Here is a 56,117-nt window from a genome sequence, read left to right as displayed (position 1 = left end):
CCGCGGCGGGCGGGTACTGCCAGGTGACGTCGTCGAGCGGGAACGTGCCGGTGCGCAGGACGTCGTACCAGCCCTGGTAGATGAACGTGACGTCGCTGGTGACGTCGGGTCCCGGCGTCACGATCACGCGGAAGACGCACAGCAGGAGCACGGCCCTGGTCAGGGTCCAGACGGCCAGGAGACCCAGCTCGTGGGCACCGGTCCGCGGCGCCGGTGCCGGGCCCTCGGCCGCGCTCGCACCCGTGTCCGTGCCCGTATCCGTGTCCGTCACCGCGGCCGTGCTCGTGCTCGTGCCCGTCATGCGCACCTCGCCCGTTTTCCAGTACTTCATTACTATTCGCCGGTCATGATGCCCGGACCGGGGGCGGGGCCGTGTGAGGCGGGGCCGTGCGACGCGCGGGGGCGCCCGGCCGGTACTGTCAGCCGCGATGCACAAGACCCTGATCGTCACGAACGACTTCCCGCCCAGGCCCGGTGGCATCCAGGCGTTCCTGCACAACATGGCGCTGCGGCTCGATCCGGCCGAACTCGTGGTCTACGCCTCCACCTGGAAGCGCGGCCGCGAGGGCGCCGAGGCCACCGCCGCCTTCGACGCCGAACAGCCCTTCACGGTCGTCCGCGACCGGACGACGATGCTGCTGTCCACGCCCCGCGTGACGCACCGCGCCGTCTCGCTCCTGCGCGAACACGGCTGTACGTCGGTGTGGTTCGGCGCGGCGGCACCGCTCGGCCTGATGGCCCCCGCCCTGCGCAGGGCGGGGGCGCGGCGCCTGGTGGCGACCACGCACGGGCACGAGGCGGGCTGGGCCCAGCTGCCCGCGTCCCGTCAGCTCCTGCGCCGCATCGGCGAGTCCACGGACACCATCACCTACCTGGGCGAGTACACGCGCTCGCGCATCGCCGCCGCGCTGACGCCCGCCGCGGCCGCGCGCATGGTCCAACTGCCGCCCGGCGTCGACGAGAAGACCTTCCACCCCGGCTCGGGCGGCGCCGCGGTGCGGGCGCGCCTCGGCCTCACCGACCGCCCCGTGGTGGTCTGCGTGTCCCGGCTCGTCCCCCGCAAGGGGCAGGACACCCTGATCCTCGCCATGCCCCGGATCCTCGCCGCCGAGCCCGACGCGGTGCTGCTGATCGTGGGCGGCGGGCCGTACGAGAAGGAGCTGCGCAAGCTCGCCGCCGAGACGCGGGTCGCGGACTCCGTGGTGTTCACCGGGGCCGTGCCGTGGGCCGAGCTGCCCGCGCACTACGGCGCCGGGGACGTCTTCGCCATGCCCTGCCGGACCCGCCGCGGCGGGCTCGACGTCGAGGGCCTCGGCATCGTCTATCTGGAGGCCTCCGCCACGGGCCTGCCGGTCGTCGCCGGGGACTCCGGCGGGGCGCCGGACGCCGTCCTCGACGGGGAGACCGGCTGGGTCGTCAGGGGCGGGTCCCCCGAGGCCGCGGCCGAGCGGATCCTGCCCCTGCTCGGCGACGCGGAGCTGCGCCGACGGATGGGGGAGCGGGGCCGCGCCTGGGTCGAGGAGCGCTGGCGCTGGGACCTCCTGGCGGAGCGGCTCCGGGACCTGCTGTAGCCCCGGCTCCGCCTGGATCGGCCTGCGCGGAGCGCCGCTGAACCTGCGCGGGCTACCCCCGGTACAGCGCCTCGATCTCGTCCGCGTAGTCCTTCGCGACCACGTTGCGCTTCAGCTTCAGGGACGGCGTGAGGTGCCCGGAGTCCTCCGTGAACTGCGCGGACAGGACCCGGAACTTGCGCACCGACTCCGCCTTGGAGACCGCAGCGTTGCCGTCGTCCACGGCCCGCTGGACCGCGGCGAGCAGCTCGGGATCCTCCCGCAGCGAGGCCGCCGTGGCCCCGGCGGGCTTCCCGTTCTCCTGGGCCCACCGGCCGAGGAACTCCTCGTCGAGGGTGACGAGCGCGGCCACGAAAGGACGCCCGTCCCCGACGACCATGCACTCGGCGACGAGCGCGTGCGCGCGGATGCGGTCCTCGATGACGGCGGGCGCGACGTTCTTGCCGCCCGCCGTCACGATGATCTCCTTCTTGCGGCCGGTGATCCGCAGATACCCGTCCTCGTCGAGCGTGCCGATGTCCCCGGTGTGGAACCAGCCGTCCGCGAGGGCCTCCTCGGTGGCGCCCTCGTTGTTCCAGTACTCCTTGAACAGGTGCTCGCCGTGCAGCAGCACCTCGCCGTCGTCGGCGATGCGGACGACCGAGCCGGGCAGCGGCTGCCCGACCGTGCCGATCTTCTGCCGGTCCCAGGGGTTGAAGGCGGTGGCCGCGCAGGACTCGGTGAGGCCGTAGCCCTCCAGGACGGTGAAGCCGATGCCGCGGAAGAAGTGGCCGAGGCGCTCGCCGAGCGGGGCGCCGCCGGAGATGGCGTACTCGCCGCGCCCGCCGAGGACGGCCCGCAGCTTGCTGAAGACGAGCTTGTCGAAGAGCTTGTGCTTCAGGCGCAGGCCGAGCGAAGGCCCGCCCGGGGCGTCGAGCGCGCGGCTGTAGGCGATCGCCGTGTCCGCGGCCTTGTCGAAGATCTTGAGCTTGCCGTCGGCCTGGGCCTTGGCGCGCGCCCCGTTGTAGACCTTCTCGAAGACGCGCGGCACCCCGAGGATCAACGTCGGCCGGAACGCGGCCAGTTCGTCCGTGAGGTGCTTGATGTCGGGGGCGTGGCCCAGCTTGATGGGGGCCATCAGCGCGGCCACCTCCACCAGACGGCCGAAGACGTGCGCGACGGGCAGGAAGAGGAGCACCGAGCACTCGCCCGTGCGGAACAGCGGGTTGAGCCGCTCCACCACGTTGCCGCACTCCGCGAAGAAGCTGCGGTGGGTGAGGACACAGCCCTTGGGGCGGCCCGTGGTGCCCGAGGTGTAGACGATGGTCGCCGGGTCGTCGGCGCCCGCGACCGCGCTGCGCTCGTCCACGGTCGCGTCGGAGACCTCCGCACCCGTCCGGTTCAGCTCCGCCACGGCGTCCCGGTCGATCTGCCACACGTGTGCCAGGGCCGGGAGCCGGTCGCGCACGGACTCCACGGCCGCCGCGTGCGCGTCCGACTCGACGACGCAGGCCACGGCGCCCGAGTCGCCGAGGATCCACTGGATCTGCTCGGCGGAGCTGGTCTCGTACACCGGCACGGTGACCGCGCCCGCGCTCCAGATCGCGAAGTCGAACAGCGTCCACTCGTAGCGCGTACGGGACATCAGACCCACCCGGTCGCCCGGCCCGACGCCTGCGGCGATCAGCCCTTTGGCGGCGGCCCGCACCTCGGCGAGGAAGGCCGTCGCCGAGACGTCCTCCCAACGTCCGTTCACCTTGCGGCCGATGACGGCGACATCCGGATGCTGCGCGGCGTTGCGGCGGACGATGTCGGTCAGGTTGCCGTCCGCGGGGACCTCGTACAGGGCCGGAAGGCTGAACTCGCGCAAGACTGCTGCTCCTACATAGGGCGCCGACGCCACGACGTTGTGCGATGCGACGGTGCGGTCCAAGGTCGGGCAGGCGCTCAGCCGGAGGGGGGCTTACGGGGGTTCGTCGAGGTGCCGAGCGCTACTGGACTGCCCGGACGTTACCCACCGGTATGGCTGGTTCGGTAGGGGGGCCGGGCCAGATGTTCCGTGCGTCACACGACGTTGTGGTCTGAACCGCACAGTACGCCACGCACTTCCTGACTCGGAAGTAACCGCAGGTCCCCCGCCGCGCCCGGCCCACTCACCCCGCCCTGTCCCGCCCCGCACCGGGCGGCTTAGGGTGACCGGCATGCCAGGTTTCCGGGTCCATGTGGTCAGTGACGTGCACGGCAACGCCGAGGATCTGGCCCGCGCGGGCGACGGCGCCGACGCCGTGGTCTGCCTGGGCGATCTCGTGCTCTTCCTCGACTACGCGGATCACGCGCGCGGCATCTTCCCCGATCTGTTCGGCAAGGAGAACGCCACCCGCCTGGTCGAGCTGCGCACCGCGCGCCGCTTCGAGGAGGCCCGCGTGTTCGGCGCCTCCCTGTGGGCGGGCATCGACCGGGGCCCCGCCGTGGAGAGCGCCGTCCGCAAGCAGTACGCGGAACTCTTCGCCGCCTTTCCCGCCCCGACGTACGCCACGTACGGCAATGTCGACATCCCGCGTCTCTGGCCTGAATACGCCGGTCCCGGCACCACCGTCCTCGACGGCGAGCGGGTGGAGATCGGCGGCCGCGTCTTCGGCTTCGTCGGCGGCGGCCTGCGCACCCCCATGCGTACGCCGTACGAGATCAGCGACGAGGAGTACGCCGCCAAGATCGAGGCCGTCGGCGAGGTGGACGTGCTCTGCACGCACATTCCGCCGGAGGTCCCCGAGCTCGTCTACGACACCGTGGCCCGCCGCTTCGAGCGCGGCAGCCGCGCCCTGCTCGCCGCCATCCGCAGGACCCGGCCGCGCTACTCCCTCTTCGGCCACGTCCACCAGCCGCTCGTCCGGCGGATGCGGATCGGCTCGACGGAGTGCGTGAACGTCGGGCACTTCGCGAGCGCCGGACGGCCCTGGGCCCTGGAGTGGTGACCAGCGCGCGCGGCGCCCGGGGTAGCCTTCACGCGGCAGACACACCACCCCGTACCGGACCGCATCTGGAGGAGCCACGGCGATGGCGGAACACACCAGCTCGAGCATCACGATCGAGGCGGCACCGGCCGACGTCATGGGCGTGATCGCCGACTTCGCCCGCTATCCGGAATGGACCGGAGAGGTCAAGCAGGCCGAGGTCCTGGCGACGGACGGCGCGGGCCGCGCCGAGCAGGTCCGCCTCGTCATGGACGCGGGCGCGATCAAGGACGACCAGACGCTCGCCTACACCTGGACCGGCGCGCACGAGGTCTCCTGGACCCTCGTCAAGTCCCAGATGCTGCGCTCCCTGGAGGGCTCCTACCTCCTCAAGCCCGTGGGCACCGGCACCGAGGTGACCTACCGGCTCACCGTCGACGTCAAGATCCCCATGCTCGGAATGATCAAGCGCAAGGCGGAGAAGGTCATCATCGACCGCGCCCTGGCGGGCCTGAAGCAGCGGGTGGAGACGGAGTAGTCCCGAGGGCGCGGCGCGCGCCGTCCCGCTGCGGGCAATCGTCCCGCAGGGCGAGTGGGGCATCCCCTGCTCGAACGGAGCCGAGAGCTCGGGGAAGGGCGGGCACAGCCCCAGGTGCCGAGCTACCGGAAACCATGGGCCCAGGACAGGAACGTACGGACGGCATGCGCACCCTCCTCATCACCGGCCCCGGCGGCGCCGGGCGGACCACCCTGGCGGCGGCCACCGCCCTCGCCGCCGCCCGCGCGGGCCACCGCGCCCTGGTGCTCTCCGCCGACCCCCAGGACACCCTCGGCACGGCCCTGGGCACCCCCACGGGCCCCCGCCCCCGGGCCGTCACCGACGGCCTGACGGCGCTGCGGCCCGCCCCGGACGACTCCTTCCGCGACGACCTGCTCGCCCTCCAGGACCACGCGGGCGCCGCCCTCGACCTGCTCGGCGCCGACCGGCTCGACGGCGAGGAGCTGACCCCGCTGCCGGGGGCCGAGGAGCTGGCCCTGCTGCGTGCCCTGCGCGACGCCGCCCAGGGCACGCACGGCCCGTACGACACCCTCGTCGTCGACCTGCCCGCCGCGCCCCGCGCCCTCGCGCTGCTCGCCCTGCCCGAACAGCTACGCCGCTATCTGCGCCGCCTTCTGCCCGCGGAGCGGCAGGCGGCCCGCGCGCTGCGCCCCGTCCTCGGCCGGCTCGCGGGCGTCCCCGTGCCCGCCGCGTCCCTGTACGAGAACGCGGCCCGCTGGGACGCCCGGCTCGCCGCCGCCCGGAGCCTGCTCGACGCCCCGGGCACCAGCGTGCGCCTGGTCGTCGAACCGGGCCCCGCCGCCGTCGACGCCGTGGCCCGCACCGCGCTCGGCCTCGCCCTGCACGGCCTCAGCCTGGACGGCCTCGTCGCCAACCGCGTGCTGCCCGACGGCGGCGACGGCCCCTGGCTCGCCGCGCTCCGCGCCCAGCAGCACAAGGCCCTGGCGGAGTGGGACGCCGCCCACCCCACGCACCGCGTCCCGCACCTCGGCCAGGACCCGCGCGGCCTCGACGACCTGGCCGCCCTCCGCCCCGCGGCCCCGGGCCCCGCGCCCGCGCCCCTCGACTGGCCCGTCACCGACGCGCTCGCCGAGGAGTCCCTGCTGATCTGGACCGTCCCGCTGCCCGGCGCTGTCCGCGACGACCTCGGCCTGGTGCGGCGCGGCGACGAACTCGTGCTGACCGCGGGACCATTCCGCCGGATCGTTTCGCTGCCCTCCGCGCTGCGCCGCTGCACCGTCAGCGGAGCGGGCCTGCGCGACGGCTGCCTGCGCGTCCGCTTCACCCCCGACCCGGACCTGTGGCCCCGGACCCGGTGAACGCCCTACCGCCATTCGGGTAACGTCGAGAGTACGAAATCGTCGGCCCTGCGCAGGAGTCAGCCCGCCATGAGCGATGCCACTGAGCGTGACGCGTACGACGCGTCCGAGCCGGAGCGCCCGCGGGACGCCGCCCCCGAGGGCCCCGAGCCCCGCGAGGACGCCGCCGCGGCCCCGGACGACGACGCCTGGGCGACCGCGTGCGCCGAGGACCTCGCGGCGGAGAAGGCCCGCCGCCGCGCGCGGTACGGCCCGCCGCCCGGCTCCGCGGCCGAAGAGCTGCGCAAGCTCGTCGACGCCGTCTCGGAGAAGCTCTCCGGCCTCCAGGCGCCGCTGCTCGGCGCGGTCGCCCAGGGCGCCGTGCAGGAGACGGTGCAGCAGGTCGTCCGCCAGGCCAAGGCCGCCGTCGAGCCCGTCATCGAGCGCAACCCCGACGTCTTCGACCACCTCGCCGCCGCGGGCTCCGAGCTCCTCGCCGCCTACCGCAGCGCGGTCACGGCCCAGGAGGGCCGCTGGACCCGCGACGAGGCGGGCCGCCCGGCCGCCCCGGACGGATCCGGGCGTCCCGAAGACGGTCCCGGTCCCGGCGAACACATCGATCTGGACTGACCCCCCTCCGGTACGGTGGGCCGTAGCGGGGCTCGATCGAACTGAGGGATACATGGGACTCACCATCGGCGTCGACATCGGCGGCACGAAGATCGCGGCCGGAGTGGTCGACGAGGACGGTCACATCCTGTCGACGTTCAAGGTGCCCACGCCGGGCACCCCCGAGGCCATCGTCGACGCGATCGCCTCCGCCGTGGAGGGTGCGCGCGCCGGGCACGAGATCGTCGGCGTGGGCATCGGCGCCGCCGGATACGTCAACCGCCAGCGGTCCACGGTCTACTTCGCGCCGAACATCGACTGGCGCCAGGAACCGCTCAAGGACAAGGTCGAAGAGCGCGTGGGCCTGCCGGTGGTGGTCGAGAACGACGCCAACGCGGCCGCCTGGGGCGAGTACAGGTTCGGCGGCGGCAAGGGCCACCGCAACGCCATCTGCATCACGCTCGGCACCGGCCTCGGCGGCGGCATCATCATCGGCAACAAGCTGCGCCGCGGCCACTTCGGCGTCGCCGCCGAGTTCGGCCACATCCGCATGGTGCCGGACGGCCTGCTGTGCGGCTGCGGCAGCCAGGGCTGCTGGGAGCAGTACGCCTCCGGCCGTGCCCTCGTGCGGTACGCGAAGCAGCGCGCCAACGCCGCCCCGGAGAACGCCGAGTACCTCCTCTCGCTCGGCGACGGCACCCCCGACGGCATCGAGGGCAAGCACATCTCCATGGCCGCCCGCCAGGGCGACCTGGTCGCCGTGGACTCCTACCGCGAGCTGGCCCGCTGGGTCGGCGCGGGCCTGGCCGACCTGGCCTCCCTCTTCGACCCGTCGGCCTTCATCATCGGCGGCGGCCTCTCGGACGAGGGCGAGCTGGTGCTCGAACCGATCCGCAAGTCCTTCAAGCGCTGGCTCGTCGGCGCGCAGTGGCGCCCCGAGGCCAAGGTCATCGCCGCCCGGCTCGGCAACAAGGCGGGCCTGGTCGGCGCCGCGGACCTCGCCAGGGAGCCCGACCCGGTGATGTGACGCCCTCGCTCCCCGGCCGGCGGAGCCGGGGCCGCTGTCGATCGCGCTGCGCGCTCGTCCTCAAACGCCGGACGAGCCGGATGTCCGCCGGGTGAGCCGGTACCGTCCGGCTCGCCCGGCGTTTCCCGTATCTTGATCGCCATGCCCACGAGCCCGACGCGTACGCTGCCCAACTCCCGCACCGAGCCGGACGGTTCGGCCGTCATCCGGGTGCTCAGCTACAACATCCGTTCGATGCGCGACGACACCGACGCGCTCGCGCGTGTCATCTCCGCGTGCGAGCCCGACCTGGTCCTCGTGCAGGAGGCGCCCCGGTTCTTCCGCTGGCGCAAGAAGCTCGCGCGGCTCGCCCGCGCCTGCGACCTGGTGACGCTCTCCGGCGGCGGCACCGCGGCGGGGCCCGCGCTGCTCTGCTCGCTGCGGGCCACCGTCGAGCGGACCGAGGACGTCCTGCTCCCGCTGACGCCGGGCCAGCACCGGCGCGGCTTCGCGACGGCCGTCGTCCGCTTCGGCGGCGCCCGGCTCGGCGTGCTGAGCTGTCACTTGAGCCTGCGGGACGAGGAGCGGTACGCGCAGGGCGGCATGCTCCTCGACCGGATCGCCGGGATGGGCGCCCCGCACGCGGTGGCGGGCGGCGACCTCAACGACCGCCCCGGCGGCCGTACGTTCCGCAGGCTCGCCGACGGCCTCCAGGACTGCTGGGCCACCGCCCCCTGGGGCGGCGAACAGACCTCGACCCCGGCCGACCCGCACCAGCGCATCGACGCGGTCTTCGCCACGCCGGGCGTCCAAGTCCTCGGCTGCGGCGTGCCGTTGGGCCACCCCGGCGTACGCGACGAGGACCTCAGGGCGGCCACGGACCACCTGCCGGTCCTCGCGGCGCTCCGCGTGTCCGCGCAGCCGGCGGGCTAGGGCCTGTCCGATGGGTCGGACAGGCGCTAGACCACGGCCCCGCGCCCGGGGTCGTCGTCCTCCTCCTCGTCACCGCTCTTCATGCGGGCCACCAGCGTCGCGAAGCCGCCGAGGAAGCCGCCGATGCCGAGCGTCGTGAGCCACCACGTCATCTCCCAGCCGAGCAGCACGGCGAGCAGGAGCAGCAGCGGCCCGCCGAGCACCGCGAGCCAGGCGAACTTGGCGGTGACGTCCGCGTCCGGCAGCGGCGGCGGCTCGGGCGGCACGAAGTGCCCCTCGTCGCTCTCGTCGAAGTCGTCGTCCGAGGCCTCGGCCGCGGCGTAGTCGCGCGGGCCGCCCCCGGCGACGCCGGGAGCGAAGGAGACGGAGCTGCCGAGCGGACGCGCCGCGTCGCCCGCGCCGGACTTGTCGCCGGTGTCCTTGGACAGGTCGGGGCGCGGCTCGTCGTCCGCGGTGCCGTTGGCCTCCGGCTCGAGGAGCGCCAGGTCCTCCACGGACTTGAACGGCTTCGCGCCGGGCGGGTCCGCGGGCTCCTCGCCGTACCCCGCGACGATGGCCCGCCACGCGGCGTCCTCGTCCAGGGGCACCGCGCGCTCCTCGCCGGGGGGCGCGGTCTGCTCCTCGGGCTCGCGGCTCTCGTCGCGGTCCTGCTGCTCAGCCACCGGTGGCCGTCCCTTCCTTGCCTGCGCTGGGGGCGAGCCGGCCGATGAATCCGTAGCTCTCCTCGAAGATCCGGTCCGCATCGTGGTCCAACGTCGCGACGTGGTAGCTCTGTTCCAGCAGGATCTCGGTGACGTCCGTGGACGAGACGCGGCTGAGGACGCGGGCGGAGTCGGCGGGCGGCACCACGTGGTCGTTCGGGCTGTGCAGGAGCAGCAGCGGCTGGGTGACCTGGGGCAGCTCGCCGTCGACGAGGCGGAAGAACTGCCGCATCGAGTGCGCGGCGTGCAGCGGCACCCGGTCGTACCCGATCTCGGCCGAGCCGTCCTTGGCGATGTCGCTGGCGATGCCCTTGGTGGTGGGCAGCAGGAAGCGGGCGACGGGCAGGGCGTGGGCGGCCAGGCCGTGCACCTTGTTCGCCGGGTTGACGAGGACCAGGCCGCGCACCGCGTCGCCGTGCTTGGCGGCGAGCCGCAGCGTCAGGGCGCCGCCCATGGAGAGCCCGAAGACGAACACCTCCGCGCACCGCTCCAGGAGCAGCCGCAGCTCGCGGTCCACCTCCGCGTACCAGTCCTGCCAGCCGGTGACCTGCATGTCCTGCCAACGTGTGCCGTGCCCTGGCAGCAGCGGCAGGGACACGGTCAGACCGCGCTCCGCCAGGTACTCGGCCCAGGGGCGCAGCGACTGGGGGGATCCGGTGAAGCCGTGACACAGCAGGACGCCGACCTCGCCGCCCTCGTGGCGGTACGGCTCGGCTCCGGGGAGGACCGGCACCTTCGGTCTCCTTCGTGAGGTGGGATGCGTGGAGTGTGCGGAACGGGGTGACGCGACGGTCAGAGGCGTGCGAGGGGCAGAGGGGGCGTGCGGCGAGGCTCCGGGGTGGGGCACGTCGTGTTCGGGGAGTACCTCACCGTACGCGACCGGACTGACACCGACCAGGTCCTTCGGGCCCGCCCCGGGCGGGGGACCGGGCGGCGGACCGGGCCCGTCGGCCCCGCTCCGCAGGGAGCCGGAGCCCCGCTCGGGTTATGGTCTGATCCACAGACACAGGAGGCACTCGGTTTGATCTACGGCGCAATGAAGTTTTCCATCGGAGGGCCCCTGAAGCTCGCCTTCAGGCCCTGGGTGGAAGGCCTCGAGAACATTCCCGCCGAGGGCCCCGCCATCCTGGCCAGCAACCATCTGTCGTTCTCGGACTCCTTCTTCCTGCCCGCGGTCCTGGACCGCAAGGTCACCTTCATCGCGAAGGCCGAGTACTTCACCACCCCCGGCATCAAGGGCCGCATGACGGCCGCCTTCTTCAAGGGCGTCGGCCAGCTCCCGGTGGACCGCTCCGGCGCGCGCGGCGCGGGCGAGGCCGCGATCAAGAGCGGCATCGAGGTCCTGGAGCGCGGCGAGCTCTTCGGCATCTACCCGGAGGGCACCCGCTCGCCCGACGGCCGCCTCTACCGCGGCAAGCCCGGCGGCCTCGCGCGCGTGGCCCTCGCCACCGGGGCGCCCGTCATCCCCGTGGCGATGATCGACACGGAGAAGATCCAGCCGCCCGGCAAGGTCGTGCCCAAGCTGATGCGCCCGGGCATCCGCATCGGCGAGCCGCTGGACTTCAGCCGCTACCAGGGCATGGAGGGCGACCGCTTCGTCCTGCGCGCGGTCACCGACGAGGTCATGTACGAAATCATGAAGCTCTCCGGCCAGGAGTACGTGGACGTGTACGCGACCGCCGCGAAGCGTCAGATCCAGGAGGCGGCCAAGGCGGAGAAGGAAGCCGCCAAGGAGCTCGCGCGCGCCCAGAAGGCCGAGGCCCAGAAGGCCGAGGCGGAGAAGGCGGAGGCGGAGAAGGCCGAGGCCGAGAAGCTCGCCGCCGAGAAGGCGCCGAAGGCGGACGCCGAGTAGGTCGGAAGGACCGCTGCGGGAACGGTCCGGCTCCCGGTGGCGTCGGTGCAAGAGGGGCGCGCCGGGCGTCCCGTGGGGTGGGGGGCATGGCCAAGCGCGAGAGAGTCATGAGGATGTCGGTGGAGCAGCCGCTGTGGCGCGCGCTGACCGGGTACCGCGTCCTGACGATGCTGTACGCCATCGGCCTGTTCGTCGCCGCGCACGACGACTTCGCCCGGCCCTGGGTCGCCGTCGCCTACTTCTCGGTGCTCGCCGTCTGGACCCTCGCCACGCTACCGAAGGTCTCGGGCGCCGCGAACTGCACCAAGCGCTTCCTCGCCGCCGATCTCACGATCGCCCTGACCGGCATCCTGCTGACCCGGGCGGCCGACGCCGCCGAGCGGATCAGCGACGGCGGCCCGACCCTGCCCTCCATATGGACCGCGGGCGCCGTCCTCGCCTTCGCGATCAAGGGCGGCTGGCGCTGGGCCGCCCTCGCCTCGCTGCTCGTCGGCGTCGCGAACGTCGTCCAGCGCGGCGCCTTCAGCCGCGACACCGTCCACAACGTGCTGCTCGTCTGCATCGCCTCCATCGCCATCGGCTACGTCGTGGAGGTGGCACGCGCCTCCGAGCGCACCCTCGCCCGCGCCCTGGAGATCGAGGCGGCCACCCGTGAGCGCGAGCGCCTCGCCCGCGACATCCACGACAGCGTCCTCCAGGTCCTCGCCATGGTGCAGCGCCGGGGCACCGCCATCGGCGGCGAGGCGGCCGAGCTCGGCCGGATGGCGGGCGAACAGGAGGTCGCCCTGCGCTCGCTGGTCGCCGGGGGGCTGGTACCGGCCTCACGCGTCTGTGAGGACGCCGCACAGGGTGCCCTCGTCCGCGTCGTCGACGAGCCGGACGACACCGCGGCCGAGGCCGGCACCGAGCCGCGCGACCTGCGCACGCTCCTCATGCCGTACGCCGGGTCGCTGGTGACCCTGTCCGAGCCCGGCGCCCCGGTGCCGCTCGCCGGGCACGCGGCCCGTGAACTCGCGGCGGCCGTCGGCGCCGCCCTGGACAATGTGCGCAGACACGCGGGGACCGACGCCCGCGCCTGGATCCTGGTCGAGGACGAGCCGGACGCCGTCGTCGTCACCGTCCGGGACGACGGACCCGGCATCCCGGAGGGGCGCCTCGCCCAGGCCGAGGGGGAGGGGCGGCTCGGCGTCGCCCAGTCGATCTGCGGTCGGCTGCGGGACATCGGCGGCACGGCCGAGCTGATCTCGGTGCCGGGCCAGGGAACGGAAGTGGAACTACGCGTCCCCAAGGGCGCGCGGGGGAAGGCGGAAACGCGGACATGAGCGAACAGCACAAGGAACCGACGGGGCAGGACGCCGCGGACCCGGTCAAGGTCATGGTCGTCGACGACCACCCGATGTGGCGCGACGCCGTCGCCCGCGACCTCGGCGAGTCCGGCTTCGACGTGGTGGCCACCGCGGGCGACGGCGAGCAGGCGGTGCGCCGCGCCCGGGCCGCCGCGCCCGACGTCCTCGTCCTCGATCTGAACCTGCCGCTGAAGCCCGGCGTCCAGGTGTGCAAGGAACTCGTCGGCGCCAACCCGGCCTTGCGCGTCCTCGTCCTGTCCGCGAGCGGCGAGCACGCCGACGTCCTGGAGGCGGTCAAGTCCGGTGCCACCGGCTATCTGCTGAAGTCCGCGTCCACCGCCGAGCTGATCGACGCGGTGCGCCGCACGGCCGTCGGCGACGCCGTCTTCACCCCCGGCCTCGCGGGCCTGGTCCTCGGCGAGTACCGCCGCCTCGCCTCCGAGCCCGCGTCCGCGACCCCCGACGAGCCGGGCGCCCCGCGGCTGACCGACCGCGAGACGGAGGTCCTGCGCCTGGTCGCCAAGGGCCTGAGCTACAAGCAGATCGCCGAGCGCCTCGTCATCTCCCACCGCACGGTCCAGAACCACGTCCAGAACACCCTCGGCAAGCTCCAGCTGCACAACAGGGTGGAGCTCGTGCGGTACGCGATCGAACGCGGTCTCGACACGGACGACACCGACGGCACCTGACCCCCGGGGGTCACAGGAGTGACGCCCCGGCATGCCCCCTTCGGGTGAACCGGGTCGCCCGCCCGTCGGGCAACTCCCTTGGCGCGCCCGGGATTTCACCGTTCGCCCCATCCCGGAGTGACGCGGATCACCATTAGCGTGGCTCGCGTCAGCGCAACCGCGGCGAAGGGACATTTCCATGCGGGTCGGAGTTCTGACCGGAGGCGGCGACTGCCCCGGGCTCAATGCCGTCATCCGGGGCGTCGTCCGCAAGGGCGTACAGGAGTACGGCTACGACTTCGTCGGCTTCCGCGACGGCTGGCGCGGACCGCTCGAGGGCGACACCGTCCAGCTCGACATCCCGGCCGTCCGCGGCATCCTGCCCCGCGGCGGCACCATCCTCGGCTCCTCGCGCACCAACCCCCTCAAGGCCGAGAACGGCATCCGCCGCATCAAGGAGAACCTCGCCAAGCTGGAGGTCGAGGCGCTCATCGCCATCGGCGGCGAGGACACCCTCGGCGTCGCCGCGCGCCTCACCGACGAGTACGGCGTGCCCGTCGTCGGCGTACCGAAGACCATCGACAACGACCTGTCCGCCACCGACTACACCTTCGGCTTCGACACGGCCGTCGGCATCGCCACGGAGGCCATCGACCGGCTGCACACCACCGCCGAGTCGCACATGCGCGTCCTGGTCGTCGAGGTGATGGGCCGCCACGCGGGCTGGATCGCGCTGCACTCCGGGCTCGCGGGCGGTGCCAACGTCATCCTCATCCCCGAGCGGCGCTTCGACGTCGACCAGGTCTGCGCGTGGGTGACCTCCCGGTTCAAGGCCTCGTACGCGCCGATCGTGGTCGTCGCGGAGGGCGCCATGCCCAAGGACGGCGACGTGGTCCTCAAGGACGAGTCCCTCGACTCCTTCGGGCACGTGCGCCTGTCCGGCGTGGGGGAGTGGCTGGCCAAGGAGATCGAGAAGCGCACCGGCAAGGAGGCCCGGACGACGGTCCTCGGCCACGTGCAGCGCGGCGGCACGCCCAGCGCCTTCGACCGGTGGCTCGCCACGCGCTTCGGACTGCACGCGATCGACGCCGTCCGCGACGGCGACTTCGGCAAGATGGTCGCCCTCCAGGGCACGGACATCGTCCGCGTCCCCATCGCCGAGGCCACGGCCCACCTCAAGACGGTGAACCCCGCCCTCTACAAGGAAGTGGAAGTCTTCTTCGGCTGAGCCCTCTTTCCTGGCTGTGGGCGGCTGGTCCGCCCAGGGGGCGGAACGGGTGGGCACGGCTTGCCCACCACCCCGCACCGTCAACCAGGCCAAAACGTATATTCGCCCCGTACGGGACCTGTACCCCTGAACGGGAGTGAAACCGTGGAGATTCTCGCCTTCGGCGTCCAGGCCGACGAGCGCCCCCTCATCGAGAAGGCCTTCGCCCCGCACCACGACATCCGCTGCCTGGACGTCTTCCTCACGGAGGACACCGCCCCCATCGCCGCCGGCTGCGAGGTCATCTCCACCAGCGTCAACGCGATCCTCGACAACCGCGTGCTCCAGACCCTCGCCGCCGGCGGCACCCAGATGGTCGCCCAGCGCTCGACCGGCTTCAACAACATCGACCTCCAGGTCGCCGAGCGCCTGGGCCTCACCGTCGCCCGCGTCTCCTCCTACTCCCCGTACTCCGTGGCGGAGTTCGCCTGGACCCTGGCGATGGCCGTGAACCGCCGCATCGTCCGCGCCAGCAACCGCACCCGCGACTTCGACTTCCGGCTCGACGGCCTCATGGGCCGGGACCTGCGCGGCCGCACCGCGGGCGTCCTCGGCACCGGCAAGATCGGCGAGGCCTTCACCCGGATCGCGCACGGCTTCGGCATGAACCTGCTCGGCTGGGACGTCGCCGAGAACCCCGCCTGCGTCGGGCTCGGCATGAAGTACGTCGAGAAGGACCAGCTCCTCGCCGAGTCCGACCTCATCAGCCTGCACGTACCGCTGCTGCCCGCGACCCGGCACCTGATCAACGCCGCGGCCCTGCGCGCCATGAAGGACGACGCGATCCTGGTGAACTCCAGCCGCGGCGGCCTCATCGACACCGACGCCCTCGTCGCCGAACTGCGCGCGGGCCGCTTCACCGGCGTCGGCCTCGACGTCTACGAGGCCGAGGCCGGGCTCTTCTTCCTGGACAAGTCCCTGGAGGTGGTCGAGGACGACACCCTGGCCCGGCTCGTCACCTTCCCGAACGTCGTGGTCACCTCGCACCAGGCGTACTACACCGAGGACGCCGTCGGGCAGATCATCGAGGCCACGGTCACCAACGTCCTGGACTACCTGGCGGGCCGCCGCTCCGAGAACGTGCTGGTGCCCGCGGACCCGGCCAGCTGACCGAGCAGCTCGCGCACCACCGCGGCCCCCCGCAGGGACAGCACCGACTCCGGGTGGAACTGCAGCGAGGCGAAGCCGGGGCCGCGGAGCGCGTGCACCTCGCCCGTCGCCGGGTCCCGGCTCACGGCGATGCCGTGCGCGGCCAGCTCCCGCTCGGCCTCGTCGTCGCAGCGCGCCGCGAAGCTGTTGTAGAAGCCCACGGTCTCCGGCCGCCCGAACAGGTCGATCGTCGTCTGCGCGCCCTGGTACGGGACGTCCTTGCGGACGATGTCCAGGCCCAGCTCCGCCGCGATCAGCTCATGGCCCAGGCACACGCCGAGCACCGGGCCGCGCCGCTCCCGGATCAGCTCGGCCGTGAGCCCGCGCAGCAGCCGCATCTTCGGGTCGGCGGCGTCGGACGGGTCGCCGGGGCCGGGCCCGAGGACCACGGGGCCGCCGTGGCCGAGCACCGCGGCGCGCAGCCCCGCCTCGTCGTACCGCCGCACGCTCACGCCGAGGCCCGCCGAGCGCAGGACGTGCGCGAGCATCGCCGTGAACGTGTCCTCGCCGTCCACCACCAGGGCGTGCCCCGAAAGCTCGCGCGCCGCCGCCTGCATCCGCAGCCAGAACGGCGCGAGCCCCGCCCGCCGCGCGTCGAGCGCCGCCCGCACCCGGGGGTCGTCGGCGAGCGCGGGCCGCGCGCCCTCGGCCCGCGGCCGCCCGGGGCGCACCCCGAGCGCCGCGAGGACCCCCGCCGCCTTCGCATGGGTCTCGGCCACCTCACCGGCCGGGTCCGAGCCGCGCACAAGCGTCGCGCCGACCGGCACCCCGAGGCGCCCGGCCGCGTCGATGTCGGCGGTGCGGATCAGGATCGGCGAGTCCAGCGTCTGCGCGCCGCCCGCGTCCCGCCCGACGAGCGCGAGGGCCCCGGCGTAGTAGCCGCGCCCGCCGGTCTCGTGGCGCTCGATCACCCGGCAGGCGTTCTGCACCGGCGAGCCGGTCACCGTCGCGGCGAACATCGTCTCGCGCAGCACCTCCCGCACGTCGAGCGACGAGCGGCCGCGCAGCTCGTACTCCGTGTGCGCCAGATGCGCCATCTCCCTGAGCCGCGGCCCCACCACCACGCCGCCCATGTCGCCGACCGTGCACATCATCTTGAGCTCCTCGTCGACGACCATGGAGAGCTCCTCGGTCTCCTTGGCGTCGTCGAGGAAGCGCAGCAGTCCGTCGGCCGACGGGCCCTCGGCGGGATAGCGGTAGGTCCCGCTGATCGGGTTCATCACGACCGTCCCGCCGGACATCCGCACGTGCACCTCCGGACTCGCCCCGACCAGCGTGCGGTCCCCGGTGCACACGACGAAGGTCCAGTAGGCACCCCGCTCGCCCTCGAGGAGCCTGCGGAACAGCGCGAGGGCGTCCGCACGGCCGAAGCCGGGGATCTCCCCCTCGTACGTACGCCGGATCACGAAGTTGGCGCCCTCGCCGCGCCCGATCTCCTCGCGCAGGACCCGGCCGACGATCTCCGCGTACGCGTCGTCGCTCACGTCGAAGCCGTGGCCCGTGACCCGGACGTCGTGCCCGGGCAGCTGGGACAGGGCCTGCTCCAGCGGGAGTTCGTACGTCTCGTCGGGGGTGAGCACGGCGAGCGGGGTGCCGTCGTCCGTGACGTCGAAGCCGCGCTCCCTGATCTGCCGGAACGGCACGAGCGCGAGCCCCTCCGGGATGTCGGCGAGCCGCTCGTACGTGGTCACGGGGCCGCGAAGCACCTCCACCACGGCGTGGTCACGGCCCGGGGTGCGGCGCCGCAGCAGGGCGAAGGGGCGGTCGTCGGTCAGGAGGTCGGAGAGGTGCATGGGCGGTTCCTTCGCTGGGAGGGAGAGGAACGGCCGGTCCCGGACACCGTCCGGGAAGCACGGAAGGCCGCCCCTCGGGCGGCCTTCGCGATGTCTGCTGGGTACGCGCAGTCAGTGGGCCGCCGGATGAGCGGGCCACCACCAGGAGCGGGTCGACTGCGTGAACATGCCCGCACCCTAGCGCATCATCAGCACGTCGAGCGCCTCGTCCAGATAGGCGCCGAACTCGGCCTCGCCCGGCAGCACCGACGGCACCGCGTGCCCGAGCTGGGCGTGGCCCAGATAGACCGTGTACGCCAGCAGGCCCCGGCGGCGGGCCTCCGGCTCGGGGAAGCCGAGCAGGGCGAAGAGCCCGGCGACGTACGCGACGCGGCGCTCGGTCACCCGCCGCAGGGCCGCGGCGACCCGCGGGTCCGACGCGGTCGCGAGCAGCGCGACCTCCAGCGGGTCGGCGGCGGCCGCGCCGATGGCCTCGGCGAAGAGCAGCCGGATGCGCCGCCGCACGTCCGGCTCCGCCTCGACCTCGCTGATGGTCTCCTCGGTGTTGGTCTCCGCCCAGCGCTCCAGGGCGGCCTCGACGAGGGCGTCGCGGTTCGCGAAGTGCCAGTAGAAGCTGCCCTTCGTGGTGCCGAGGCGGGCCGCGAGGGGCTCCACGGCGACGGCCGCGAGCCCGCCCTCGCCGATCGCCACGAGCGCCGCGTCCGCCCAGGCCCGCGCGGTGAGCCGGGGCTTCGCCGGGGTGCTCCTCCGCTGCCGTTGCGTCATGCCCATACGGTACCGTATGGTTACCATACGCCAGCGTATGGAGGTGTGCCATGAGTGTCGTACGCAATGAGCACGAGCGAGTGGTCGAGGCTCCGGCCGGTGCGGTGGGGGCCCTCCTGGACCGGCTGTCCGCGCCGGACGACCCGCTCTTCCCCACCCCGGTCTGGCCCGCGATGACCTTCGACGGCCCGCTCGCCGTCGGCGCCACCGGCGGCCACGGCCCGATCCGCTACCGGGTGGCGGCGTACGAGCCCGGGCGCCGGATCCGCTTCGACTTCACCGCCGCCTCGGGCGGCTTCCACGAGCTGACCGTCGAGCCGCTGGGGGAGCGCCGCTGCCGGGTGCGGCACGTCCTGGAGACCGGGGCGAGGGGCCTGGAGCGGCTCTGGTGGTCCGCGGTGATCCGGCCCGTGCACGACGCGGTGGTCGAGGAGCTCCTGGACAACGTCGAGCGCGCCGCGACGGGCACCTGCGCCCGCCCCGTCCGCTGGACCCCCCGCGTCCAACTGTTCAACCGGCTCTCCTGGGACCGCCCGGAAGCCGTCGACCGGCCCGAAGGGGCCCGCCTGCTCCGCGCCGCCGTCGACCGGCCCGGGTACCGCGACGCGTACCGCATGCCCCTGCTCCCCGGCCAGCCCCGCGACCCGGAGGCCTGGACCGGCGTCCTGCGCGGCTTCCCGACCCTGGCCCGCCAGGACGGCGAGGTGCTCCTGGACGTCCAGGTCACGGGCCTGACCGCCCGGGCGTCGATCCTGGTCGACGAGCGGTACGTCACCCTGAGTACAGCCGTGCGGACCGATACCGCCCGCGGCCGCCTCTACTGGAGCGCGGTCCGCCTCGGACACCCCTTCCTGGCCCGGATGATGCTGCGCCGCACCCACCGCGGCCTCGCGCTCGCCGCCCCGAGCGCGGGGGAGCGGGCGCGACGGGCCGTGACGGTGTGAAGGGCTCGTCGTTTCACTTCGTGAGACGTTTGTTCCCCGCCCGCGCGGGGGTGGCCCCAAGCTCAAAACGCTGCTTCAGATCGGTGCGGCTTGTTCCCCACGCATGCGGGGCTGCGGGGCGCGGAGGAACCGCCGCACTCCGGTCGTCTCATCAGACGGGCAGCGGCAGGACCACCGGTCCCGACCCCGTAAGGTTTACGAGGTGACCGTGAACGCTGATTCCCGAGCCGTCGCCGCCAAGGCGACCTGGCGAAACCTGCCCGCGGCGCAGCAGCCCGAGTACCCCGATGCCGAGGCTCTGCGCGATGTGATCGCGGACCTCGAATCGTATCCCCCGCTGGTCTTCGCGGGCGAGTGTGACCAGCTGCGCGCCCGGTTGGCGGCCGTCGCCAGGGGTGAGGCGTTCCTCCTCCAGGGCGGCGACTGCGCCGAGTCGTTCGACGCCGTGAGCGCCGAGCACATCCGTGCCAAGCTCAAGACCCTCCTCCAGATGGGCGCCGTGCTCACGTACGCCGCCTCCGTGCCCGTCGTGAAGGTGGGCCGCATCGCGGGGCAGTACTCCAAGCCGCGCTCCAAGCCGACCGAGACCCGCGACGGCGTGACGCTGCCGACCTACCGCGGCGACTCGGTGAACGGCTTCGCCTTCACGGAGGAGGCCCGCGTCCCGGACCCCGAGCGCCTGAAGCGGATGTACAACGCCTCCGCGTCGACGCTCAACCTGGTGCGCGCCTTCACCACCGGCGGCTACGCGGACCTGCGCCAGGTGCACGCCTGGAACCAGGACTTCGTGAAGTCCTCCCCCTCCGGCCAGCGCTACGAGCAGCTCGCCCGCGAGATCGACAACGCGCTGAACTTCATGCGGGCCTGCGGCACCGACCCGGAGGAGTTCAAGACGGTCGAGTTCTTCGCCTCCCACGAGGCGCTGCTGCTCGACTACGAGTCGGCGCTGACCCGCGTCGACTCCCGCACCGGCGATCTGTACGACGTCTCGGGCCACATGGTGTGGATCGGTGAGCGCACCCGCCAGCTGGACGGCGCGCACATCGAGTTCGCCTCCAAGATCCGCAACCCGATCGGGATCAAGCTCGGCCCGACGACGACGGCCGAGGAGGCGCTCCAGTACATCGAGCGCCTCGACCCCGAGCGCGAGCCCGGGCGCCTGACCTTCATCGCCCGCATGGGCGCGGACAAGGTCCGCGACAAGCTCCCCGAGCTGGTCGAGAAGGTCACCGCGTCCGGCGCGACCGTCGCCTGGATCACCGACCCGATGCACGGCAACACCTACGAGGCGGCCTCCGGCCACAAGACCCGCCGCTTCGACGACGTCCTGGACGAGGTCAAGGGCTTCTTCGAGGTCCACAAGGCGCTCGGCACCCACCCCGGCGGCATCCACGTGGAGCTGACCGGCGACGACGTCACGGAGTGCGTGGGCGGCGGCGACGAGATCTTCGTCGACGACCTGCACCAGCGCTACGAGACGGCCTGCGACCCGCGGCTGAACCGCAGCCAGTCCCTGGACCTGGCGTTCCTGGTCGCGGAGATGTACCGGGACCAGTAGCTCCTGCCCGTACGCACGCGTGGGGCGCGGATCCGTGTGATCCGCGCCCCACCGGCGTATCCGGGGCTTTTGCGTGCCCGATGTCGCGGGTAAGGTTAGGTTAGCCTCACCGATCAATCGGGACGGCGTTACCGATGAGTCCTGTCCGGGAGGTGAACCGCGTGTACGTCTGCAACTGCTTCGGGGTCACCGAGGCGCAGGTGAAGAAGCACGCGGCGGACGGCGCCTGCACCCCCCGGCAGATAGCGTCGGCCTGCAAGGCGGGCACGGACTGTGGTTCGTGCGTACGGCGCATCCAGGCGCTGCTCGGCCGGGGCGCGTGCCCGCGCCGTGAGCTCGTGGACCAGGGAGAGCCGTTGCTCTCCGATCTGGACGAGGCGGCCTAGCTCTCCGGCTGCTCGATGAGCTGGGCGATGTACAGCGGCTCACCGAGCTTCTCGACCAGTTCGAGCTGGGTGTCGAGATAGTCGATGTGGTGCTCCTCGTCCTCGAGGATCGACTCGAAGATGTTCGCGGACGTGATGTCGCCCTTGGCGCGCATCACCTCGATGCCGCGCTTGAGGCGGTCGATCGCCTCCGCTTCGATCTGGCGGTCCGCCTGGAACATCTCGGTGACGGACTGGCCGATGCGTACGTGGAACAGCCGCTGGTAGTTGGGCAGGCCGTCGAGGAACAGGATCCGGTCGGTGAGCACCTCGGCGTGCTTCATCTCGTCGATCGACTCGGACCGGGTGAACTTGGCGAGCTTCGTCCAGCCGTTGTTCTCCTGCATCTTCGCGTGCAGGAAGTACTGGTTGATCGCGGTGAGCTCGGCGGTCAGCTGCTCGTTGAGGAATTCGATGACCTCGGGGTCGCCCTGCATCGCAGAGGCTCCTTCCAAGCGGGGGGACTGGCAGGTAGCGCGCATCCTTGCACCGGCGTCCGAGGGGCGTCCAGTAAGTGCACGCTTAGTAGGAGTTGCCCGAATCCGCGTATACCTGGTCACGTCCACTGCTTCCGGTCTGTCAGGATGGAGGCATGGGTCAGCCGGTGGGTCGTACATCTCGAGACGTAGTGGAGCCGGACCTTCCGCCGGGGCAGCGACTGCAGCGCGGCTGGCCGGTCACGCACTACGGCCCGGTCCCCAAGTTCCGCCCGGAGCGCTGGGACTTCAGGGTGTTCGGCGCCACCGCCGACGGCGAGAAGCACTCCTGGACGCACGAGGAGTTCTCGGCCCTGCCGTACGCGACGGTGGTCGCCGATCTGCACTGCGTCACGAAGTTCAGCATGCTCGGCGCCGAATGGGGCGGCGTGCTCGCCCGTGACCTGACCGAACTCGCGCCGCCCGCGCCGAACGCCACCCACGTGATGGTCTGGGCCGAGTACGGCTTCAGCTCGAACCTGCGCCTCGCGGACTTCCTCAGCGACCGCACGATTTTCGCCACGCACAAGGGCGGTGAGCTGCTCACCGCCGAGCACGGTTTCCCGCTGCGGCTCGTGGTGCCCCAGCTGTACGCCTGGAAGGGCCCCAAGTGGGTCCGCGGCATCGAGTACATGACCGCCGACCGCCGCGGCTTCTGGGAGGAGCGCGGCTACCACAACATCGGCGACCCCTGGCGCGAGCAGCGCTACTCCTACCAGGAAGAGCCCGGGGACGGCCCCGAGCTCTGACTCCTGGCGGCGCTGTCCGCGCCGGTCAGTGGTGGTACTGGTGGACCACCGCGTGGCCCTTGCCGCGGCCGATCATCCACTTGTTGACCGGTGTCGTGATCACGAAGGCGGCGGCGAGCGCGATCGCGAGCAGGTACCAGAACATCGGGTCCGACAGATGGGCGTCCATGCCGCCGGGCCACAGCGCGATCACGCCGTTGTCGATGAGTTCCATGACGGCGATGGACAGCGTGTCGGCGGCGAACGCGACCCGCAGGGCTGTCTTGAAGTCGACACCCGCCTTGAGGATGCCGCGCAGCGTCAGCGAGTAGCCGAAGAGGAACGCGAGGATGATCGCGAGGGTCATCGTCGGCACGTTGCCCCAGCCGAGCGCGGTGCCGATGATCATGCCGAGCACTTCGCCGATGGCACACCCGGTGAGGCAGTGCAGCGTCGCCTGCGCCGCCATGGACCAGCTGACCTTGCCGCCGCCTCCGTGGTGGGCGTGCGTGCCGTGGCCCGCGTGGCCGTGATGCTCGTGCTCCGCGCGGTGCCCGTGCTCCGCGCGGTGCCCGTGCTCCGCGTGCCCGTGTTCTGCATGGGGTCCATGCTCCGGGTGTTCTGTGTGGTGTCCGTGGTGCTCGTGGTTCCCGTGCTCCGCATGCGTGTCGTGATGCATGACAATTCCCCCGACGTCAGACAACGGTTCCTGCCTCTGAAAAAGAACCGTATACCCCCTCGGGGTATTCCTCAAGATCTTTGGGAGTCGCTTCCCGGGGGTCGGCCCGGCCTCTGCGCTATCCCCTGAGCTCCTTGAGCCGTGCCACGTCGGCGGCGTGCCCTTCCTTCCCGCCCGGCGTCTCGATGATCAGCGGCACGCCGTCCGTGGCCGGGTGGGCCAGGAGCTCGCGGAAGGCCTCGGCGCCGATGTGGCCGGTGCCGATGTTCTCGTGGCGGTCCTTGTGCGCGCCGACGACGTCCTTGGAGTCGTTGGCGTGGACCAGCTTCAGGCGGCCCTCGCCCACGGTGTCGACGAGCAGGTCGAGCGTCTGCTTCACGCCGCCGGGGCCGGCCAGGTCGTGCCCGGCCGCGAAGACGTGGCAGGTGTCCAGGCAGACGCCGAGCTTCGGATGGGCGTCCAGGGCCTCGAAGTACGGGCCGAAGTCCCAGGTGCGGGAGCACAGCGACGAGCCCTGGCCCGCGGTCGACTCCAGGAGCAGGAACGGGTCGTCGTCGTGCGTCAGCTCGTCGAGCAGCGGCAGCATGTGCTCGCGCACCTGGCGCAGCGCCACGTCGCGGCCCCGGCCGCCGGTGGCCGAGCCGGTGTGAACGACCACGCCGAGCGCGCCGATCTCCCGCCCGCGGCGCAGCGAGTGCCGCAGCGACTCCACGGACTTCTCGACCGTGGCCTCGGTGTGCGAGCCGAAGTTGATGAGGTACGGGGCGTGGACGTACGCCGGGATCCCCTCGGCGGCGCAGGCCGCGCGGAAGGCCTCGTCCTGCTCGGGGTTGCCCGGGGGCGTCGCCCAGCCGCGCGGGTTGGCGACGAAGACCTGGACGGTTTCCGCGGCGAGGTCTCGGGCGTAGGCGAGACCGACGCGGGCGAGGCCGCCGGCGACGGGGACGTGGCTGCCGATGGGGGACTTCTTGCTGCTCATTCGCACCAGGGTGGCACGCCGCCGGGACCGGTCCCGCGCGGGGTGCGCCCCAGGACCGGATAGGGGCAGGTCAGGGGCGCACCCCGCGAGGGAAACCGGTCAGCGGATCGTGATGGTGATGCTCGACCCCTTGGGGGCCTCGTCGCCCGGGTCCACCGACTGGTCCTTCACCGTGTCACCGAAGATCCCGAGCAGCCCCCGGTCCTCGTCGACCTCGAACCCCGCGGCCTTCAGCTTGTCCGTGGCCTCGCCGACCTTCATCCCCTCGACGTCGGGGACCTCCACCATCTCCGGCCCCTTGGACAGCGTCAGCGTCACCGTGTCGCCCCCGGCGAGCCGCTCCTCCGCCTCGGGGGACTGCTTGGCCACGGCCCCCTTGTCCTCGTCGGAGAAGACCCGCGTCGGCGCGATCTTCACCTTGAGGCCCGCCTCTTCGAGCTCCTCGCGCGCGTCGCTCTCGGAGTCGCCGGTGACGTCGGGCACGTCGATGGGGCTGCCCTTGCTCACGAGGAGGGCGATGGCGGTGCCCGCCCTGCGGACCGTGCCGGGCTTGGGGTCGGTGCTGATCACGGAGCCCCTGGCCACGTCCTCGCTGAAGGTCTTCGTGACCATCCCGGCGCCGAGCCCGGCGTCGTCGAGCTTGTCCTTCGCCTCGGAGAGCGGCGTGCCCTCCAGGTCGGGGACCTTCACGGTCTGCGGGCCGAGCGAGACGGTCAGCGTGACCTTGCCGTTCTGCCGGATGCGGTCGCCGACGCCGGGGTCGGTGGCGATGACCGTGCCGCGCTTGTCGGTGTCGCTGTACGCGCCCTTGACCTTGCGCACGTCGAGCCCGACGTCGTCGAGCCGCGCACGGGCTTGTTTCTCGGTCTTGGCGAGCACCGCGGGGACCGTCGTGAACTGGCCGGAGTTGATGTACCAGACGCCCGCGCCGACGCCCAGGACGAGCAGCACGGCCGCTATCGCCACGGTTATCCCGCGCCGGGCGAGCAGCCGCTGCCGGATGCGCTCCTTGACGGAGGCGGGGCGGGCGGCCGGTGCCCCGGCGGGGCGCGGCGGGGGCTGCGGGGTGCGCAGCACGCTGGTGCGGTTGAGCCCGTCCTGCCCGGCCTGTCCCGGGCGGCCGACGTCCCGGGTGGCGGGCAGCGGCAGCTGCACCGCCCGGTCCGCGCGCGGGATGACGCTCGTACGGTCCTCGGAGGTGTCGTGGCCGGCGTGCTCCGTGGCGCGGGCCAGCGGCGGCACCGTGTCCAGCTGCGCGTCGGTGAGCGCGAGGCGTGCCTCGCGGAGCAGCGCGAGCAGCGCCACCGCGTCGTACGGGCGCAGGTCGGGGTTGCGGGCGGTGGCCGTGGCGACCAGCTCGTCGAGTTCGTAGGCGAGGCCCGGCACGGCCGCGGACGGGGGCGGCACGTCCTCGTTCAGGTGCTGGAAGAGGACCTGCGCGGGGGAGTCGCCGGAGTGCGGCTTGGCGCCGGTCAGCATCTCGTACAGGACGACCCCGGACGCGTACACGTCCACGCGGGTGTCGGCCGTGCCGTGCTCGATCTGCTCGGGGGCCAGGTACGACACCGTGCCGAGGACGGTGCCCGTGGTGTTCGTGACCGAGTCCACCGCGCGGACGAGGCCGAAGTCGGCGACCTTGACGCGGCCGTCGTCCCCTATGAGGACGTTCTCGGGCTTCATGTCGCGGTGCACGAACCCGGCGCGGTGGGCGGCGCCGAGGGCGGCGAGGACCGGCTCCAGGATGTCGAGGGCGGCGCGCGGGCGCAGCGCGCCGCGCTCGCGGAGCACGTCGCGCAGGGTGCAGCCCGCGATGTACTCCATCGCCAGGTACACGTACGGGCCGTCGGTGCCCTGGTCGAAGACCCCGACCACGTTCGGGTGGGCGAGGCGGGCGACCGACTTGGCCTCCCGGATGAAGCGCTCGACGAACGAGGCGTCGGCGGCGAGCGTCGGGTGCATCACCTTGAGCGCGAGCACGCGGTCGAGGCGGGTGTCCACGGCCCGGTAGACCGTGGCCATCCCGCCGACCGCGATCCGCCCGTCCACGCGATACCGCCCGTCGAGCACCTGCCCGACGAGGGGGTCCTTAAGGGTCGTGTCCACGCAGGGAGTCTACGAGCCGCCACCGACGCCGGAGCCGCCCCGGGTCCCGCCCGGGGCAGACTGCAGCGGAGCTGTGACCGAGCCCGCGGCTCAGAAGGCGGGCCGCTCCGGATCCAGGGCCGCCAGGCCCTCCGCGGGGGACGACGCCTCGGCGAAGTGCCGCCGGGGGATGCGCCCGGCCCGCAGGGCCAGGCGCCCGGCGACGACCGCGTGGCTCATGGCCTCCGCCATCAGGACCGGCTCCCGCGCCCGTGTCACCGCGGAGGCGAGCATCACCCCGGCACACCCCAGCTCCATCGCGAGCGCCACGTCGGACGCCGTCCCGGCCCCCGCGTCCAGGATCACCGGCACGCGCGCGTGCTCCACGATGAGCTGGAAGTTGTGCGGGTTGCGGATCCCGAGCCCGGAGCCGATGGGGGAGCCGAGCGGCATGACGGCCGCGCAGCCGACGTCCTCCAGCTTCCGGGCGAGCACGGGGTCGTCGTTCGTGTACGGAAGGACGGTGAAGCCGTCGTCGACGAGCGTCTCCGCGGCGTCGAGCAGCTCCACGGGGTCGGGCAGGAGGGTGCGCTCGTCGGCGATCACCTCCAGCTTCACCAGGTCCGTGCCGAGCGCCTCGCGCGCCAGGCGCGCGGTGAGCACGGCCTCGCCCGCGGTGAAGCAGCCCGCCGTGTTGGGCAGCACGCGGATGCCCAGGCGCTCCAGGACGGACAGGACGGAGCCGTGCGTACCCGGGTCGACGCGGCGCATCGCGACGGTGGTCAGCTCCGTCCCCGAGGCCACCAGGGAGCGCTCCAGGACGTCGAGGCTCGGCGCTCCGCCCGTGCCCATGATCAGCCGGGACGACAGCGTGAGGCCGCCTATGACGAGGGGGTCGTCCGCCATGTCGTCAGCCTCCTTGGACGGCGGTGAGGACTTCGACGCGGTCGCCGGCCCGGAGCACGGTGGTGGCCCATCGTGCGCGCGGGACGACGGTTTCGTTGAGGGCCGCGGCCACGCCGGACGGCGCGGTGGTCAGTTCGGCGACGAGGGCGTCGAGCGTGGTGCCCGCGGCGACGTCGCGTGCCTCGCCGTTGACCGACAGGGCGAAGGCTGCGGAGGGCGTGGTCATACGGGCAGCTCCGAAAGGTCCTTGGGCGTGGCGGGGGCTGCCGCGGCGAAGCGCAGCGGCGTGAACGGCCGGGCCTCGTCGGGCAGTTCGCCGGTGGTCAGGAGGTGTGCCATGACGTCGCCGGTGACGGGGGTCAGGAGCACGCCGTTGCGGTAGTGGCCGGTGGCCAGGTGCAGGCCGGGCAGGGCGGTGGGCCCGAGCAGCGGAGCGTTGTCGGGCGACCCCGGCCGCAGCCCGGCCCGGGTCTCGGTGAGCGGCAGTTCGGTGATGCCGGGGACCAGCTCGTGGGCGTCGCGCAGGAGCTCGTAGACGCCGCCCGCGGTGACCGTGGTGTCCCAGCCGAGCTCCTCGCTGGTCGCGCCCACGACGAGCTCGCCGCTGAGCCGCGGCACCAGATAGACGTGGCTGCCGCGGACGACGGCGCGCACGGTCCGGCTCAGGAACGGCGCGTACCGCTCGGGCACGGTGAGCCGCAGGACCTGTCCCTTCACGGGCCGCACCGGCGGCAGGACGTGATCCGGGACACCGGCGAGACGGCCGCTGAGGCTGCCCGCCGCGAGGACGGTCTGCCCGGCGCCGAGCGTACTGCCGTCGGCGAGGACGACGCCGGTGGCGCGGTCCCGGGCGACGACCAGCCGCTCCGCCCACGCGCGCGTGAAGGCCACCCCGGCCCGCTCGCACGCCACCAGGAGGGCGGCGGTGAGCCGGCGCGGGTCGACCTGGTGGTCGCCGTCGACGCGGAGGCCGCCGCGCACTCCGGGGGCGAGCATCGGTTCGAGGCGGCGGCACTCGCGGCCGCTCAGCCACTCCGAGCGCAGGCCCGACTGCTGCTGGAGGAGGTGCAGTTCGCGCAGGTGGGCGCGGTCGTCGGCGTCGAGTGCGACGGCCAGCGTGCCGCACGCGCGGTAACCGATGTCCTCGCCGGACGCCTCCGTCAGCTCGGCGGCGAAGTCCGGGTAGCGCCGGGCGGAGGCCAGGTTCAGACCGAGCAGCGTCTGCTCGCCGTGGTGCAGTTCGGTGACGGCGGCCAGCATGCCCGCCGCGACCTGTGCTGCGCCGCCGCCGGGCTCGGGGTCGACGACCGTGACGGACAGGCCGCGCCGCGCGGCCCGCCAGGCCGTGACCAGGCCGATGACACCACCGCCGACGACCAGCACGTCCGCCGGTCCGGCGGACGGTGGTGACGTACGAGAAGGTGACGTACGGGAAACGGACGCGTTCGGTGGTTTCGTACGGGAACGCATGGGCGTCCAGCCCCTCCCTTCGCCGGCATGACCCGGATCAGGTTCGTACGGTCGGAGGCCGTCCCAGCCTCCCTCTCAGCCCGGTCGTCCGGGCTCCCGCGAGTGCTCTGCACCGGCCACCCTAGCCCGTCGCCCGCCGGGCCGGTAAGCCCGTCGTGTGCGGGCGCCGGGGGCCGTCCTACAGTTGATCGGGTGAGCGAAGAGCGGAAGCGGGCGGGACAGCGGGTCGTCATCGTGGGCGCGGGCATGGCCGGGGTGCAGACGGCCGTGGCCCTGCGCGAACGGGGGTTCACCGGGCCGGTCACCCTGATCGGCGCGGAGCCGCACCAGCCGTACGACAGGCCGCCGTTGTCCAAGGCGGTGCTGCTCGGCAAGGCCGAGGGCTCGGCCTTCGACATCGACTTCGAGGCCCTCGGCATCGAGCTGCGGCTCGGCGTCGAGGTCACGGGCGTCCGTCCCACGGACCACGAGCTGGACACGGCGGCGGGCCCGGTCGGGTACGAGAGCCTGGTCCTCGCCACCGGTGCCGAACCGATCCGCCTGCCCGGCTCGGACGGCGTGCCCGGGGTCCATCTGCTGCGCACGCTCGACGACGCGGAGCGGCTGCGGCCGGTGCTCGCCGAGCAGCACGACGTCGTGGTCGTCGGGGCGGGCTGGATCGGCGCGGAGTTCGCCACGGCGGCGCGCGACGCGGGCTGCGCCGTGACGGTCGTGGAGGCCTCCGGGCGGCCGCTCGCGGGCGCGCTGCCCGCCGAGGTCGCGGCCCCGATGGCCGACTGGTACGCCGAGGCGGGCGCCGCACTGCGCACCCACGCGCGCGTGGCGCGCGTCGAGCCGGGCGCGGTCTTCCTCGACGACGGCAGCAGGCTGCCCGCGGGTGCCGTCGTCGTCGGCATCGGGGCCCGGCCCGCGACGGCCTGGCTCGCCGGTTCCGGCATCGAGCTCGGCGTCCACCGCGAGGTCGTGGCCGACGACCGGCTCCGCACCTCCGCGCCCGACGTGTACGCGGTCGGCGACTGCGCGTCCTTCCCGTCGGGCCGCTACGGCGAGCGGCTCCTCGTGCACCACTGGGACAACGCCGTGCAGGGGCCGCGCACGGTGGCCGCCGACATCGTCGGCGAGGCCCCGGAGGCGTACGACCCGGTGCCGTACTTCTGGTCCGAGCAGTTCGGCCGCTTCGTCCAGTACGCGGGCCATCACGCGGGCGCCGACGAGCTGATCTGGCGCGGCGACCCCGCGACCCCGTCCTGGACGGTGTGCTGGCTCCGCGACGGCGCGCTGGTGGCCGTCCTCGCGGTGGGCCGCCCCCGGGACCTGGCGCAGTCGAGGAAGCTGATCGACGCGGCCACCCCGATGGACGCGACGTTGGTCACGGACCCGGCGATCCCGCTGAAGAAGGCGATCCGCTCCTGAGGCCCCTGCGCGCGGCGAAGCCGCTCACGCCCGGGCGCCCCAGCACACGGGCCCGCGCGGCGAAGCCCCGGCCCCCCGCTACCGGCCCCCGGCCGGAGGTGGCACGCTTGATCCGTGACCGAGATTGACGCAAAGACCGATGCTCTCGTCCCCGCCTGGCTCCACCTCCCCGACATCGCAGAGATGCTCGACATCGAGGTGACGCGCGTGCGGCAGCTGGTCAAGGAGGGCCAGCTGATCGCCGTGCGCCGCGGTGAGAACAGGACGCTTCAGGTTCCGGCGGCCTTCATCGACGGCGACAAAGTCGTCAAGGGCCTGTCCGGAACGCTGACGCTCCTGCGGGACGACGGTTTCTCCGACGAAGAGGCGCTCGAGTGGCTCTTCACCCCCGACCCGACCCTGCCCGGCACCCCCGCGCAGGCACTGAGCGAGAATCGCGGCACGGAGGTGAAGCGCCGCGCGCAGGCGCTCGCCGTCTGACCTGACAACCATCTGGCGTACGGGCCGGGGCAGCCGCCCGGCCCGTACGCCACCGACATCGGGGGGAACGCTCCATGGCCACCGACACGGCGGGCGGCTCCGCACGCGCCCGGCTCGCGGACGCGCGGCTCTATCTGTGCGTGGACGCGCGCAAGCGCGAGGGGGACCTCCCGCAGTTCCTGGACGCCGTCCTGGCGGGCGGCGTCGACATCGTGCAGCTGCGCGACAAGGGCATGGAGGCCGCACAGGAGCTGGAGCACCTCCAGGTCTTCGCCGACGCCTGCCGCCGCCACGGCAAGCTCCTCGCGGTCAACGACCGCGCGGACGTCGCGCACGCCATCGGCTCCGACGTGCTGCACCTGGGCCAGGGCGACCTGCCGGTGCCCGCGGCCCGCGCGATCCTCGGCGCGGACGTCCTCGTCGGCCGCTCCACGCACGCCGAGGAGGAGGCCGCCGCGGCGGCCGCCCAGGAGGGCGTGGACTACTTCTGCACCGGCCCGTGCTGGCCGACGCCCACGAAGCCGGGCCGCCACGCTCCGGGCCTGGACCTCGTGCGCTACACGGCCGGGCTCGGCACGGACCGCCCCTGGTTCGCGATCGGCGGCATCGACGCGACAAATCTGGACGAAGTGCTCGAAGCGGGCGCCCGCCGGGTGGTCGTCGTGCGCGCGATCACGGAGGCGGACGACCCCGGCGCCGCCGCGGCGGACTTCGCGAAGCGGCTGCGTACCGTCTGACGGGACGACGGTGCCCGTGCCCGTGGCGCACGCGGGACGGCGGCGCCCGTGGCCGTGGCATACGACGGGGGCACGAGGCCCGAGGGGTACCCCGGTCGCATCAATATGTACGTACACCCGTCTGATCAATAGCTTGTGGGTGTCCGAGGAGCGGACAACAAGCTGACCAAATGGACATATCACCTGCCTTTGGTTGGGCGACCGGCGTGGCCTGGCTAACCTGCCGGTATGGCCCTAGGCACTGCTTCCACCAGGACGGACCGCGCACGCACCGTGCGCGACATGCTCGCGACCGGCAAGACCACGTACTCCTTCGAGTTCTCTGCGCCGAAGACCCCCAAGGGCGAGCGGAACCTGTGGAACTCGCTGCGCAGGGTCGAGGCGGTCGCGCCGAGCTTCGTGTCCGTGACGTACGGAGCCGGCGGCTCCACGCGCGCGGGCACGGTCAAGGAGACCCAGCAGATCGTCGCCGACTCGACGCTCACCCCGGTCGCCCACCTCACCGCCGTCGACCACTCGGTCGCCGAGCTGCGCAACATCATCGGGCAGTACGCGGACGCCGGGATCCGCAACATGCTCGCGCTGCGCGGCGACCCGCCCGGCGACCCGATGGGCGAATGGGGCAAACACCCCGAAGGTCTTACCTACGCTGCTGAACTGGTGCAGCTCATCAAGGAGTCCGGCGACTTCTGCGTGGGAGTCGCGGCCTTCCCGGCGATGCACCCGCGCTCGACCGACTGGGACTCCGACGTCCGGCACTTCGTCGACAAGTGCCGCGCGGGCGCGGACTACGCGATCACGCAGATGTTCTTCCACCCCGAGGAATACCTGCGGCTGCGCGACCGCGTCACCGCGGCGGGCTGCGAGACGCCGATCATCCCCGAGATCATGCCGGTCACGAACGTGCGCCAGCTGGAGCGACTGCCGCAGCTCAGCAACGCGGACTTCCCGCCCGCCCTCAAAGAGCGGATCCTCTCGGCGCAGGACGATCCCGCCGCTGTACGCTCCATTGGTATCGAGTTCGCGACGGAGTTCTGCGCGCGGCTCCTCGCCGAGGGCGTCCCGGGGCTGCACTTCATCACGCTGAACAACTCCACGGCGACGCTGGAGATCTACGAAAACCTGGGCCTGCACCACCAGCAGGCCTGACCGGTCGTACCCGCGCGGCGGCCGCAGGGGAGAGGGGCGTACATGGGCTTGACGGTCCTCTACTGCGCGTTCGGCGCGGTCGCGCTGTGGTTGCTCGGCGAGGTGCTGCTGCAGTACAAGGCGCGGCTGCGCTGGCGGCTCCTCGCGTTCGTCGGCTTCCTCGGCGTGGTCGTCGGCGTGCTGCTGTCGTCGGTGCTCGTGATCGCCGCGGGCGCCGTCGCCTTCGCCGTCGGGCAGACCTACGTGACGCTGTCGTTCCGCCGCGGCTTCGCGAGCGGCTGGGCGGTCGGCGGCAGGCCCGGCGCGAGCAAGCGCCGCAGGGCGGGCTCCGGCGCCGCGGCCCAGCCGACGCTCCAGGTCTCCGAGCTGGAGTACGAGGCGGACGCCGCGGGCCCGGAGGCCTCCGCCGAGCCGGACGCGCTGGAGTCGACGGCCATGATGGAGGTGCAGTCCGCGGGCCCCGGCGTGTACGCACCCGAGCCGATGCCCGACGACACCGGCCAGTACGGCGTCTACGGAGAGGGCCAGCAGCCCCCGCCCGCCACCGGTGACGGCTACGCTTTCGACACCTACGCCCCGTACGACCAGCAGGGCGCCCCGGCCCAGCAGGACCCCCTGCACTTCGCCTACGGAGACACGGGGGAGCAGCGCTACGCCGCCTACTCCGACCCGTACATCGGCCCGCAGACCTACGGCGCCCAGCCGAGCTACGACACCTACGCCGACAAGGCCGCCTACGCGCCCTACGGCGGGGACGCGTACGGCACGGGCTACCAGGACACCCCGCCCGGCGGCGTCTGGGTGCCGCACCAGCGCACCGGCGACGCCGCGCCCTACGGCGCCGAACCGCCGCTCGAACAGCCTCCGTACCCGCCGTTCGACCCCGCCCAGGCCGAGCCGGACCAGCGGAACGTCTTCGGCCACGAGCCGGGGTACAACGGCGAGCAGCAGTACCGGTACTGAGCGGACCCGGGCCCTCGGGCCCGCTCCGCCCGGCTCACTGGGAGCCGCGGAACTCCGGCCCCTCCACGATCAGCCCGGCGACCAGCGTGCCGGACATGCCCGCGTGCGGCAGGCCGCCGCCGGGGTGCGCCCAGCCGCCGGCCGCGAACAGGCCTGCCACGGCCGTGCTGTTGGCGGGGTGCAGCAGGTGTCCGCCCGCCGCCGCGAGGGAGGGCGGGGGGACCGCGCCGCCCTCGGCGCCGGTGGCCGCCTCGACGTCGGCCGGGGTGCGGACCTCGTGCCACAGGAGGCGGTCGCGAAGGCCGGGGACGGCGGTCTCGGCGCGCTCGACCAGCGCCCTGACGTCCGCGTCCGTGACGGTGGCGCCCGCCGGGACCGTGGCGGTCAGGGTCACCGCCTCGTGGTCCGCGTCCGGTCTGCTCGCCTCGTCGTCCGGGCGCAGGACGGCGAGGGTCGGGGCGGCGGGGAGCCCCGGTCGCGGCCCGAAGACCCGGTCGAGCTCGTCCGCGCGGTCCGGGGTGTGCAGCACCGTGCGGTGCGGGGTGCCCTCGGGGCGGGCCCCGCGCAGGGCGAGGAGGACGGTGAGACGGCTGGGGAGGCCCGTCCGCGCGGGGACGTCGCCGGGGGCGCGCACCGGTGCCTCCGTGTCCGGACCGGCCGCGTCGGACAGCAGGGCCTCAAGCGCGCGCGGCGGGACGCCCGCCACCACGAAGTCCGCGTCCACCACGGTGCCGTCGGCGAGGCCGACGCCCGCCGCGCGGCCGTCCTTCACCACGATCCGCGTCACCGCCGAGCCGAAGACGAACTCGACCCTGCGGGCCAGGCACCGCTCGTACACCGCACGGGCGAGCGCGCGCAGGCCACCGCGCACCGACCAGGAGCCGAAGGTCTGCTCCAGATAGGGCAGGACGGCCGCGCTCGCGGGTGTCGTGCGCGGGTCGAGGCCGTGGGCCAGGGCGAAGTGCTCGAGCAGGGCGCACAGACGGGGCTCGCCGCTCAGCTCGAAGGCGCCGACCTCGGTGAGCGTGGCCGCGCGCAGCTCCTTGCGCAGCAGTCGGCGGCGGGGGACCGAGGGGTAGGGCTCGCGCTCGGCGAGCACCTGCCAGTTCGGCCACAGGGGCTCTTCCAGGAGGGGGCGGCGGGTGCGGTCCCAGGCCTCCCGCGCGCGGTTCATGAACGCCGACCACTGGGCGCCCGCGCCGGAGCCGAGGGCCGCGTCCAGGGCCTCGCTGACGCCCGCCCGCGAGGCGTTCGGCAGGTCCGTCGTGGTGCCGTCCGCGAACACGTGCCGGACCGCGGGTTCGACCTGGGACAGCTCGACGCAGTCCTCCAGGGGCTGCTTGCCCGTCTTCACGAACAGGTCGCGGTAGACCGCGGGCAGGTGCAGCAGGGCCGGGCCCGTGTCGAAGCCGAAGCCGTCGCGCTCCACGCGGCCGACCGCGCCGCCGTACGTTCGCGCGCGCTCGTGCACCACCACCCGGTGGCCCGCGACGGCCAGCCGGGCGGCGGCCGTCATGGCGCCCATCCCGGCGCCGATCACCACAATCCGTGCCATGCCAGGGACTTTATCCGCCGCCACTGACAACGCCGTCGGCCGCCCGCCCCTACGGCCTCCCACGCTGTCGGGGGCGCGGCCCGGGAGGGGGCGGGTCCGGTGGCCGCCCCGCCGCGGCGGCCAGGCGGCGCTCCTCGCGGCGCTGCGCCCTGCGCCGCAGGAACCGGCGGATGCGCGAGGCGAGGAAGGCGAGCAGCACCAGGCCGATGAGCAGCAGCACGCCCGCGATGACCGCCGCGGCCTCGGGGTGGAACATCGCGAAGCTGACCACTCCGCCGACGCCGAGGTCCTCCGCGGTGCTCACGATGGCGTTGCTGAACGGCTCCGGCGAGGTGTTGACCGCCATCCGCGTCCCGGCCTTGACGGCGTGGCTCGCCAGGGCCGTGGAGCCGCCGATGGCGCCCGCCGCCACGTCCGGGAGCGAGCCGCTCTGCCCGGCGAGCAGCGCGCCCACCCAGGCGCCGGACAGCGGCCGGACGACCGTGTGCACGGCGTCCCACACCGAGTCCACGTACGGGATCTTGTCGGCGACGGCCTCGCACGCGAAGAGCACGCCCGCGGCGATCAGCACCCCCGGGCTCTGCAGCGACTCGGGCACGTCGTCGGAGACCCCCGTGGCACCGAAGACGCCGAGCAGCAGGACCACCGCGTAGGCGTTGATCCCGCTGGCCCAGCCGCTGGTGAACACCAGGGGGAGAACACTCACGAGGTCACCGGCCTGCGGAAACGCGTGTCAGGCGGGCGGGGGAGTCAGCACGGTTCAGCACCACCCCAGGATCATGCAGCGGGACGCGGTACGCCATCGAGAACCGACGGGATCCGAGCCGTGACGGCTTGCCGAACCTCGCCATGTACGGGTGTGAGAGGCCTCGGCGCGAAGCGTCTCGCGCTGCGGGCGACACGCACGGGGACCGCGGCAATGCGAAGAGCGCTGCGGGGCGAAGACTACGGTGCGGGCGTGTTCGGTCTTGTGGTCATGCTCGTGCGGCTCGGGAGTGCGCTGCGTACGGCTTGGGGAAGGCCCACGTTCCGGGGAACGGCGTGGACGCTGGCGTTGCTGTGGACCTCGGCCACCCTCTTCTACGCGCACCAGGAGGGGTGGGGCGTGCTGGACTCCTTCTACTTCGCGGTGTGCACCGGGTTGACGATCGGGTACGGGGACCTGGCGCCTGCCACCGCTCTCGGAAGGGTCTTCACGATCCCGTACGGGCTCCTCGCGGTGGGTGTGTTCGCTGCTCTGGCCACCCAGCTCGCCCAGGCCTTCACCACGACTCACGCCCACCGGGCGGCCCGCATCAAGGCCCGGAAGGGGACGGCCGAGCACGGGCACGGACGTGATCGCAACTAGTAAGCGACGTTCCGGCCTGCGCGTGAGCACCCGGGCCTGAGTATCCGTACCTAGGGGTGGAGATGAGTACGCGCGCGGATGGGGTCCGACGTGCGCGGACGGGAGAGTGATGACACGGAGAAGGGCGCGGCACCGGCACCGCCGACACGGGGCGGCGGAACGGGGCGGCGCCCTTGGCCGCTCCTCCCGCCTCGCAGGCGGGAGCGAGGTCACGGGGGCGACCGGGGGAACGACCACGGGGGTCGCGCGGGGGACCGAGAAAGCGCCGGTCCGGTGTGCCTGTGCCAGGCCGCACCGGACCGGCGCCGTGCGACGGGGGATGCGTACGAACGGGTGAACCGCGGGGCGCGTGCGTCCCGGTGGCCCGCCCGGGTCAGCGGCTGCCGCTCACCCGCCCCTGGAGCAGCCGGGACAGCGCCGCGTGCACGTCGTCGAGCGAGCGCTCCGGCTGGAAGGACTGCCAGTCGAGCGCGGCCACCAGGACCATGCCCACGAGGGCCGCCGCCGTCAGGGGGATGTCGATCTCCTCGCTGAGCTCGCCGTTCGCCACGCCCGCGCGCAGGACGTCCTCGACCACGGCGACGGCCTGCTGGCGGACGACCATCAGGGTGGACTGCCAGGCCCGGTTCGTGCGCCACAGCTCGGCGACGTACAGCTGGGTGAAGGCCGGGTAGCGGTCGATGAAGAGGAGGCCCGCGCGGATCATCGCGTCCAGGGCGTCGACCTTGCTGCCGCCCTCCAGGACGGTCCGCTCGGCGGCGTCCTTCAGGGAGGCGGTGAGCAGGCCCACGCCGTGCCGCAGCAGCTCTTCGAAGAGGACGGACTTGCTGGCGAAGTTGTAGTAGACCGTGCCTTTCGCGACGCCCGCCCGTTCGGCGATCTCGTCAACTGTCGTGGCGGAGAACCCCTGTTCCGCGATGAGGGTGACGGCGGCCTCGTACAACTTCTGCCTGGTGGCCTCACGCCGCGTGCTGCTCGCGCTGCTTTCCATACGCCTGATTTTCACAGGTTCCGTCCCGTTCACAGGCTCAGCTCCGGGTGCAGCCGGTCGAGTGTCCACACCTGCTTGCGGCGCGCGGTGACGGCGGTGAGCGCGAGGGCGCCCGCGGTGAAGGCCGCCAGGACCGCGCACGCCTGCCAGACCGGGCCCAGGCCGCCGCCCGTGATGAGCCTCCTGAGGGCGTCGACGACGTAACTCATCGGCAAGTAGGGGTGGATCGCACGGAAGAAGCCGGGGCTCGTCTGCACGGGGTACGTGCCGCCCGCCGACGTCAGCTGGAGCATCAGGACCGCGAGGACGAGGATCCGCCCGGCGGCTCCGAAGCGCGCGTTCAGCCACTGCACGATGGCCGCGAAGCAGGCCGTCACCAGGGTCAGGAAGCCGATGGTTCCGGCGGCCCGCGTCATCTGGAGCCCGAGGCCCCAGTGGAGTACGGACATCAGGGCGGCCACTTGCAGCACTCCCAGGGCCGCGACCGGCAGCCAGCCCGCGAGCGCGACGCGCCACGCGGCGGCGCCCGCGGCGAGCGCGCGCCGGTTGAGCGGCTGGATCAGCATGTACGCCACCATCGCGCCGACCCACAGGGACAGCGGGATGAAGTACGGGGCGAAGCCGGTGCCGTAGTTGGGCGCCTTGTGCAGGGACTGGGAGGCGAGCTGCACGGGGTCGGCCATGACGTCGGTGCGCTGGTCGCGGTCCTTCTTGTCGTAGTCGGGGATCTTCTCGACGCCGTCGTGCAGGCCTCCCGCCAGCTTCTGGGAGCCGTCCGCCAGTGTGAACAGGCCGCCGTTGAGGTCGCTCGCGCCCGTCTTCAGCTTGCCGACGCCCGCGTCCAGCTCCGTGGCGCCGGTCTTGGCGGTGCCGAGGCCCGTGTGCAGCTTCTTGGCGCCCTTGGCGACGTCCCCGGCGCCCTTGTTGAGCGCGTTGACGTCCCGGACGGTCTTCTCCAGCTTCTCGTCCAGGTGCGGGGCGCGGTCGGCGAGGCCCTGGGCCTTCTTCTGCAGCGTGCCGAGGCTCGTGTCGAGCTGCTTCAGATCGCCGTTCTGGTCCTTGACCAGCGTGTCGACGTCCCCGGCGATGGTCGAGACGTCGGCCGCGACCTCCTTGGCCTTCTTCAGCTTCGGGCACCAGGAAGGGGCCTCGGGGGCCTGCCGACACTGCTCTTCGTAGAAGCCGTCCAGGGCGGCCGAGGCCACCTTGGCGTCGGTGGCCGCCTTGGGAGCCCTCTCGACCAGGGTGCTCAGGTTGTGGCGGACCGCCTTGGAGGAGTCGGCGACGAGCTGCGCGCTGTCCCCGAGGGTCTTGCCGTTGTCCTTCAGATACGGCCGTACCTTGGCCGCCTCGCCGTTGACGCGGTCGGCCAGCTTCCGCGTGCCGTCCGCGACGCGGCGCGAGCCGTCCTCCAGGTCGCCCGCGCCGGAGTGCAGCTTCCTGACGCCCGAGGCGAGGTTCCCGCTGCCGTCCTTGGCGCTCTTCAGGCCGTCGACGAGGTCCTTGGAGCCCTTCTTCGCCTTTCCGATGCCGCCTTCGAGCTTGTCGGCGCCCTTGGCCGCCTTCGCCGTCGCCCCGTGGATGTCGGAGAACGAGATGAAGATCTTGTCGAGGAAGCCGCGCGAGGCCTTGGTGGAGGCCGCCCTGCGCACCTCCGAGAACACCGTGCGGGAGATCTGCCCGACGATGTAGTTGTTCGCGTCGTTCGTGCGGACCTGGAGGGCCCCCGTCTCCGGGGAGGCGCCCGAGCTCGACGCGACGCGCCTGCTGAAGTCGGACGGCATGGTCAGCGAGAGGTAGTACGTGCCGTCCTCGACGCCCTCGCGGGCCTCGGCGGCGCTCACCTCGCGCCAGTCGAAGGTCTCGCTGTCCCGCAGCTTCTTGACGATGCTGTCGCCCGCCGCGAGCTTGTCGCCGTCGACCTTGGTCCCCTTGTCGTCGTTCACGAGCGCCACGGGGATCCGGTCGAGGCGGCCGTACGGATCCCAGAACGAGCACAGGTACAGGGCGCCGTACAGCAGGGGAAGCAGCAGGAGCGCGACGAGTGCCGCGCGCGGGAGCCTGCCCCTGCCGAAGCGCTTGAGCTCAAGCGCGGCGAGCTTCGGGGAGCGCATCCGCTGTCTCCTTGTCGTCGTCGGTGGAGTCGGTGGAGTCGGTGGAGTCGGTGGGGCTGGTGGCGCCGGTCGCGTCGGGGCGCTCGGCGGCGGGTGCGGTCGAGACCACGACCGCGTCCTCGGGGGCCTCGCTGCACACGGCCACGACCGTCGTCCCGCGCGCGGCGACGGACCGCAGCAGCTCCCAGGCCTCGTCCCGCTCGGCGTCCGACAGCTTGAGGTCGGTGTCGTCGACGCCGAGCAGCCGGGGGCGCCCGACGAGCGCGAGCGCCACCGAGAGCCGCAGCGCGTCGAGGCGCTCCAGGTCCCGCACCGACGTCCGCGAGCCCTTGGGGAGCGCGGCGACGTCCAGCCCGGCGGCCCCGAGCGCGGTGTCGATCCGCAGCCGGGACGCGGTCGCCCGCTCCGCGCGCGGGCGCAGCAGGCCGCGCAGCGAGCCCTCGTACCGCCGCTCCAGGAGCGCGCGCTCCCGCAGGTGCTCGGCGACGGTCAGCGCGGGGTCGAGGTCGTTGACGCCCGGCACCGGGCCGAGCGCGCTGATCCGGCGCACCGCGGCGAGCTGCCCGGGAAGCCGGGCGCGGCCCACGGACGCCGAGCCCTCGGTGGCCCGCATGCGCCCCGTGAGCGCGAGCAGCAGACAGGTGCGGCCGGACCCGGAGGGGCCCTCGACGGCGACGAGCGCCCCTGGCTCCGCCGCGAAGCCGATGCCGCGGAAGGCCCAGCCGCGTGGCCCCTGGAGTCCGAAGTCCGCCGCGCTGACGGCGGCGCCGTGCGAACCGTTCACGGTCTTCCTCGCCTTTCACGTCGTCCGAAGCGTGCGGGCCGACCGGCCGACCAGCAGGGGCCGGTGAGCCCGGGCCGCCCGGCGGGGCCGCCGCGCGGGGCCGCCGGGCGAAGTTTTTGTACTGACTGGTCAGTTCAAAAGGTAGCCCGAACCCACGAACGAGGCAAAGGCCCAGGTCAGCGCCGATTGTCAGTGGCGTACCCCACGATGGGCACATACGGCCACTGCGCCGTCACACAGACGACAGGAGGTTCGTCATGGCCCGTTCGCACGCAGCGGCCGCCGCACCCCGGCGCCGCGCCACAGGCCCTGCCCCCTCACTGACCGGCCCGGCGAGCGACGTGCACCCCGTCCTGCGCCGCGCCACGGCCCCGCCCGCCGCCCTCGAACTGCTCGCCCAGGCCCGCGCCGGACTCGACGAGGCCGCCCGCCTGGACCCTCCGAACGAGCGCTATGCCACGGCCCACCTGGCCGCCCTGCGCACCGCCGCCGCCGTCCTCGCCGCCCGCGGCAGGCCCGAGCTCAACCCCCGGCGCAGGCAGCGCATCCGCAGCGCCTGGGAAGTGCTGCCCGAGATAGCCCCCGAGCTGACCGAGTGGAGCGCCCTGTTCGCCTCCGGGGCCGCCCGCAGGGCCCGCGCCGAAGCGGGCATCCAGGGCGCGGCCGGCGTCCGCGACGCCGACGACCTGCTGCGCGACGCGGCGATGTTCCTGCGCCTCGTCGAGCGGATGCTGGTCCTCCAGCCCGTGCTGCCCCAGGCCCGTCAGGAGTCGCCGGATGCGGGCTGACCTGGGCGTGCGCCACGAGGCCCGGGCCGGCCCCGCGGCGCACGCCCGGCCCGGGGGCGGCCGGGTGCCGCCGTGAGCGGGTGCCCGCGCCGCCCGCCCCCGGTGATGCCGGGGCACGGGTCCAGAGGCAATAGGGTGGGGGCGCCCGTACCCGAACAGCCCGCCGACGCACAGGCGGAGCCGCGCCGAGGAGTCAACTGCCGTGTCGGACCCGATGCGCCCGCCCGCCTCCCCCCGCCCGCCGCAAGCGGCGTCGCTGCGCTCCGACCCCCCTCGCCCCCGCGCTTCCCTCCGTACGGCCGTGGTCTGGGAGGTCCTGAAGGACGCCCTCGACCGCCGGGTCAAGGCCACCGCGGGCGACGGCCCCGGCGGCCTGGAGGTCCTGGACACCGGCGGCGGCAGCGGGAACTTCGCGGTACCCGTGGCCCGCCTCGGCCACCGCGTCACGGTCGTCGACCCCAGCCCCAACGCGCTGTTCGCGCTGGAGCGCCGCGCCGCGGAGGCCGGTGTCGCCGACCGCGTGCGCGGCGTCCAGGGCGACGTGCACGGCCTCTTCGACGTCGTCGAGCGCGGCGGCTACGACGCGGTGCTCTGCCACGGCGTCCTGGAGTACGTGGACGACCCCGCCGAAGGCGTGCGCAACGTGGTCGGAGCGCTGCGCCCCGACGGCGTCCTGAGCCTGCTCGCCGCGGGCCTCGGCGGCGCCGTCATCGCCCGGGCCCTGGCCGGACACTTCACCGAGGCCCACCGCGCGCTCCAGGACCCGGCCGGGCGCTGGGGCGAGGGCGACCCGGTGCCGCGCCGCTTCACCGCCGACCAGCTCACCGAGCTGGTCGAGGGCGCGGGCCTGCGCGTGGCCGGGGTGCACGGCGTGCGGGTCTTCGCCGACCTCGTGCCCGGCGTCCTCGTCGACACCGAGCCCGGTGCCCTGGAGGCCCTCCTGAAGCTGGAGGCGGCGGCCGCCGAGCTGTCCGCGTTCCACTCCGTGGCCACCCAGCTCCATGTGCTCGGCGAGACCCCCGAGGCGAGCGGGGCCTGAGCGCCGACGGGCCGCTGGGGCCCCTGTGACGCCTGGGGCTACCTCGCTGATCAGGGGCGCAGCAGCACATGGAGTACGCCACAGGCCCCCCGAACGGGCTACGGGCGCCGTATGATCGAGGGACACCGTCCGGCATGACAGACCGGCCGCTGGGGAATGCAGGCTTCAGCGAGCCGGAGCGACCTGACGGTCCGGTTTGGCGAAGTTGGCGCAGAGGGGCGGGTTTCACGGGGGCGATTCCCTGCCTATCCTGAAGGGGACCCCCCGGTCGCCCCGGCGACTGCACGATGAGGAGGACTCCGTGCCGCTCTCGGAGCACGAGCAGCGCATGCTCGAGCAAATGGAGCGAGCGCTGTACGCCGAAGATCCCAAGTTCGCGACAGCGCTTGAGGGAAGCGGGCTGCGTACGTACACCCGGAAGCGGGTCTACCAAGCGGTCGCGGGCTTCCTGGTGGGCATCGCCCTTCTCATGGCCGGAATGGTCGCCCAGCTGATCTGGGTGAGCGTGGTGGGATTCCTCGTCATGCTGGGCTGCGCGGTGCTCGCCGTCACCGGTTGGCGCAAGGCGCCCAAGCCGGGCGAACAGGCCCCCGGCACCCCGAGTGGAACCGCCGCCCCGCACGGGCGGCGGCAGCATCACCCCAGGCAGCGGCGGTCCATGATGGACCGCATCGAGCAGCGCTGGCAGCGCCGCAGGGACGAGCAGCAAGGCGGCCAGTAGCCCTCCCGAAAGACTTCCCCGCCGCGCCTGACTTCCCTGCTCCGCCCAAGGCCCGTCGCGCACCCCGCGCGCCGGGCCTTGTCGCTGTCCGGACCCGGCTGCGCGGACGCCGGTGCCGCAGGGCGGTCCGCGCCGAGGCCGGTGCCGTGCGACCGGGCACCGCCGCTGGCCCGTACCCGGTGCTCCCGGGGGCCGCTCGCCCTGGCGTCAGGCCCCGCGGAGCCGTCGGCTCCGGGATTTGCTCACGCATGTGCACTCGCACATGAGGCGGAGGTGAGGGGGCCGCACACGACCGTGGGGTGACCGCAGACAGGCGGTCACCCCACGGTCGTTTCGGGCCAGGCCAGGGCGCCGGACCCGGGGCCTCAGCTCCCCTCGCGCGCCGCGGGCCGGGCGGGCCACCGCTTGGCCACACACCGCTGCCACCGGGCGCGCAGCCCGGTCCAGCGCTCCGAAAGCGCCCACGTCACCCGCGCGGCCGAACGCGGCGCGAGCGTCGCCCGCAGCCGGGCCGGACGGCTCGCGGAGGCACGCAGCCCCGCCCGCAGCCGCCGCACGTCGTCCGCCAGCCCCGTCGCGTGCCGCGGCTGCGGCGCGTAAAGGACCTGCTCCACCGCCGCGGCCACCCGGTGCACGGACTCCGCGGCGCCCGCCTCCAGCTTGCCGAGGCGGACGATCCGGGCCGCCGCCGTGCGCGGTGTCCGGGACTCGTCCGGCGGGATGCCGTGGTCCCACGCGGTGTCCGTGACCTCCAGCCAGGCCGCGAGGGTCCGCGCCGTGGCGTCCGCCTCGGTGCGCCCGCCGACGCCGAGGCGCACCGCGCGCACCCGGGTCCGCCACAGCAGCGGCAACAGGGGCACCGCGAGCACGGCGAGCCCCGCCAGCGACCCGCCCACGATCATCGCGACCGGCGGCCCGTCGTCGTCGGAGCCGGACGAGAGCTGCGGCATCGCGCTGTTGCAGCCCCCCGCCTGCCGCTGGTCGCGCGGGCAGTCCGAGGACTGCGAGGGCCCCGGGGACTCCTTCTCCGACGTGGACGGCGTGGGCGCCGCCGGGTCGCTGGAGTCGTCGGACGGGGTCTGGTCACGGGTGTACTCCGGCACGGAGCCACGGGTCGGCGTCGGCTCGAAGCGGGTCCAGCCCACGCCCTCGAAGTACAGCTCGGGCCAGGCGTGCGCGTCCCGAAGACCCACCGACATGGTGCCGTCCGCCTGCGCGGAGCCCGGGGTGAAGCCCACCGCCACGCGCGCCGGAATGCCGAGCGTGCGCGCCATCGACGCCATGGCGAAGGAGAAGTGGACGCAGAAGCCCTCCTTCTGGTCCAGGAAGCGCGCGATCGCCGAGGGGCCGCTGCCCGCACGGACCTGCGTGTTGTACGTGAAGCCGCCGTCGGAGGCGAACCAGTCCTGGAGCTTCACCGCCCGCTCGTAGTCGTTCGCGGCGCCGCGGGTGATCCTGCGGGCCGTCTCCTCCACCACCGAGGGCAGCGAGTCCGGCACCTTGGTGAACTCCCGCGCCACGGCCGCGGGCGGCGGGGGAGCGGCCGCGAGCTGCTCGGCCGTGGGCTCCACGACCAGGCTGTTGACGGAGTACTGCACGCCCCGCGTGGTCTGCCCGCGGTCGCCGACCACGGCGCGGCCCACGGGCTCGTACCGCCAGCGCCCCTCGATGCGCACCTGGCTCGCCGGATACGGCATGGGCAGCCAGTTCTGCGCGTAGCCGTCCGCCGCCGAGAGGTTCGTCTGGATCTCGGTCCTGCGGACGGTGGGGGACAGGCCCTGCGGGTCCGGCAGGCGCGAGGGGATGTCCTCGATGTCCCGGACGGTGGTCTTCCACGTCGTGCCGTCGAACTTGTCGAGCGACACGATCCGCAGATACATCTCCTGGGAGTTCTTCGCGTTCGTGCGGTACGAGATGACCTCGCGGTCCTCCGGCTGGTTCAGGCTGTCCTGGAGCGCGACCAGCGGGTTCACCGCGGAGATGGTGCCGCCTCCGCCGCGGCCGCCGCCCCCCGGCCCGTTCGAGTCGTCCAGGAGGCCGCCGTCGAGGGCGGGCAGGGCGAGCGGCACCACCAGGGCGACGCCCAGGGCGACGGCGCCGATGCGGCGGCCCGTGCGCACCGGGGCGAGTGCGCCGCCGTCGCCGTCCAGGCCCGCCGAGACCCGGCCGGGCGGCCGGGCCGCCCCGCCGAAGACCCGCCCCCACTGCGAGAGCCGGTCGCGGCCCTCCGCGAGGAGCAGCAACAGATATCCGGCGGCCGCGAGCAGGAACCACAGCCACCCGGCGCCGTCCTCGGCGAGGCCCGCAGCGATCGAGTACAGGGCGAGCAGCGGAAGGCCCGCCGGCGCGGCCGTGCGGAACGTCACCGCGAGCGCGTCCACCATGAGCCCGACCACCAGGACCCCGCCGACCAGCATCAGCCGGATGCCGTCGGTGAGCGGTGCCGGGATCGCGTACCGCCCGACGTCGTCGCCGCCCGCCTCCAGGAGCAGCCCGAAGTGCCGGAACACCTCGGGCCCGGGGATCACCCCGGCGAGCGCCTGCTCCCGGCCGAAGACCAGCGTCAGGAGCAGCAGGGTGACCAGGGCCTGCGCGGCCACCGTCAGCGGCCGGGCGAGCGGCACCCGCCGCGCCAGGCCGCCCACGCCGCTCTGCAGCGCGAGCAGGATCGCCGCCTGCACCAGCCAGCCCGACTCGTCGACGAGCGGCAGCATCGCGCCCGACGCCATCAGCGTCGCGGCGGCGGCGCACAGCGCCAGTCGCGTCCGCCCACTCATGTCCATCCCCCTGTCCCGCCCGCCATCGGGCCCGTGCTCGCCGCGGGCGCCGCCACCGTGCCGGTGCGCAGGTGGTCCGCCTGGCGCCACAGGTCGACCAGCGACACCCCGGGCGGCACGGCGACCGCCGTCCAGCCCGCTTCGCGCAGCAGCCGCAGCCCGTTCGCGGCCGCCGGGGACGGCGGGGTACCCGCGCCCCGCAGCCAGGCGTGGCTGTCCGTGAGGAAGGCGACCGCGGCACCGCTGCGCTGGCGCATCTTGGCGACCACCGTGGCCTGCTCCTCGTCGAGGTCACCGAGGAAGGCCACGAGAAGGCCTTCGTTGCCGCCGCGGAGCACGTCGTACGCGCGCGAGAGGCCCGCGCCGTCCGAGTGGTCGATCACGGCGAGCGTGTCCATCATCAGCCCGGCCGAGTCCGCCGACTCCTGGCTGGCGCCCGCGAAGCCGTCGGCGCCCTCGCCGGGCAGCGAGTTGCCGGTGTCGGTCAACAGGCGTACGGAGAAGCCCCGCTCGAGCATGTGCACCAGGGTGGAGGCCGTGCCCGAGACCGCCCACTCGAAGGCCGAGTCCGGGCCCGCGCCCTGGTGGGCCACCGCGCGGGTGTCCAGGAGGACCGTGCAGCGGGCGCGCTGCGGCTGCTCCTCGCGGCGCACCATCAGCTCGCCGTAGCGCGCGGTCGAGCGCCAGTGGACGCGGCGCAGGTCGTCGCCGTAGCGGTAGCCGCGCGGAATGACGTCGTCCTCGCCCGCGAGGGCGAGCGAGCGGTGCCGCCCGTCGCCGTACCCCTTGGCCTCGCCGGTCAGGCGCACCGCCGGGAGCGCCTCCACGCGCGGGACCACCGTCAGCGTGTCGTACGTGGAGAAGGACCTGGTCAGCTCGCACATCCCGAAGGGGTCGGTGAGGCGCAGCTGGAGCGGGCCCAGCGGATAGCGGCCGCGCAGGTCCGAGCGGACGCGGTAGGACACCTCGCGGCGCCCGCTCGCCTCCACGCGGTCGAGCACGAACCGCGGCCGCGGCCCGAGCACGTACGGAACGCGGTCCTGGAGCATCAGCAGGCCCGTGGGCAGCCGCGAGACGTTCTCCATGCGCAGGTGCACGCGCGCCTCCGAGCCTGCGGGCACGCGCGCGGGGGTCAGCCGACGGCTGCCCGCGACGCGGTAGCGCGTGCGGTAGAGCACGCCGGAGCACACCAGCGGCAGGACCGCGAGCAGCAGTCCGACCCGCAGCAGGTCGCCCTGGCCGAGCACGTAGGCGCAGACGGCGGCGGCGATGCCCGCGGCGAAGAAGGAGCGGCCCCGGGTGGTGAGCCCGGCGAGCGCCGTGCGCAGTCCGCCCCGCTCCCCCCTGTCCCCGTTCTCCGCGTGGTGCCCAGTGCCGCCGGTGCCGCCGGTATCGTCGGGTCGCTCCGACGGCATCCCCCCGGCCGTCATCACAGCCTCCGGGCGCCGGGCGGCTGCTGGCCGAAGAATCCCTGGCCGGGCTGGGGCGCCGCCGGGACCGGGGTGCGCTGCAGGATCTCCAGGACGACCGATTCGGCCGTGCGGCGGTTCAACTGCGCCTGGGCCGTGGGCAGCAGCCGGTGCGAGAGGACGGCGACGGCCAGCGCCTGCACGTCGTCCGGCAGGGCGAAGTCACGGCCGCTGAGCGCCGCGGACGCCTTGGCGGCCCGCAGCAGGTGCAGGGTCGCGCGCGGCGACGCGCCGAGTCTCAGATCGGGGTGGTTGCGGGTGGCGCCGACCAGGTCGACCGCGTACCGGCGCACGGTCTCGGCGACGTGGACCGTGCGGACCGCGTCGATGAGCTTCACGATGTCGTGGGCGTGCGCCACCGGCTGGAGGTCGTCCAGCGGGGACACCCCGCCGTGCACGTCCAGCATCTGGAGCTCGGCCTCGGGGCCCGGATAGCCGATCGAGACGCGCGCCATGAAGCGGTCGCGCTGCGCCTCGGGCAGCGGATAGGTGCCCTCCATCTCCACCGGGTTCTGCGTGGCCACCACCATGAAGGGGCTGGGCAGTTCGTACGTCTGCCCGTCGATGGTGACCTGGCGCTCCTCCATGGACTCCAGGAGCGCGGACTGCGTCTTCGGGGACGCGCGGTTGATCTCGTCGCCGATCACGATCTGCGCGAAGATCGCCCCCGGTTTGAACTCGAAGTCACGGCGCTGCTGGTCCCAGATGGACACACCCGTGATGTCCGACGGCAGCAGGTCCGGCGTGAACTGGATGCGCCGCACCGAGCAGTCGATGGACCGCGCGAGCGCCTTGGCGAGCATGGTCTTGCCCACGCCCGGAACATCCTCGATGAGCAGGTGCCCCTCGGCGAGGAGCACCGTCAGCGATAGCCGTACGACCTCCGGCTTGCCCTCGATCACACCCTCGACCGACCCGCGGACACGCTCCGCCGTGGCGGTCAGATCTGTGAGGCTCGCTCGATCGTCATAGGTCGTCACCCGGCCCTCCTCGGCCCTTCCCCACGCTCGGCAAGGAGCAAGGGATACCTCTTTTCATGGTTCCCCGGGCCGACACTCACGTGCGGACCGGCCCACCCCGAAACACGGACACCACGCGTGAATGGTTCAGCGCGGCGCCACACAGGCATTCTTGTTGGGCATACCGGTTCGTGTCACTTGCCTGTGGATAACTGGCGCCGTTATGTCGGATCTTGCGGCGTTTCGGGTGCCGGAAATTGTCCGGTACCCGGTACCCCAGCGTCACACACTGTCGATTCGGTCACGCGGGCCCACCGCGGTCGCGGGCGAGCGGGGCGCCGCCGTTCCCGGTCGGCGCCCCGCTCGCGTCCCGCGGGTGTGTCGTGGCCTCAGGCGGGGTCGATCTCGCGCAGCAGGCCCGTGTGCACGTCGAAGACGAAGCCGCGCACGTCGTCGGAGTGCAGCAGGAACGGCGAGGTGCGCACGCGCTGCATCGACTGCCGCACGTCCTGGTCGACGTCGCGGAAGGACTCCACGGCCCACGCGGGCCGCTGTCCGACCTCCATCTCCAGGTCGTGCCGGAACTCCTCGGTGAGGGACTCCAGGCCGCAGCCGGTGTGGTGGATGAGGGCCACGCTGCGGGTGCCGAGCGCGCGCTGGCTGATGGTCAGCGAGCGGATGACGTCGTCGGTGACGACGCCGCCGGCGTTGCGGATGGTGTGGCAGTCACCGAGTTCGAGCCCGAGTGCGGCGTGCAGGTCGAGGCGGGCGTCCATACAGGCCACGACCGCGACCCGGAGGACGGGCCGGGCGTCCATGCCGGGGTCGGTGAAGCCCGCCGCGTAGCGCGTGTTCGCGTCGACCAGGCGGTCGGTGACGGTGCCGTCCTCGCGCGCACCGGTGGGTATGGCGCCTTCGGGCTCAGTGGGGAGGGATGCGGAAGTCGTCATGACTATGACGGTAGTGGTCACAGCGGGTGGGGGCCTGTCGTGAGAGGGGACAAAGAACACCATCGAACGTTGTTGTGAGGTAACCCACAGGGACGGGCGCGAGCCCGCCGAACGGGTGAAGTCGCGCTGATCACGGACGTGATCCCGGCCGGGCCGCGCCGCGCAGGCCGGTTGATTGACCGCGAGACAGGGTGGACTAAAGTGACGCGAAGCGGGAGCGGAGACCTGCTCCCCGCTGGTACATCCGGAGATTCGCAGAATTCCCCACGTGCGTGGCGCGTACGTACGGCTCGGCCTCCTCCCGCTCCCGGTCGGCTGACGCCGCCTCCCCGGCGCCGGCATCCGGCTCCCCTTCACCGAGCGGGCGGGGACCCGGCGGTGCGTGCGACGCCCGCCGGACCTGAGAGGCCCCAAAGTGACAGGGCGCGAAGCGCTTCCAAATAAGGGTGGTGGTGGGCGAAGGGCGGGCCGACACGTCCCGGTGATGCTCCAGCGGTGCCTGGACCTGCTGGCCCCGGCGCTCACCCGGCCGGGAGCCGTCGTCGTCGACTGCACCCTCGGCCTCGGTGGCCACAGCGAGGCCCTCCTCACCGCCTTCCCCGAGGCCCGCCTCGTCGCCCTGGACCGGGACAAGGAGGCGCTGCGCCTGTCCGGCGAGCGGCTTGCGCCCCACGGCGAGCGCGCGACCCTCGTCCACGCGGTCTACGACGAGCTGCCCGAGGTGCTCGACCGGCTCGGCATCCCGCGCGTCCAGGGCGTCCTGTTCGACCTCGGCGTCTCCTCCATGCAGCTCGACGAGGCGGACCGCGGCTTCGCCTACGCCCAGGACGCGCCCCTCGACATGCGCATGGACCAGACGACCGGCATGAGCGCCGCCGAGGTCCTCAACACCTACCCCGCGGGCGAACTGGTGCGGATCCTGCGCCAGTACGGCGAGGAGAAGCAGGCCAAGCGGATCGTGTCCGCCGTCGTGCGCGAGCGCGACAAGGAGCCCTTCAGCAACAGCGCCCGGCTCGTCGAGCTGATCAGGGACGCGCTCCCGCAGGCCGCCAAGCGCACCGGCGGCAACCCCGCCAAGCGCACCTTCCAGGCCCTGCGCATCGAGGTCAACGGCGAGCTGAGCGTCCTGGAGCGGGCCATTCCCGCGGCCGTCAAGGCGCTCGCCGTGGACGGCCGCATCGCCGTCCTGTCGTACCACTCCCTTGAGGACCGCCTGGTCAAGCAGGTGTTCGCGGCCGGGGCCGCGAACACCGCGCCGCCCGGCCTGCCGATCGTGCCCGAGGAGTACCAGCCGCGGCTCAAGCTCCTTACGCGCGGTGCCGAACTGCCCACCGAGGAGGAGATCGCGGAGAACCGCAGGGCCGCGCCCGCGCGGCTGCGCGGAGCCCAGCGCATCCGCGAGGACGTCACTCCGTGAGAGGCGTCCGCGAGGTGCCCGCGTGAGCGGGGCGGCTCGCGGAAGCGAGGGGAGCGAGGGGTCCGCATGACCGAGGTGGCTTCGTGGAGGAGGTGGCTTTCGTGAGCAAGAGACCGCAGCTTCGGGGGCGGGCCGCGCGGCTCGCGCGGCTGCTGCCCGGGGGCCCGAGCCAGGCCGCCCGCACCCCCTTCATGCTCCTGGTCGTGCTGCTGCTCGGCGGCGGCCTGATCACGCTCCTGCTGCTCAACTCCTCCCTCAACGAAGGGTCCTTCCAGCTCAGCAAGGTGAAGCGGGAGACCCAGGAGCTCACCGACGAGGAGCAGCAGCTCCAGCGGGAGGTCGACGGGTACGCCGCCCCGGACGCGCTCCAGCGGCGCGCCCGCGAGCTCGGCATGGTCCCCGGCGGCGACCCGGCCTTCCTGAACCCCGACGGCACCGTCCGCGGGGTCCCCAACAGCGCGCCGGGCCCCTCCGCCCTGCGCGAGTCCGCGGCCCGCCCGCCCGCGCCGCTGCCCCCGGCGCCCCAGGCCCCCGAGGCGCTGCCCACGCCGGGAGCCGTGCCGTCCCCGGCGCCGAGCCCGGCGGCCGTGCCGCCCGCCGGCGGCACCTCGCCGGGCGCCCCGCCCCCTTCCGCGAAGCCCGCCCCCACGACCTCCGGCAGGTGACGTAAGTGACGGACCGTCAACCGCCGCCCCGGCGCCGCGTCCCCGGACCGGCCCGCCCCGTCCGGCCCGCGCGCGACGGCGGGCCGCGCCGCCCCCAGCAGGGCCGGCGGCCCGCCCGCCGCCCGCGTCCGGCCGCGGCCAGGCCGCTGCGCCTGGGCAGCCCCCGGCCCCGGCTGCGCCTGGTCAGCCTCGCCCTGACGCTGGTGATGCTGGCGTTCGTGGTGCGGCTCCTCCAGGTGCAGGCCGTCGACGCCGACGCGTACGCCGCCAAGGCGGAGAAGAACCGGTACTCCAGCCACAAGATCGCCGCCGAGCGCGGGGCCATCACCGACCGCCGCGGCGTCGAGCTGGCCACCAGCGTGGACGCGTACGACATCACGGCCGACCCCACGCTGTTCACGGCCGGGGAGACGAAGATCAAGGACGCGCCCGAGCAGGCCGCGGCCCTGCTCGCGCCGATCGTCGACGAGGACACCGACGTCCTGGCCAAGAAGCTCAGGACGCCCAAGACCCGCTTCACACTGCTCGCCCGGCGCGAGACCCCGCAGGTGTGGAAGCAGATCAAGGACCTGCGGGCCACGCTCGCCGACAAGGCGAACGCCGACGCCACGGCGGTCAACGTCCTCGCCGGCGTCTTCGCCGTGCCCACCAGCAAGCGCGTGTACCCGAACGACGACCTGGCCGCCGGGATACTGGGCTGGGTCAACGCCGACGGCAAGGGCGGCGGCGGCATCGAGCAGCAGCTCGACAAGGGCCTCGCGGGCAAGCCCGGCGAGATCCGCTACGCCCAGTCCGGCGGCCGCCAGGTGCCGACCGCGGGCAGCAACGAGAAGCCCGCCGTGCCCGGCTCGGACGTCGAGCTGACCATCGACCGCGACATCCAGTGGGCCGCGCAGGACGCCATCACCGAGCAGGTCAGGAAGTCCCGGGCGGACCGCGGCTACGTGGTCGTGCAGGACACCCGCACCGGCGAGGTCCTCGCCATGGCCAACGCGCCCGGCTTCGACCCCAATGACCTGTCCCGGGCCGCCAGCGGAAGCCTCGGCAACGCGGCGGTGCAGGACGCCTACGAACCGGGCTCCACCGCCAAGGTCATGTCGATGGCCGCCGTCCTGGAGGAGAACGCGGCGACGCCCCACACCCGGGTGACCGTGCCCAACCGGCTGCACCGCGGCGACCGGCTCTTCCAGGACGACATCGACCACCCGACCTGGTACCTCACGCTCAACGGCGTGCTCGCCAAGTCCAGCAACATCGGCACGATCCTGGCCACCGGCGAGCTGGGCGACACCCAGCGGCAGGTGAACCGCACCCTCTACTCGTACCTGCGCAAGTTCGGCATCGGCAAGCCCACCGGACTCGGGTTCCCGGGCGAGACCAAGGGCATCCTCGCGCCGCCGGAGAAGTGGTCGACCTCGCAGCAGTTCACCATCCCGTTCGGCCAGGGCGTCTCCATCAACGCCATGCAGGCGGCCTCCGTGTACTCGACCCTCGCCAACGACGGCGTGCGGATCGAGCCCACGCTCGTGCGCGGCACCAAGGGGCCCGACGGCCGCTTCACGCCCGCGCCCGCACCCGAGAAGAACCGCGTCGTCAGCAAGAAGACCGCGAACACGGTCGCGCGGATGCTGGAGTCCGTCGTCGACGACGAGGAGGGCACCGGCACGAAGGCGCGCATCCCCGGCTACCGCGTCGCGGGCAAGACCGGCACCGCCAACCGCGTCGACCCGCAGACCGGCCGCTACCGCGGCTACACCTCGTCCTTCGCCGGGTTCGCGCCCGCCGACAAGCCGCGCGTCACCGTCTACTGCGTCATCCAGAACGCCAAGAAGGGCAGCTACTTCGGCGGCCAGATCTGCGGGCCCATCTACAAGAAGGTCATGCAGTTCTCCCTGAAGACCCTCCAGGTGCCGCCGACCGGCCACACTCCCGCCCGCCTCCCGGTCACCTTCACCCCGGGCAAACCGGAGACGCCCGGCCGCCCTCCGGCCGCCGGCAAGCCGGGCCGCTGAGCGGGATCCGCCGTGACGACGATCACCCCGGATCCGGGGAACCGCACACCAGGGCCCCTCCCTTTTGGCCCCAGCGGGGGTACGCCCGGTACGCTCACCGCCGTGCCACACGCTGATCAGTCCCAAACCACCCAGAAGGACGCTCCCGTGACCTATCCGGGACCGCCCAGGCCGGCCCAGGTCTCCGCCACCCCCCTCGCGGAGCTCGCCGATCAGCTGGGGGCCGCGGCCCCGGGCACCGCACCGGGAGCCACCGGTGTCACCGGCATCACCCACGACTCGCGCGCCGTGCGCCCCGGCGACCTGTACGTCGCGCTGCCCGGCGCCCGCATGCACGGCGCCGACTTCGTCGCCCAGGCCGCCGACCACGGCGCCGCCGCCATCCTCACCGACCCGACGGGTGCCGAGCGCGCCGCCGGCACGGGCCTGCCGGTCCTCGTCGTCGAGGACCCGCGCGGCCGCATGGGCGAGCTGGCCGCGTCGGTGTACGGCCACCCCGGCCGCGACCTGCTCCAGATCGGCATCACCGGTACGTCGGGCAAGACCACCACCGCGTACCTCATGGAAGGCGGTCTCAGAGAGGTCCGCAGCACCGGGCTCATCGGCACCGTGGAGATGCGCATCGGCGACGAGCGCATCAAGTCCGAGCGCACCACGCCCGAAGCCACCGATCTGCAGGCGCTGTTCGCGGTGATGCGCGAGCGCGGCGTCCAGGCGGTCGCGATGGAGGTCTCCAGCCACGCCCTGGTGCTCGGGCGCGTGGACGGCTGCGTGTTCGACGTGGCCGTGTTCAACAACCTGAGCCCGGAGCACATGGAGTTCCACTCCGACATGGAGGACTACTTCCGGGCCAAGGCGCAGCTGTTCACGCGGCGGCGCGCCCGGCTCGGCGTCGTCAACTACGACGACGAGTACGGCCGCAGGCTCCTGACCGAGTCCGAGGTGCCGGTCACCACCTTCTCCGCCGAGGGCCACCCGGACGCCGACTGGCGCGCCGAGGACGTCCACGTGGGTCCGATGGACTCCACGTTCACCGCCGTCGGCCCCAAGGGCGAGCGGATCGCCGCGAAGTCGCCGCTGGCGGGCCCGTTCAACGTGGCCAACACGCTCGCCGCGATCGTCGCGCTGGCCGTCGCCGGGATCGACCCGCAGACCGCGGCCGACGGCGTGGCCGCGGTGCCCGGCGTCCCGGGCCGCCTGGAGCGCGTCGACGCGGGCCAGGACTACCTCGCGGTCGTCGACTACGCCCACAAGACGGACGCCGTCGAATCGGTCCTGCGCGCGCTGCGCAAGGTCACCGAGGGCAAGCTGCACATCGTGCTCGGCTGCGGCGGCGACCGCGACCAGACCAAGCGGAGGCCGATGGGCGCCGCCGCGGCCCGGCTCGCCGACACCGCCGTACTGACCTCCGACAACCCCCGCTCCGAGGACCCCCTCGCGATCCTCGCCACCATGCTCGCGGGCGCCGCGGAGGTGCCCGCCCACGAGCGCGCCGAGGTCGCCGTCTTCGAGGACCGGGCCGCCGCGATCGCCGCGGCCGTCGCCCGCGCCGAGCCCGGCGACACCGTCCTCGTCGCGGGCAAGGGCCACGAGCAGGGCCAGGACATCGCCGGGGTGGTCCGTCCCTTCGACGACCGCCAGGTGCTTCGCGAAGCTATCCAGCAAACCCAGGGATGAAGTTGTGATCGCCCTCTCCCTCGCCGAGATCGCCACCGTCGTCGGCGGGCAGACGTACGACATACCGGATCCGTCGGTCCGGGTCACCGCGCCGGTCGTCCGGGACTCCCGTGAGGTGGAGCCCGGCGGCCTGTTCGTCGCGTTCGCCGGTGAGCGCGTCGACGGCCACGACTACGCCGCGCAGGTCGTCGCGGCGGGCGCCGTGGCCGTCCTCGCGCAGCGCCCGGTCGGCGTGCCCGCCGTCGTCGTCGACGATGTACAGGCGGCGCTCGGCGCGCTCGCGCGGCACGTCGTCGCCCGGCTCGGCGCCACCCTCGTGGCCCTGACCGGCTCGGCGGGCAAGACCAGCACCAAGGACCTGATCGCGCAGGTGCTCCAGCGCGCGGCGCCGACGGTGTGGACGCCCGGCTCGTTCAACAACGAGATCGGCCTTCCGCTGACCGCCCTGTCCGCCACCGAGGAGACCAGGTTCCTGGTCCTGGAGATGGGTGCGCGCGGCAAGGGCCACATCCGGTACCTGACCGGCCTCACCCCGCCGCGGGTCGGCCTCGTCCTGAACGTCGGCACCGCCCACATCGGCGAGTTCGGCGGCCGCGAGCAGATCGCGGAAGCAAAGGGCGAGCTGGTCGAGAGCCTCCCGGCGGACGGCACCGCGATCCTCAACGCCGACGACCCGCTGGTGCGCGCGATGGCCTCGCGCACGCAGGCGCGCGTGCTGCTCTTCGGAGAGTCCGACGACGCCGACGTACGCGCCGAGAATGTCCGGCTCATGGAGAACGGACAGCCGGCCTTCACGCTGCACACACCCTCCGGGTGCAGCGACGTGCGACTGCGCCTGTACGGTGAGCACCACGTGTCGAACGCGCTCGCCGCGGCCGCCGTCGCCCATGACCTTGGCATGTCCGTGGACGAGATCGCCCTCGCGCTCTCCGAGGCGGGCACGCTGTCCCGCTGGCGTATGGAGGTCACCGAGCGCCCGGACGGCGTGACGGTCGTCAACGACGCCTACAACGCGAACCCCGAGTCCATGCGCGCCGCCTTGCGTGCGCTGGTCGCCATGGGCAAGGCCGCACAGGCCAAGGGCGGTCGCACGTGGGCGGTGCTCGGCCCGATGGCCGAGCTCGGGGACGAGGGGCTCGCCGAGCACGACGCGGTCGGACGCCTTGCCGTCCGGCTGAACGTGAACAAGCTCGTGGCAGTCGGGGGCAGGGAAGCGTCCTGGCTCCAACTGGGCGCATACAACGAGGGTTCGTGGGGTGAGGAGTCGGTGCACGTGTCCGACGCACAGGCGGCGATCGACCTGCTGCGCAGCGAGCTGCGCCCAGGAGACGTCGTGCTGGTGAAGGCGTCCAGATCGGTGGGCCTCGAGAGCGTCGCGCAGGCGCTCGTGGCGGACACCGCCGCCGCCACCGCGA

The 56,117-nt window shown here is 73.3% G+C and carries 53 protein-coding genes and 1 riboswitch (2 of these 54 only partly in view); of the genes, 30 read left to right on the top strand and 23 right to left on the bottom strand.

The window, feature by feature from the left end; genetic code table 11:
* On the bottom strand, positions 1-301 hold the 5' portion of the coding sequence (locus MQV74_RS12500; RefSeq protein ID WP_242716993.1) for a glycosyltransferase 87 family protein. The gene continues 1,025 nt to the left of window position 1, outside the view; 301 of the gene's 1,326 nt are visible here — the first part of the coding sequence; its start codon is at positions 299-301; the stop codon falls past the left edge of the window.
* A 127-nt stretch (positions 302-428) separates the two neighbouring features.
* On the opposite strand from MQV74_RS12500, the gene MQV74_RS12495 reads away from it, so the two are divergent.
* Complete coding sequence (locus MQV74_RS12495) at positions 429-1,571, top strand: glycosyltransferase family 4 protein (protein WP_242716992.1); 1,143 nt, start codon at positions 429-431, stop codon at positions 1,569-1,571.
* Between the two features lie 52 nt (positions 1,572-1,623).
* On the opposite strand, the gene MQV74_RS12490 is transcribed toward MQV74_RS12495, so the two are convergent.
* Entirely contained in the window at positions 1,624-3,420 is a 1,797-nt protein-coding gene (locus tag MQV74_RS12490; protein WP_242716990.1) for an AMP-dependent synthetase/ligase, read from the bottom strand.
* 331 nt (positions 3,421-3,751) lie between these two features.
* On the opposite strand from MQV74_RS12490, the gene MQV74_RS12485 reads away from it, so the two are divergent.
* The 6 genes from MQV74_RS12485 (at position 3,752) to MQV74_RS12460 (ending at position 8,906) form a co-directional block, all read left to right on the top strand.
* A complete protein-coding gene (locus MQV74_RS12485) occupies positions 3,752-4,522 on the top strand; it encodes a metallophosphoesterase family protein (protein WP_242716988.1) in 771 nt (256 codons plus the stop codon).
* 82 nt (positions 4,523-4,604) lie between these two features.
* Positions 4,605-5,039, top strand: coding sequence for an SRPBCC family protein (locus MQV74_RS12480; RefSeq protein ID WP_242716986.1), 435 nt, complete (start codon positions 4,605-4,607; stop codon positions 5,037-5,039).
* Positions 5,040-5,203: 164 nt separating this feature from the next.
* Positions 5,204-6,379, top strand: a complete 1,176-nt coding sequence (locus tag MQV74_RS12475) for an ArsA family ATPase (protein WP_242716984.1) — start codon at positions 5,204-5,206, stop codon at positions 6,377-6,379.
* A 69-nt stretch (positions 6,380-6,448) separates the two neighbouring features.
* Entirely contained in the window at positions 6,449-6,988 is a 540-nt protein-coding gene (locus tag MQV74_RS12470) for a DUF5304 domain-containing protein (RefSeq protein WP_172384076.1), read from the top strand.
* Positions 6,989-7,040: 52 nt separating this feature from the next.
* Positions 7,041-7,994, top strand: a complete 954-nt coding sequence (locus MQV74_RS12465; RefSeq protein ID WP_242716982.1) for an ROK family glucokinase — start codon at positions 7,041-7,043, stop codon at positions 7,992-7,994.
* Positions 7,995-8,135: 141 nt separating this feature from the next.
* Positions 8,136-8,906: an endonuclease/exonuclease/phosphatase family protein gene (locus MQV74_RS12460; RefSeq protein ID WP_242716980.1), complete on the top strand. Its 771-nt coding sequence runs from the start codon at positions 8,136-8,138 to the stop codon at positions 8,904-8,906.
* Between the two features lie 26 nt (positions 8,907-8,932).
* Here the strand turns inward: MQV74_RS12460 and MQV74_RS12455 are convergent, their stop codons facing one another.
* Positions 8,933-9,568, bottom strand: a complete 636-nt coding sequence (locus MQV74_RS12455) for a hypothetical protein (protein WP_242716978.1) — start codon at positions 9,566-9,568, stop codon at positions 8,933-8,935.
* Positions 9,561-10,340 carry an alpha/beta hydrolase gene (locus MQV74_RS12450; RefSeq protein WP_242716977.1) on the bottom strand — a complete coding sequence of 260 codons (780 nt, stop codon included), beginning with the start codon at positions 10,338-10,340 and terminating at the stop codon, positions 9,561-9,563. Before MQV74_RS12450 ends, MQV74_RS12455 begins: the two co-directional genes overlap by 8 nt.
* Before the next feature lie 303 nt (positions 10,341-10,643).
* Here MQV74_RS12450 and MQV74_RS12445 point away from each other — a divergent pair, with 303 nt between their 5' ends.
* From MQV74_RS12445 to MQV74_RS12425, 5 genes are all read left to right on the top strand, one after another.
* Positions 10,644-11,459 (top strand): lysophospholipid acyltransferase family protein, encoded by an 816-nt coding sequence (locus tag MQV74_RS12445; RefSeq protein WP_242716975.1) that lies wholly within the window; start codon positions 10,644-10,646, stop codon positions 11,457-11,459.
* An 86-nt stretch (positions 11,460-11,545) separates the two neighbouring features.
* A complete protein-coding gene (gene macS, locus MQV74_RS12440) occupies positions 11,546-12,781 on the top strand; it encodes a MacS family sensor histidine kinase (protein ID WP_242716973.1) in 1,236 nt (411 codons plus the stop codon).
* Positions 12,778-13,494, top strand: a complete 717-nt coding sequence (locus MQV74_RS12435) for a response regulator (protein WP_242716971.1) — start codon at positions 12,778-12,780, stop codon at positions 13,492-13,494. Before macS ends, MQV74_RS12435 begins: the two co-directional genes overlap by 4 nt.
* A gap of 178 nt (positions 13,495-13,672) precedes the next feature.
* The gene (locus MQV74_RS12430) at positions 13,673-14,701 is read left to right on the top strand and encodes a 6-phosphofructokinase (protein WP_172384070.1); all 1,029 of its coding nucleotides are present in this window, start codon (positions 13,673-13,675) and stop codon (positions 14,699-14,701) included.
* Between the two features lie 144 nt (positions 14,702-14,845).
* A complete protein-coding gene (locus MQV74_RS12425) occupies positions 14,846-15,850 on the top strand; it encodes a 2-hydroxyacid dehydrogenase (protein WP_242716969.1) in 1,005 nt (334 codons plus the stop codon).
* Here the strand turns inward: MQV74_RS12425 and MQV74_RS12420 are convergent.
* The 3 genes from MQV74_RS12420 to MQV74_RS12415 all read right to left on the bottom strand — a co-directional run bounded on the left by MQV74_RS12420 (position 15,793) and on the right by MQV74_RS12415 (position 18,453).
* Positions 15,793-17,682, bottom strand: a complete 1,890-nt coding sequence (locus tag MQV74_RS12420) for an anthranilate synthase family protein (RefSeq protein WP_242716967.1) — start codon at positions 17,680-17,682, stop codon at positions 15,793-15,795. The two genes, MQV74_RS12425 and MQV74_RS12420, sit on opposite strands and share 58 nt — an antisense overlap.
* Positions 17,683-17,793: 111 nt before the next feature.
* The gene (locus MQV74_RS41360; RefSeq protein WP_138966368.1) at positions 17,794-17,850 is read right to left on the bottom strand and encodes a trp operon leader peptide; all 57 of its coding nucleotides are present in this window, start codon (positions 17,848-17,850) and stop codon (positions 17,794-17,796) included.
* A gap of 9 nt (positions 17,851-17,859) precedes the next feature.
* Entirely contained in the window at positions 17,860-18,453 is a 594-nt protein-coding gene (locus tag MQV74_RS12415) for a TetR/AcrR family transcriptional regulator (protein ID WP_242716965.1), read from the bottom strand.
* 44 nt (positions 18,454-18,497) lie between these two features.
* On the opposite strand from MQV74_RS12415, the gene MQV74_RS12410 reads away from it, so the two are divergent.
* From MQV74_RS12410 to MQV74_RS12400, 3 genes are all read left to right on the top strand, one after another.
* Positions 18,498-19,391: an SRPBCC family protein gene (locus MQV74_RS12410; RefSeq protein ID WP_242716963.1), complete on the top strand. Its 894-nt coding sequence runs from the start codon at positions 18,498-18,500 to the stop codon at positions 19,389-19,391.
* A 202-nt stretch (positions 19,392-19,593) separates the two neighbouring features.
* Complete coding sequence (locus MQV74_RS12405) at positions 19,594-20,949, top strand: class II 3-deoxy-7-phosphoheptulonate synthase (protein WP_242716961.1); 1,356 nt, start codon at positions 19,594-19,596, stop codon at positions 20,947-20,949.
* Positions 20,950-21,083: 134 nt separating this feature from the next.
* A complete protein-coding gene (locus MQV74_RS12400; protein WP_242716959.1) occupies positions 21,084-21,335 on the top strand; it encodes a (2Fe-2S)-binding protein in 252 nt (83 codons plus the stop codon).
* Here the strand turns inward: MQV74_RS12400 and bfr are convergent.
* Positions 21,332-21,811, bottom strand: a complete 480-nt coding sequence (gene bfr, locus MQV74_RS12395; protein ID WP_138959260.1) for a bacterioferritin — start codon at positions 21,809-21,811, stop codon at positions 21,332-21,334. The two genes, MQV74_RS12400 and bfr, sit on opposite strands and share 4 nt — an antisense overlap.
* A gap of 155 nt (positions 21,812-21,966) precedes the next feature.
* On the opposite strand from bfr, the gene MQV74_RS12390 reads away from it, so the two are divergent.
* Positions 21,967-22,599, top strand: a complete 633-nt coding sequence (locus tag MQV74_RS12390) for a sulfite oxidase-like oxidoreductase (RefSeq protein ID WP_242716957.1) — start codon at positions 21,967-21,969, stop codon at positions 22,597-22,599.
* A 25-nt stretch (positions 22,600-22,624) separates the two neighbouring features.
* Here the strand turns inward: MQV74_RS12390 and MQV74_RS12385 are convergent, their stop codons facing one another.
* The 6 genes from MQV74_RS12385 to thiO form a co-directional block, all read right to left on the bottom strand.
* Entirely contained in the window at positions 22,625-23,257 is a 633-nt protein-coding gene (locus tag MQV74_RS12385) for a DUF4396 domain-containing protein (RefSeq protein WP_242716955.1), read from the bottom strand.
* A gap of 118 nt (positions 23,258-23,375) precedes the next feature.
* Positions 23,376-24,236: a deoxyribonuclease IV gene (locus MQV74_RS12380; protein ID WP_138959257.1), complete on the bottom strand. Its 861-nt coding sequence runs from the start codon at positions 24,234-24,236 to the stop codon at positions 23,376-23,378.
* Positions 24,237-24,335: 99 nt separating this feature from the next.
* Positions 24,336-26,339, bottom strand: coding sequence for a Stk1 family PASTA domain-containing Ser/Thr kinase (gene pknB, locus MQV74_RS12375; RefSeq protein ID WP_242716953.1), 2,004 nt, complete (start codon positions 26,337-26,339; stop codon positions 24,336-24,338).
* A gap of 90 nt (positions 26,340-26,429) precedes the next feature.
* Positions 26,430-27,224: a thiazole synthase gene (locus MQV74_RS12370; RefSeq protein ID WP_172384063.1), complete on the bottom strand. Its 795-nt coding sequence runs from the start codon at positions 27,222-27,224 to the stop codon at positions 26,430-26,432.
* Between the two features lie 4 nt (positions 27,225-27,228).
* Positions 27,229-27,450 (bottom strand): sulfur carrier protein ThiS, encoded by a 222-nt coding sequence (gene thiS, locus MQV74_RS12365; protein ID WP_242716951.1) that lies wholly within the window; start codon positions 27,448-27,450, stop codon positions 27,229-27,231.
* On the bottom strand, positions 27,447-28,694 hold the full coding sequence (gene thiO, locus MQV74_RS12360; RefSeq protein WP_242716949.1) for a glycine oxidase ThiO: 1,248 nt from the start codon (positions 28,692-28,694) through the stop codon (positions 27,447-27,449). Before thiO ends, thiS begins: the two co-directional genes overlap by 4 nt.
* A riboswitch (TPP riboswitch) is annotated at positions 28,692-28,804 on the bottom strand. (Overlaps the previous gene by 3 nt.)
* Positions 28,805-28,940: 136 nt before the next feature.
* Between thiO and MQV74_RS12355 the strand changes: the two genes are divergently transcribed.
* The 5 genes from MQV74_RS12355 (at position 28,941) to MQV74_RS12335 (ending at position 33,436) form a co-directional block, all read left to right on the top strand.
* A complete protein-coding gene (locus MQV74_RS12355) occupies positions 28,941-30,107 on the top strand; it encodes an NAD(P)/FAD-dependent oxidoreductase (RefSeq protein ID WP_242728626.1) in 1,167 nt (388 codons plus the stop codon).
* 114 nt (positions 30,108-30,221) lie between these two features.
* Entirely contained in the window at positions 30,222-30,587 is a 366-nt protein-coding gene (locus MQV74_RS12350; protein WP_030679421.1) for an Rv2175c family DNA-binding protein, read from the top strand.
* Between the two features lie 74 nt (positions 30,588-30,661).
* Positions 30,662-31,324, top strand: coding sequence for a thiamine phosphate synthase (gene thiE, locus MQV74_RS12345; protein ID WP_242716947.1), 663 nt, complete (start codon positions 30,662-30,664; stop codon positions 31,322-31,324).
* 228 nt (positions 31,325-31,552) lie between these two features.
* Positions 31,553-32,473 (top strand): methylenetetrahydrofolate reductase [NAD(P)H], encoded by a 921-nt coding sequence (gene metF, locus MQV74_RS12340; RefSeq protein WP_242716945.1) that lies wholly within the window; start codon positions 31,553-31,555, stop codon positions 32,471-32,473.
* 42 nt (positions 32,474-32,515) lie between these two features.
* The gene (locus MQV74_RS12335) at positions 32,516-33,436 is read left to right on the top strand and encodes a hypothetical protein (protein WP_242716943.1); all 921 of its coding nucleotides are present in this window, start codon (positions 32,516-32,518) and stop codon (positions 33,434-33,436) included.
* Positions 33,437-33,470: 34 nt separating this feature from the next.
* Here the strand turns inward: MQV74_RS12335 and MQV74_RS12330 are convergent, their stop codons facing one another.
* Complete coding sequence (locus MQV74_RS12330) at positions 33,471-34,991, bottom strand: phytoene desaturase family protein (protein ID WP_242716941.1); 1,521 nt, start codon at positions 34,989-34,991, stop codon at positions 33,471-33,473.
* Between the two features lie 49 nt (positions 34,992-35,040).
* The gene (locus MQV74_RS12325; protein WP_242716939.1) at positions 35,041-35,697 is read right to left on the bottom strand and encodes a DUF4126 domain-containing protein; all 657 of its coding nucleotides are present in this window, start codon (positions 35,695-35,697) and stop codon (positions 35,041-35,043) included.
* Between the two features lie 252 nt (positions 35,698-35,949).
* On the opposite strand from MQV74_RS12325, the gene MQV74_RS12320 reads away from it, so the two are divergent.
* Positions 35,950-36,339, top strand: a complete 390-nt coding sequence (locus MQV74_RS12320) for a potassium channel family protein (RefSeq protein WP_242716937.1) — start codon at positions 35,950-35,952, stop codon at positions 36,337-36,339.
* Between the two features lie 373 nt (positions 36,340-36,712).
* Here MQV74_RS12320 and MQV74_RS12315 read toward each other — a convergent pair whose 3' ends face one another.
* From MQV74_RS12315 to MQV74_RS12305, 3 genes are read right to left on the bottom strand one after another with little or no spacing between them, the layout of a single operon-like run.
* Positions 36,713-37,330: a TetR/AcrR family transcriptional regulator gene (locus tag MQV74_RS12315; RefSeq protein WP_030679400.1), complete on the bottom strand. Its 618-nt coding sequence runs from the start codon at positions 37,328-37,330 to the stop codon at positions 36,713-36,715.
* A 29-nt stretch (positions 37,331-37,359) separates the two neighbouring features.
* Positions 37,360-39,444, bottom strand: coding sequence for a YhgE/Pip family protein (locus tag MQV74_RS12310; RefSeq protein ID WP_242716935.1), 2,085 nt, complete (start codon positions 39,442-39,444; stop codon positions 37,360-37,362).
* Positions 39,416-40,228 (bottom strand): ATP-binding cassette domain-containing protein, encoded by an 813-nt coding sequence (locus MQV74_RS12305; protein ID WP_242716933.1) that lies wholly within the window; start codon positions 40,226-40,228, stop codon positions 39,416-39,418. The genes MQV74_RS12310 and MQV74_RS12305 overlap by 29 nt, the downstream gene beginning before the upstream one ends.
* 257 nt (positions 40,229-40,485) lie before the next feature.
* On the opposite strand from MQV74_RS12305, the gene MQV74_RS12300 reads away from it, so the two are divergent.
* From MQV74_RS12300 to MQV74_RS12290, 3 genes are all read left to right on the top strand, one after another.
* On the top strand, positions 40,486-41,016 hold the full coding sequence (locus tag MQV74_RS12300; protein WP_242716931.1) for an SAV_6107 family HEPN domain-containing protein: 531 nt from the start codon (positions 40,486-40,488) through the stop codon (positions 41,014-41,016).
* Between the two features lie 202 nt (positions 41,017-41,218).
* Complete coding sequence (locus MQV74_RS12295) at positions 41,219-42,055, top strand: methyltransferase (protein ID WP_242716929.1); 837 nt, start codon at positions 41,219-41,221, stop codon at positions 42,053-42,055.
* A gap of 301 nt (positions 42,056-42,356) precedes the next feature.
* Positions 42,357-42,776 carry a DUF3040 domain-containing protein gene (locus MQV74_RS12290; RefSeq protein WP_242716927.1) on the top strand — a complete coding sequence of 140 codons (420 nt, stop codon included), beginning with the start codon at positions 42,357-42,359 and terminating at the stop codon, positions 42,774-42,776.
* Between the two features lie 365 nt (positions 42,777-43,141).
* Here the strand turns inward: MQV74_RS12290 and MQV74_RS12285 are convergent, their stop codons facing one another.
* The 4 genes from MQV74_RS12285 to MQV74_RS12270 form a co-directional block, all read right to left on the bottom strand.
* Positions 43,142-45,553, bottom strand: a complete 2,412-nt coding sequence (locus MQV74_RS12285) for a transglutaminase TgpA family protein (protein WP_242716925.1) — start codon at positions 45,551-45,553, stop codon at positions 43,142-43,144.
* The gene (locus tag MQV74_RS12280) at positions 45,550-46,968 is read right to left on the bottom strand and encodes a DUF58 domain-containing protein (RefSeq protein ID WP_242716923.1); all 1,419 of its coding nucleotides are present in this window, start codon (positions 46,966-46,968) and stop codon (positions 45,550-45,552) included. Before MQV74_RS12280 ends, MQV74_RS12285 begins: the two co-directional genes overlap by 4 nt.
* A gap of 14 nt (positions 46,969-46,982) precedes the next feature.
* A complete protein-coding gene (locus tag MQV74_RS12275; protein WP_242716900.1) occupies positions 46,983-48,002 on the bottom strand; it encodes an AAA family ATPase in 1,020 nt (339 codons plus the stop codon).
* A 368-nt stretch (positions 48,003-48,370) separates the two neighbouring features.
* A complete protein-coding gene (locus MQV74_RS12270; RefSeq protein WP_242716898.1) occupies positions 48,371-48,931 on the bottom strand; it encodes a beta-class carbonic anhydrase in 561 nt (186 codons plus the stop codon).
* A gap of 415 nt (positions 48,932-49,346) precedes the next feature.
* On the opposite strand from MQV74_RS12270, the gene rsmH reads away from it, so the two are divergent.
* From rsmH to MQV74_RS12245, 5 genes are all read left to right on the top strand, one after another.
* Entirely contained in the window at positions 49,347-50,348 is a 1,002-nt protein-coding gene (gene rsmH, locus MQV74_RS12265) for a 16S rRNA (cytosine(1402)-N(4))-methyltransferase RsmH (protein WP_308402262.1), read from the top strand.
* A 101-nt stretch (positions 50,349-50,449) separates the two neighbouring features.
* Positions 50,450-51,013 (top strand): septum formation initiator family protein, encoded by a 564-nt coding sequence (locus MQV74_RS12260; RefSeq protein WP_242716894.1) that lies wholly within the window; start codon positions 50,450-50,452, stop codon positions 51,011-51,013.
* Between the two features lie 5 nt (positions 51,014-51,018).
* A complete protein-coding gene (locus MQV74_RS12255; protein ID WP_242716891.1) occupies positions 51,019-53,025 on the top strand; it encodes a peptidoglycan D,D-transpeptidase FtsI family protein in 2,007 nt (668 codons plus the stop codon).
* Between the two features lie 12 nt (positions 53,026-53,037).
* Positions 53,038-54,702: a UDP-N-acetylmuramoyl-L-alanyl-D-glutamate--2,6-diaminopimelate ligase gene (locus tag MQV74_RS12250; RefSeq protein ID WP_242716889.1), complete on the top strand. Its 1,665-nt coding sequence runs from the start codon at positions 53,038-53,040 to the stop codon at positions 54,700-54,702.
* A 4-nt stretch (positions 54,703-54,706) separates the two neighbouring features.
* On the top strand, positions 54,707-56,117 hold the 5' portion of the coding sequence (locus MQV74_RS12245) for a UDP-N-acetylmuramoyl-tripeptide--D-alanyl-D-alanine ligase (RefSeq protein ID WP_242716887.1). The gene runs 23 nt beyond the window's last position; only the first 1,411 of its 1,434 coding nucleotides appear in the window; its start codon is at positions 54,707-54,709; the stop codon falls past the right edge of the window.

Source organism: Streptomyces sp. AN091965, from assembly GCF_022698285.1.
In the GTDB taxonomy this organism is placed as follows: Bacteria; Actinomycetota; Actinomycetes; order Streptomycetales; family Streptomycetaceae; genus Streptomyces.
The sequence above is the reverse complement of the archived record's forward strand: the minus strand, read 5'-3'. Positions and strand labels throughout refer to the sequence as shown.

Bases quoted from the DNA above. Each gene is read 5' to 3' on its own strand.
- MQV74_RS12495 (WP_242716992.1), top strand. From the start codon at position 429: ATGCACAAGACCCTGATCGTCACGAACGACTTCCCGCCCAGGCCCGGT.
- MQV74_RS12485 (WP_242716988.1), top strand. From the start codon at position 3,752: ATGCCAGGTTTCCGGGTCCATGTGGTCAGTGACGTGCACGGCAACGCC.
- MQV74_RS12480 (WP_242716986.1), top strand. From the start codon at position 4,605: ATGGCGGAACACACCAGCTCGAGCATCACGATCGAGGCGGCACCGGCC.
- MQV74_RS12475 (WP_242716984.1), top strand. From the start codon at position 5,204: ATGCGCACCCTCCTCATCACCGGCCCCGGCGGCGCCGGGCGGACCACC.
- MQV74_RS12470 (WP_172384076.1), top strand. From the start codon at position 6,449: ATGAGCGATGCCACTGAGCGTGACGCGTACGACGCGTCCGAGCCGGAG.
- MQV74_RS12465 (WP_242716982.1), top strand. From the start codon at position 7,041: ATGGGACTCACCATCGGCGTCGACATCGGCGGCACGAAGATCGCGGCC.
- MQV74_RS12460 (WP_242716980.1), top strand. From the start codon at position 8,136: ATGCCCACGAGCCCGACGCGTACGCTGCCCAACTCCCGCACCGAGCCG.
- MQV74_RS12445 (WP_242716975.1), top strand. From the start codon at position 10,644: ATGAAGTTTTCCATCGGAGGGCCCCTGAAGCTCGCCTTCAGGCCCTGG.
- macS (WP_242716973.1), top strand. From the start codon at position 11,546: ATGGCCAAGCGCGAGAGAGTCATGAGGATGTCGGTGGAGCAGCCGCTG.
- MQV74_RS12435 (WP_242716971.1), top strand. From the start codon at position 12,778: ATGAGCGAACAGCACAAGGAACCGACGGGGCAGGACGCCGCGGACCCG.
- MQV74_RS12430 (WP_172384070.1), top strand. From the start codon at position 13,673: ATGCGGGTCGGAGTTCTGACCGGAGGCGGCGACTGCCCCGGGCTCAAT.
- MQV74_RS12420 (WP_242716967.1), bottom strand. From the start codon at position 17,682: ATGCACCTCTCCGACCTCCTGACCGACGACCGCCCCTTCGCCCTGCTG.
- MQV74_RS12415 (WP_242716965.1), bottom strand. From the start codon at position 18,453: ATGGGCATGACGCAACGGCAGCGGAGGAGCACCCCGGCGAAGCCCCGG.
- MQV74_RS12410 (WP_242716963.1), top strand. From the start codon at position 18,498: ATGAGTGTCGTACGCAATGAGCACGAGCGAGTGGTCGAGGCTCCGGCC.
- MQV74_RS12400 (WP_242716959.1), top strand. From the start codon at position 21,084: ATGAGTCCTGTCCGGGAGGTGAACCGCGTGTACGTCTGCAACTGCTTC.
- bfr (WP_138959260.1), bottom strand. From the start codon at position 21,811: ATGCAGGGCGACCCCGAGGTCATCGAATTCCTCAACGAGCAGCTGACC.
- MQV74_RS12390 (WP_242716957.1), top strand. From the start codon at position 21,967: ATGGGTCAGCCGGTGGGTCGTACATCTCGAGACGTAGTGGAGCCGGAC.
- MQV74_RS12385 (WP_242716955.1), bottom strand. From the start codon at position 23,257: ATGCATCACGACACGCATGCGGAGCACGGGAACCACGAGCACCACGGA.
- MQV74_RS12380 (WP_138959257.1), bottom strand. From the start codon at position 24,236: ATGAGCAGCAAGAAGTCCCCCATCGGCAGCCACGTCCCCGTCGCCGGC.
- MQV74_RS12370 (WP_172384063.1), bottom strand. From the start codon at position 27,224: ATGGCGGACGACCCCCTCGTCATAGGCGGCCTCACGCTGTCGTCCCGG.
- thiS (WP_242716951.1), bottom strand. From the start codon at position 27,450: ATGACCACGCCCTCCGCAGCCTTCGCCCTGTCGGTCAACGGCGAGGCA.
- thiO (WP_242716949.1), bottom strand. From the start codon at position 28,694: ATGCGTTCCCGTACGAAACCACCGAACGCGTCCGTTTCCCGTACGTCA.
- MQV74_RS12355 (WP_242728626.1), top strand. From the start codon at position 28,941: ATGGCCGGGGTGCAGACGGCCGTGGCCCTGCGCGAACGGGGGTTCACC.
- thiE (WP_242716947.1), top strand. From the start codon at position 30,662: ATGGCCACCGACACGGCGGGCGGCTCCGCACGCGCCCGGCTCGCGGAC.
- metF (WP_242716945.1), top strand. From the start codon at position 31,553: ATGGCCCTAGGCACTGCTTCCACCAGGACGGACCGCGCACGCACCGTG.
- MQV74_RS12335 (WP_242716943.1), top strand. From the start codon at position 32,516: ATGGGCTTGACGGTCCTCTACTGCGCGTTCGGCGCGGTCGCGCTGTGG.
- MQV74_RS12330 (WP_242716941.1), bottom strand. From the start codon at position 34,991: ATGGCACGGATTGTGGTGATCGGCGCCGGGATGGGCGCCATGACGGCC.
- MQV74_RS12315 (WP_030679400.1), bottom strand. From the start codon at position 37,330: ATGGAAAGCAGCGCGAGCAGCACGCGGCGTGAGGCCACCAGGCAGAAG.
- MQV74_RS12310 (WP_242716935.1), bottom strand. From the start codon at position 39,444: ATGCGCTCCCCGAAGCTCGCCGCGCTTGAGCTCAAGCGCTTCGGCAGG.
- MQV74_RS12300 (WP_242716931.1), top strand. From the start codon at position 40,486: ATGGCCCGTTCGCACGCAGCGGCCGCCGCACCCCGGCGCCGCGCCACA.
- MQV74_RS12285 (WP_242716925.1), bottom strand. From the start codon at position 45,553: ATGAGTGGGCGGACGCGACTGGCGCTGTGCGCCGCCGCCGCGACGCTG.
- MQV74_RS12280 (WP_242716923.1), bottom strand. From the start codon at position 46,968: ATGCCGTCGGAGCGACCCGACGATACCGGCGGCACCGGCGGCACTGGG.
- MQV74_RS12270 (WP_242716898.1), bottom strand. From the start codon at position 48,931: ATGACGACTTCCGCATCCCTCCCCACTGAGCCCGAAGGCGCCATACCC.